At 56.5% G+C, this 57195-nt stretch carries 53 protein-coding genes and 3 tRNA genes (1 of these 56 only partly in view); 25 read left to right on the top strand and 31 right to left on the bottom strand.

Annotated features, from left to right (window positions below; genetic code table 11):
* The 5 genes from ACU6HM_RS11020 to ACU6HM_RS11000 form a co-directional block, all read right to left on the bottom strand.
* Positions 1-648, bottom strand: the 5' portion of a protein-coding gene (locus ACU6HM_RS11020) for an SDR family NAD(P)-dependent oxidoreductase (RefSeq protein WP_446763807.1). 105 nt of this gene lie to the left of the window's left edge; only the first 648 of its 753 coding nucleotides appear in the window; it begins with the start codon at positions 646-648; the stop codon falls past the left edge of the window.
* A complete protein-coding gene (locus ACU6HM_RS11015) occupies positions 648-1553 on the bottom strand; it encodes a hypothetical protein (protein ID WP_446763806.1) in 906 nt (301 codons plus the stop codon). The genes ACU6HM_RS11020 and ACU6HM_RS11015 overlap by 1 nt, the downstream gene beginning before the upstream one ends.
* The gene (locus tag ACU6HM_RS11010) at positions 1517-3139 is read right to left on the bottom strand and encodes an acyl-CoA synthetase (RefSeq protein WP_369326486.1); all 1623 of its coding nucleotides are present in this window, start codon (positions 3137-3139) and stop codon (positions 1517-1519) included. Before ACU6HM_RS11010 ends, ACU6HM_RS11015 begins: the two co-directional genes overlap by 37 nt.
* Positions 3136-4305 carry an acetyl-CoA acetyltransferase gene (locus tag ACU6HM_RS11005; protein WP_083054018.1) on the bottom strand — a complete coding sequence of 390 codons (1170 nt, stop codon included), beginning with the start codon at positions 4303-4305 and terminating at the stop codon, positions 3136-3138. Before ACU6HM_RS11005 ends, ACU6HM_RS11010 begins: the two co-directional genes overlap by 4 nt.
* A 65-nt stretch (positions 4306-4370) precedes the next feature.
* Positions 4371-5171, bottom strand: a complete 801-nt coding sequence (locus ACU6HM_RS11000) for an IclR family transcriptional regulator (protein ID WP_369326485.1) — start codon at positions 5169-5171, stop codon at positions 4371-4373.
* Between the two features lie 229 nt (positions 5172-5400).
* Between ACU6HM_RS11000 and ACU6HM_RS10995 the strand changes: the two genes are divergently transcribed.
* The 5 genes from ACU6HM_RS10995 (at position 5401) to ACU6HM_RS10975 (ending at position 11284) form a co-directional block, all read left to right on the top strand.
* The gene (locus ACU6HM_RS10995; protein ID WP_446763805.1) at positions 5401-6411 is read left to right on the top strand and encodes a TRAP transporter substrate-binding protein; all 1011 of its coding nucleotides are present in this window, start codon (positions 5401-5403) and stop codon (positions 6409-6411) included.
* Between the two features lie 17 nt (positions 6412-6428).
* Positions 6429-8291, top strand: coding sequence for a TRAP transporter large permease (locus tag ACU6HM_RS10990; protein ID WP_369326484.1), 1863 nt, complete (start codon positions 6429-6431; stop codon positions 8289-8291).
* An 11-nt stretch (positions 8292-8302) separates the two neighbouring features.
* The gene (locus ACU6HM_RS10985) at positions 8303-9133 is read left to right on the top strand and encodes an SDR family NAD(P)-dependent oxidoreductase (RefSeq protein ID WP_446763804.1); all 831 of its coding nucleotides are present in this window, start codon (positions 8303-8305) and stop codon (positions 9131-9133) included.
* A 215-nt stretch (positions 9134-9348) separates the two neighbouring features.
* On the top strand, positions 9349-10539 hold the full coding sequence (locus ACU6HM_RS10980; RefSeq protein ID WP_446763803.1) for an AAA family ATPase: 1191 nt from the start codon (positions 9349-9351) through the stop codon (positions 10537-10539).
* Positions 10526-11284 (top strand): HNH endonuclease, encoded by a 759-nt coding sequence (locus tag ACU6HM_RS10975; RefSeq protein ID WP_446763802.1) that lies wholly within the window; start codon positions 10526-10528, stop codon positions 11282-11284. The genes ACU6HM_RS10980 and ACU6HM_RS10975 overlap by 14 nt, the downstream gene beginning before the upstream one ends.
* A gap of 356 nt (positions 11285-11640) precedes the next feature.
* Here ACU6HM_RS10975 and ACU6HM_RS10970 read toward each other — a convergent pair whose 3' ends face one another.
* On the bottom strand, positions 11641-12789 hold the full coding sequence (locus tag ACU6HM_RS10970) for an iron-containing alcohol dehydrogenase (RefSeq protein ID WP_446763801.1): 1149 nt from the start codon (positions 12787-12789) through the stop codon (positions 11641-11643).
* A 134-nt stretch (positions 12790-12923) separates the two neighbouring features.
* Positions 12924-14450, bottom strand: coding sequence for an acetaldehyde dehydrogenase ExaC (exaC, locus tag ACU6HM_RS10965; protein WP_035270842.1), 1527 nt, complete (start codon positions 14448-14450; stop codon positions 12924-12926).
* Positions 14451-14692: 242 nt separating this feature from the next.
* Between exaC and ACU6HM_RS10960 the strand changes: the two genes are divergently transcribed.
* Positions 14693-16573, top strand: coding sequence for a sigma-54-dependent Fis family transcriptional regulator (locus ACU6HM_RS10960; protein WP_446763800.1), 1881 nt, complete (start codon positions 14693-14695; stop codon positions 16571-16573).
* Here the strand turns inward: ACU6HM_RS10960 and ACU6HM_RS10955 are convergent.
* From ACU6HM_RS10955 to ACU6HM_RS10920, 8 genes are all read right to left on the bottom strand, one after another.
* Positions 16524-17000: a DUF1178 family protein gene (locus tag ACU6HM_RS10955; RefSeq protein WP_446763799.1), complete on the bottom strand. Its 477-nt coding sequence runs from the start codon at positions 16998-17000 to the stop codon at positions 16524-16526. The two genes, ACU6HM_RS10960 and ACU6HM_RS10955, sit on opposite strands and share 50 nt — an antisense overlap.
* An 87-nt stretch (positions 17001-17087) precedes the next feature.
* Positions 17088-18773 (bottom strand): ABC transporter ATP-binding protein, encoded by a 1686-nt coding sequence (locus tag ACU6HM_RS10950; RefSeq protein ID WP_446763798.1) that lies wholly within the window; start codon positions 18771-18773, stop codon positions 17088-17090.
* Positions 18770-20224 (bottom strand): ABC transporter permease, encoded by a 1455-nt coding sequence (locus ACU6HM_RS10945; protein WP_336972865.1) that lies wholly within the window; start codon positions 20222-20224, stop codon positions 18770-18772. Before ACU6HM_RS10945 ends, ACU6HM_RS10950 begins: the two co-directional genes overlap by 4 nt.
* A 7-nt stretch (positions 20225-20231) precedes the next feature.
* Positions 20232-21209 (bottom strand): ABC transporter permease, encoded by a 978-nt coding sequence (locus ACU6HM_RS10940; RefSeq protein ID WP_009457740.1) that lies wholly within the window; start codon positions 21207-21209, stop codon positions 20232-20234.
* Positions 21209-23395 carry an ABC transporter substrate-binding protein gene (locus ACU6HM_RS10935; protein ID WP_060185705.1) on the bottom strand — a complete coding sequence of 729 codons (2187 nt, stop codon included), beginning with the start codon at positions 23393-23395 and terminating at the stop codon, positions 21209-21211. The genes ACU6HM_RS10940 and ACU6HM_RS10935 overlap by 1 nt, the downstream gene beginning before the upstream one ends.
* The gene (locus ACU6HM_RS10930) at positions 23389-23961 is read right to left on the bottom strand and encodes a thermonuclease family protein (protein ID WP_446763797.1); all 573 of its coding nucleotides are present in this window, start codon (positions 23959-23961) and stop codon (positions 23389-23391) included. Before ACU6HM_RS10930 ends, ACU6HM_RS10935 begins: the two co-directional genes overlap by 7 nt.
* 102 nt (positions 23962-24063) lie before the next feature.
* Complete coding sequence (locus tag ACU6HM_RS10925) at positions 24064-25665, bottom strand: acyl-CoA dehydrogenase family protein (protein ID WP_250756843.1); 1602 nt, start codon at positions 25663-25665, stop codon at positions 24064-24066.
* A gap of 41 nt (positions 25666-25706) precedes the next feature.
* Complete coding sequence (locus tag ACU6HM_RS10920; protein WP_009457748.1) at positions 25707-26711, bottom strand: magnesium and cobalt transport protein CorA; 1005 nt, start codon at positions 26709-26711, stop codon at positions 25707-25709.
* A gap of 92 nt (positions 26712-26803) precedes the next feature.
* On the opposite strand from ACU6HM_RS10920, the gene ACU6HM_RS10915 reads away from it, so the two are divergent.
* From ACU6HM_RS10915 to ACU6HM_RS10885, 7 genes are all read left to right on the top strand, one after another.
* Positions 26804-27184, top strand: a complete 381-nt coding sequence (locus tag ACU6HM_RS10915; protein ID WP_009457750.1) for a DUF423 domain-containing protein — start codon at positions 26804-26806, stop codon at positions 27182-27184.
* A gap of 57 nt (positions 27185-27241) precedes the next feature.
* Positions 27242-28279, top strand: coding sequence for an adenosine deaminase (locus tag ACU6HM_RS10910; RefSeq protein WP_060185702.1), 1038 nt, complete (start codon positions 27242-27244; stop codon positions 28277-28279).
* The gene (locus ACU6HM_RS10905; RefSeq protein WP_336972858.1) at positions 28272-28889 is read left to right on the top strand and encodes a DNA-3-methyladenine glycosylase; all 618 of its coding nucleotides are present in this window, start codon (positions 28272-28274) and stop codon (positions 28887-28889) included. The genes ACU6HM_RS10910 and ACU6HM_RS10905 overlap by 8 nt, the downstream gene beginning before the upstream one ends.
* Before the next feature lie 58 nt (positions 28890-28947).
* Positions 28948-29262, top strand: a complete 315-nt coding sequence (locus ACU6HM_RS10900; RefSeq protein WP_022983535.1) for an I78 family peptidase inhibitor — start codon at positions 28948-28950, stop codon at positions 29260-29262.
* A 6-nt stretch (positions 29263-29268) separates the two neighbouring features.
* Positions 29269-29676: a PaaI family thioesterase gene (locus ACU6HM_RS10895; protein ID WP_035270861.1), complete on the top strand. Its 408-nt coding sequence runs from the start codon at positions 29269-29271 to the stop codon at positions 29674-29676.
* A 179-nt stretch (positions 29677-29855) separates the two neighbouring features.
* Positions 29856-30455, top strand: a complete 600-nt coding sequence (gene wrbA, locus ACU6HM_RS10890; protein WP_009457766.1) for an NAD(P)H:quinone oxidoreductase — start codon at positions 29856-29858, stop codon at positions 30453-30455.
* Positions 30456-30469: 14 nt separating this feature from the next.
* Positions 30470-31483, top strand: a complete 1014-nt coding sequence (locus ACU6HM_RS10885) for a glutathione S-transferase family protein (RefSeq protein ID WP_446763796.1) — start codon at positions 30470-30472, stop codon at positions 31481-31483.
* Here the strand turns inward: ACU6HM_RS10885 and ACU6HM_RS10880 are convergent.
* Positions 31477-32646, bottom strand: coding sequence for an alpha-hydroxy acid oxidase (locus tag ACU6HM_RS10880; RefSeq protein ID WP_009457768.1), 1170 nt, complete (start codon positions 32644-32646; stop codon positions 31477-31479). The genes ACU6HM_RS10885 and ACU6HM_RS10880 overlap by 7 nt on opposite strands.
* A gap of 291 nt (positions 32647-32937) precedes the next feature.
* On the opposite strand from ACU6HM_RS10880, the gene ACU6HM_RS10875 reads away from it, so the two are divergent.
* Positions 32938-33014: transfer RNA gene (locus ACU6HM_RS10875), tRNA-Arg, on the top strand.
* 202 nt (positions 33015-33216) lie between these two features.
* On the opposite strand, the gene ACU6HM_RS10870 is transcribed toward ACU6HM_RS10875, so the two are convergent.
* Complete coding sequence (locus tag ACU6HM_RS10870) at positions 33217-33690, bottom strand: hypothetical protein (RefSeq protein WP_446763795.1); 474 nt, start codon at positions 33688-33690, stop codon at positions 33217-33219.
* Between the two features lie 320 nt (positions 33691-34010).
* On the opposite strand from ACU6HM_RS10870, the gene ACU6HM_RS10865 reads away from it, so the two are divergent.
* Positions 34011-34087, top strand: a tRNA-Arg gene (locus ACU6HM_RS10865).
* 342 nt (positions 34088-34429) lie between these two features.
* Positions 34430-34765 (top strand): hypothetical protein, encoded by a 336-nt coding sequence (locus tag ACU6HM_RS10860; protein ID WP_035270874.1) that lies wholly within the window; start codon positions 34430-34432, stop codon positions 34763-34765.
* Positions 34766-34847: 82 nt separating this feature from the next.
* On the opposite strand, the gene ACU6HM_RS10855 is transcribed toward ACU6HM_RS10860, so the two are convergent.
* Genes ACU6HM_RS10855 through ACU6HM_RS10845 form a run of 3 tightly spaced genes read right to left on the bottom strand, consistent with a single transcriptional unit; the run spans position 34848 to position 37724 of the window.
* A complete protein-coding gene (locus tag ACU6HM_RS10855; RefSeq protein WP_009457774.1) occupies positions 34848-36284 on the bottom strand; it encodes an NAD(P)(+) transhydrogenase (Re/Si-specific) subunit beta in 1437 nt (478 codons plus the stop codon).
* A complete protein-coding gene (locus tag ACU6HM_RS10850; RefSeq protein WP_009457776.1) occupies positions 36281-36601 on the bottom strand; it encodes an NAD(P) transhydrogenase subunit alpha in 321 nt (106 codons plus the stop codon). Before ACU6HM_RS10850 ends, ACU6HM_RS10855 begins: the two co-directional genes overlap by 4 nt.
* Before the next feature lie 4 nt (positions 36602-36605).
* Positions 36606-37724 carry an NAD(P) transhydrogenase subunit alpha gene (locus ACU6HM_RS10845; RefSeq protein WP_026484257.1) on the bottom strand — a complete coding sequence of 373 codons (1119 nt, stop codon included), beginning with the start codon at positions 37722-37724 and terminating at the stop codon, positions 36606-36608.
* A gap of 656 nt (positions 37725-38380) precedes the next feature.
* Here ACU6HM_RS10845 and ACU6HM_RS10840 point away from each other — a divergent pair.
* From ACU6HM_RS10840 to ACU6HM_RS10830, 3 genes are read left to right on the top strand one after another with little or no spacing between them, the layout of a single operon-like run.
* Entirely contained in the window at positions 38381-39430 is a 1050-nt protein-coding gene (locus ACU6HM_RS10840; protein ID WP_022983533.1) for an ABC transporter ATP-binding protein, read from the top strand.
* Between the two features lie 5 nt (positions 39431-39435).
* On the top strand, positions 39436-41103 hold the full coding sequence (locus ACU6HM_RS10835; protein ID WP_250756837.1) for an ABC transporter permease: 1668 nt from the start codon (positions 39436-39438) through the stop codon (positions 41101-41103).
* Between the two features lie 16 nt (positions 41104-41119).
* Positions 41120-42124 carry an extracellular solute-binding protein gene (locus ACU6HM_RS10830; RefSeq protein WP_250756836.1) on the top strand — a complete coding sequence of 335 codons (1005 nt, stop codon included), beginning with the start codon at positions 41120-41122 and terminating at the stop codon, positions 42122-42124.
* A gap of 242 nt (positions 42125-42366) precedes the next feature.
* Here ACU6HM_RS10830 and ACU6HM_RS10825 read toward each other — a convergent pair whose 3' ends face one another.
* Entirely contained in the window at positions 42367-42960 is a 594-nt protein-coding gene (locus tag ACU6HM_RS10825) for a phenylacetic acid degradation protein PaaY (RefSeq protein ID WP_035271432.1), read from the bottom strand.
* A 113-nt stretch (positions 42961-43073) separates the two neighbouring features.
* Between ACU6HM_RS10825 and ACU6HM_RS10820 the strand changes: the two genes are divergently transcribed.
* From ACU6HM_RS10820 to ACU6HM_RS10810, 3 genes are all read left to right on the top strand, one after another.
* Entirely contained in the window at positions 43074-43331 is a 258-nt protein-coding gene (locus ACU6HM_RS10820; RefSeq protein WP_022983531.1) for a hypothetical protein, read from the top strand.
* A gap of 220 nt (positions 43332-43551) precedes the next feature.
* On the top strand, positions 43552-44622 hold the full coding sequence (locus ACU6HM_RS10815) for a nitrilase (protein ID WP_446763794.1): 1071 nt from the start codon (positions 43552-43554) through the stop codon (positions 44620-44622).
* 211 nt (positions 44623-44833) lie between these two features.
* Positions 44834-45817, top strand: coding sequence for an AraC-like ligand-binding domain-containing protein (locus ACU6HM_RS10810; RefSeq protein ID WP_446763793.1), 984 nt, complete (start codon positions 44834-44836; stop codon positions 45815-45817).
* Between the two features lie 24 nt (positions 45818-45841).
* Here the strand turns inward: ACU6HM_RS10810 and ACU6HM_RS10805 are convergent, their stop codons facing one another.
* From ACU6HM_RS10805 to cysS, 10 genes are all read right to left on the bottom strand, one after another.
* A complete protein-coding gene (locus ACU6HM_RS10805; protein WP_009457799.1) occupies positions 45842-46201 on the bottom strand; it encodes a DUF4870 family protein in 360 nt (119 codons plus the stop codon).
* Between the two features lie 89 nt (positions 46202-46290).
* Positions 46291-47214: a prohibitin family protein gene (locus ACU6HM_RS10800; protein WP_009457801.1), complete on the bottom strand. Its 924-nt coding sequence runs from the start codon at positions 47212-47214 to the stop codon at positions 46291-46293.
* Positions 47204-47344 carry a hypothetical protein gene (locus ACU6HM_RS10795; protein WP_022983530.1) on the bottom strand — a complete coding sequence of 47 codons (141 nt, stop codon included), beginning with the start codon at positions 47342-47344 and terminating at the stop codon, positions 47204-47206. Before ACU6HM_RS10795 ends, ACU6HM_RS10800 begins: the two co-directional genes overlap by 11 nt.
* Positions 47345-47516: 172 nt before the next feature.
* Positions 47517-48077 (bottom strand): hypothetical protein, encoded by a 561-nt coding sequence (locus tag ACU6HM_RS10790; protein ID WP_446763792.1) that lies wholly within the window; start codon positions 48075-48077, stop codon positions 47517-47519.
* Between the two features lie 415 nt (positions 48078-48492).
* Positions 48493-48585: transfer RNA gene (locus ACU6HM_RS10785), tRNA-Ser, on the bottom strand.
* A 60-nt stretch (positions 48586-48645) separates the two neighbouring features.
* The gene (locus ACU6HM_RS10780) at positions 48646-49899 is read right to left on the bottom strand and encodes an aspartate kinase (RefSeq protein WP_022983529.1); all 1254 of its coding nucleotides are present in this window, start codon (positions 49897-49899) and stop codon (positions 48646-48648) included.
* A gap of 167 nt (positions 49900-50066) precedes the next feature.
* Complete coding sequence (tilS, locus tag ACU6HM_RS10775) at positions 50067-51014, bottom strand: tRNA lysidine(34) synthetase TilS (protein ID WP_446763838.1); 948 nt, start codon at positions 51012-51014, stop codon at positions 50067-50069.
* A gap of 130 nt (positions 51015-51144) precedes the next feature.
* Positions 51145-52110 (bottom strand): acetyl-CoA carboxylase carboxyltransferase subunit alpha, encoded by a 966-nt coding sequence (locus ACU6HM_RS10770; RefSeq protein ID WP_022983527.1) that lies wholly within the window; start codon positions 52108-52110, stop codon positions 51145-51147.
* A 26-nt stretch (positions 52111-52136) separates the two neighbouring features.
* A complete protein-coding gene (locus ACU6HM_RS10765) occupies positions 52137-52808 on the bottom strand; it encodes a DNA-3-methyladenine glycosylase family protein (protein WP_446763791.1) in 672 nt (223 codons plus the stop codon).
* Entirely contained in the window at positions 52793-54244 is a 1452-nt protein-coding gene (gene cysS, locus ACU6HM_RS10760) for a cysteine--tRNA ligase (RefSeq protein WP_009457813.1), read from the bottom strand. The genes ACU6HM_RS10765 and cysS overlap by 16 nt, the downstream gene beginning before the upstream one ends.
* Before the next feature lie 264 nt (positions 54245-54508).
* Here cysS and ACU6HM_RS10755 point away from each other — a divergent pair, with 264 nt between their 5' ends.
* The 3 genes from ACU6HM_RS10755 to ACU6HM_RS10745 all read left to right on the top strand — a co-directional run bounded on the left by ACU6HM_RS10755 (position 54509) and on the right by ACU6HM_RS10745 (position 56589).
* Complete coding sequence (locus tag ACU6HM_RS10755) at positions 54509-55120, top strand: tetratricopeptide repeat protein (RefSeq protein ID WP_226348582.1); 612 nt, start codon at positions 54509-54511, stop codon at positions 55118-55120.
* Positions 55121-55289: 169 nt separating this feature from the next.
* Positions 55290-55799 carry a peptidylprolyl isomerase gene (locus tag ACU6HM_RS10750; RefSeq protein WP_045931048.1) on the top strand — a complete coding sequence of 170 codons (510 nt, stop codon included), beginning with the start codon at positions 55290-55292 and terminating at the stop codon, positions 55797-55799.
* The gene (locus ACU6HM_RS10745; protein WP_009457818.1) at positions 55789-56589 is read left to right on the top strand and encodes a UDP-2,3-diacylglucosamine diphosphatase; all 801 of its coding nucleotides are present in this window, start codon (positions 55789-55791) and stop codon (positions 56587-56589) included. The genes ACU6HM_RS10750 and ACU6HM_RS10745 overlap by 11 nt, the downstream gene beginning before the upstream one ends.
* Positions 56590-57195 lie beyond the last annotated feature (606 nt).

Below are 57195 nucleotides of genomic sequence, written 5' to 3'. Positions count from 1 at the left end.
TACCTCACGCGGCGTGCCATAGCGATGCATAGGCACGGCAGATTTCCAGGTTTCCTGCACCTGCTCCGTGTGCACTTGCATGGCCAATGGCGTCATGATCGGGCCAGGACACACACAATTCACCCGTATGCCTTCCTGGGCCAGCTCATTGGCCATGACCTGCGTCAGGTTGATCAAACCCGCCTTGGTAATGCCATAGGCGGCGCGCCCACGATTACCCACCAGACCCGACACCGAGGAAATATGCACAATCGCGCCCTGCTTGTACTCGCGCATCAACAAGGCCGCTTCCCGGCTGATGCTGAAAGCCGCCAGCACATTGACCTCGAAGGTTGCCCGTAGCAAGGCAGAGTCCGTTTCCAGAAACGTCACATCACGTCCAAACCCGGCAGAATTCACCAAGCCGCCTACAGGACGTTGGGAGTGATAGCGCTTCAGCAAAGGAGCAATACGCGCTTCGTCGGTAATATCCAGCAGCTCGGCGGCCAGATGATCGCCATAACGATTGAACTGCTCCGTCAAAGCGGCTAATTTCTCGGCGTTATTGTCCACAGCCAGCACATACGCGCCCTGCTCCAGCAACAGCTCGACGGTTGCCAACCCAATACCGGAAGCCGCCCCCGTCACTACTATCCAGGAATCTTGCATCAGGCTGCCTCCAGAACCATTTCAAAAGTCACCAGCACCGAGTTCACCTCCGGTTTCAAACGGCCACGATGCACGCCATGCTGATAATCAATAATGATCACGTCCAGTTGCACTTGTTGCTCGGCGGGCAGGCTCAGGTCAATCCGCCCTTCCTCAATCAGCACCTCAGTGACGAAAGGTTCGACAACGATCTCAGGCTCCAGGATCGCCCCGACCAAACTCCCGACACCACCGCGGATGACGGCACGCGTCAGGCCCAGCTCCTGACAGATAGCCCGCAAGACAGCCGAGATATTCTGGTTCGGGGCCAAGGTCACAATCCAGCTTTTCGGGCTTTCAGGCTGAGCCTGGACTGACAAGTGCTCGGGTCTGGCGACAGGCGTGAACAAGCTGAAATTCGTTTCCGGGCAAGGCAGAGTCTCAAAGGCTGCGCCACGCACATAGGTGATATCCAGCTCCGGCGAACCACCCAAAATCGTTTGGTCCGGGAGAATATGCCCGGCCTGCAACTGTCCTTCAGAGTCACGCCAAGCGGCATGACAGTGCAGCCATAACTGGCCATCTGGTTTGCGCCCCAGAGTCACACTGGCCTGCTCAATCTGAACCGGACCGGGGTGTGTATAAAGCTGGCTGTAGTACACCGAATGATCGGGCGAGGAAGACAGCGCCGGCATCACATAATGCAGGTCCGCAAACTGCCCGCCTTTGAAACGCCCGACCGCGCTGTACAGATCATGCGCCTCCCCCGCAAGGCGAAAGGCATCCAGCAAGGAATGCCCGGCCCGCAAGGTATGGGTATGACTTTCCGTCTGGCAAGGGGCCAGCATATAAGGCTGAGCCCGCTGCGTCCCTGGATGCTTGACCTCTCTTAACATGGTGCCTCCTGCGCCAACTGAGGCAGACATTTCATCAGCTCATCTTTCACCATGCGCTTGGGTACCTTGCCGTAACCGGACTTGGGCAGGGAGTCCCAGAACTGGATGTACTTGGGCATTTTGTAGCGAGCGATGCGCTCGCTCAGCCAACTGCGCAGCTCAGCCTCCGTCAAGGCGGCCCCTTCTTTCAAGACACATACTGCCACTCCGACTTCACCCCACTGACGATCCGGCACACCCACCACCGCCACTTCAGTAATTGCACCGTGCAGCAGGATGTATTCCTCGATCTCGCGCGGGTAAATGTTGGAGCCACCCGAGATGTACATATCGGAAGCACGCCCGGTCAGGTACACATAGCCACGCTCGTCCATATGACCGATATCGCCCGTGCGAAACCAGCCATTGCGGAAGGACTCGGCATTGGCCTTGGGATTGTTGTAGTAGCCCGCAAACACGGCTGGGCCAATTACGCAGACCTCGCCAGTTTCGCCATACGCCACTTCCCGACCTTGTTCGTCCTGAATGGACACCTGCATGCCCGCACGCTCGTAGCCACAGCTGGCGGGATGGCTGATACGACCATCGGCATCTTGATGATCAAAAGACGGCAGCACGGTGATATTGCCCGTCACCTCGCCCAGGCCGTAGTACTGCACCAGCACCGGACCGAACTTCTCCAGCGCCAGACGCAAGTCCGCCTCGTACATGGGCGCACCGGCATAAATCACATGACGCAGGCTGGAGTGATCGTACTGATCGATATGCGGGCACTCGGCCAGCAACTTCAAAATCGTCGGTACTGTGAACAAGGTGCTGAGCTTGTACTTTTCGATCAAGGCAAAGGCTTGTTCGGTACTGAAGCTGTCGCCCGGCAAGAGCACGGTTTTTGCGCCACGCAACACCAGATTCAACTGATGCACACCTGCACCATGCGACAAGGGAGCCAGCACCAGGCCACCATCTTCGCTGCGTGTACCGGGCAAGAGATCAGCCAGATGATTGGTCAGGACAAAGGCCATTTGCCCGTGCGTCAACACAGCGGCCTTGGGCTTGCCCGTCGTACCGGAGGTAAACAGCAGCCAGCAAGGTGTGTTGGAAAACACATCGGCATTCGGCGTAACAGCACCCGCATGCTCCCTTAACAGATCCGCCACCAAGGGGCGCGAATCTGCAGGTGTGGGTGTACCGCGTAACCACAGCAAATCCATATCCGGAAAATGCTTGCTGACGGTTTCCGCATGTTCAGGGAAATCCGTCTGGCACAGGAATACCGTGCTGCCAGACACCTCCACCATGTGCAGCAACTCTTCCGGCTTGACGCGGAAGTTGGTCGGCACCCAGATCGCCCCCAGACGGAAAGCGGCGAACATGGAGAGGAACATCTCATTGCTGTTTTTGGAGTGCACCAGAATCGCACTGCCAGCCTGCACGCCACGGGCTTTCAGGCCCGCCGCTAAAGCTGACACCTGGGCATCCAGCTCCTTCCAGCTCCAGCTTTCCTGACCCCAGATCAACGCGGGCTGATCCGGCAGACGACGCGCATTCTGGGTCAACAGGTGCGACAAGTTCATGGCCCGATTCGACATGGGCTGTACCACGGCATTTGTCATCATTTCAAGCGTTCCAGAATCGACACATAGTTAGCCACAGCCGCACCACCCATATTGAAGATGCCGGCCAGTTCCGCCTGCGGCAACTGCATGTCACCGGCTTCCTGAGCCAGCTGCATGGCGGCCATCACGTGCATGGAAACACCGGTTGCGCCCAGAGGGTGACCGCGAGCTTTCAGGCCACCGGAGACGTTCACCGGCAACTGACCATCCTTACGGGTGCGACCTTCCAGAATCACTTTCCAGCCCTCGCCACGCGGAGCCAGACCCATGGCTTCGTACTCCAGCATCTCGGCGGTAGTAAAACAGTCGTGGGTTTCCACCAGATCCAGATCCAGAATGCCTACACCGGCTTTGGACAGAGCCTGCTGCCAGGCACGATGCGCCCCTTCAAACGCAATCGGGTCGCGGCGCGACAGAGGCATGAAATCATTGACCTGCACTCGGGAGCGGAAGCGAATCGCGCGGCGCAAGGCACGGGCGGTTTCTTCATCTGCCAGAATCAGCGCGGCAGCCCCGTCGGACACCATGGAGCAGTCGGTGCGGCGCAGCGGGCCGGCCACCAGAGGGTTCTTTTCCGAAACCTGATCGCAGAACTCCAGGCCCAGATCACGGCGCACATGGGCGTAAGGATTGGCCAGGGCATTCACGTGATTCTTGGCGGCAATCTGCGCCAAAGAGTGGCTCTGGTCGCCATAACGATCAAAGTAAGCCTGGGTGATCTGACCAAAAATCCCCGCAAAGCCCAGCGGATTGTCCTCTTCCTTGCGATAGCAGCCGGAGCTGAGAATTTCAGGAATACGGCTAGGAGGCACGCCCGTCATTTTTTCCGCACCGACAGCAATACCAATGCGGGCACGGCCGCTTTCAATCGCATCCATCACGCTATGAATAGCGGCACTACCCGTGGCGCACGCATTTTCTACGTGCACGGCAGGTGTGAAACGCAGATCAGGCTGATGCAGGGACAGCAATCCGGCCTCAAACCCTTGGGGATTCAAGCCATTGTTATAGACACCCACGGCCGCAAAATCGATGTCGCTGGCCTGTATGCCGGCATGCGCAATCGAATCCCTGACCACGGCTTGAATCAATTCTTCAATGTCGATGTTATCCAGCTTTCCAAACGGGGTATGTGCCCATCCCACAATACATGCGTGTCCAGACATAGTTTTCCTTGAACGTAGAAATTTGATCAATGAATCGCTCGCCCCTGAAAAGCTGAAATAGCTGCTCAAGGGCCCGTAACTTGTTCCCCAATCTTCAGGGATTCGATGTACGCCTTCTCTTCCAACAAAAGCGCCACCAGCTCCTCATGTCGCTTGTTGCGCAAGCGGCTCTCTACACTGGCGATGGCCAGGGAAGCCGGCATGCCACTAGTGGGATGAGAAACGCAAACCGCCACCCCCCAGGAACCTTCAAAAATAAAACCACGGTTAAAGGCATAGCCTTGCTCACGCGTCTCGGCCACCAGATCCCACAGAATGTCGGTGCTCAACTGGGGGTACTGGCGCAGGCGCTCGGCATTGACCTCCAGGGCTTCGCCAATCTGCTCATCCGTCATGGCCGCCAGAAATGCAATCCCACTGGCGCCACAACCCAAGGGGTGACGATCCCCCGGCTGCAACACATGCGAGCGCAAGGGATGATGCCCTTCCTCGCGAGCCAGACAGACGGTTTCATAGCCGCGCTGCACGCTGATCAGCGCGCTGTCACCCGACACCTTGGCAATACGCGCCAAGCTGCGTTCGGCAATGCGCTGAATGCCAAAACGATGCGCTGCCATCAACCCCAAGGAATACAGCTCGGGGCCGGGAAAATATTTGCGCGATACCGGGTCCTGCTCAATCAAGCCATTGCCCATCAAAGCCAATAACAGGCGACGGGTGGTGGGCTTGGTCAACTCGACCTTTTTCACGACATCACTCAAGCCTATGCCCTGGTTACGCAGGCCTACGACCACCTGCATGACTTGCACGGCCCTATCCAGGGTTTGGCTGGAAGAAATCGACTCTGGGCTCTCTTTGGAATCCATTTTCACACTCTTGATAATATAGGTCCGCATATTGGACCATTTAGTGATTCAGATTGGAATACGTGAACCGCCCTTTAGCGAAGTATTTTGGGCAGTATATTAAATATTTACGTAAATCCTGTAGGTAAAAATACTAGGTTGTCCTAATTTCAGGCCTGTCTTGTAATGCAGCAGATCAGCTTACATAAATCTATAGGTCCATTAAATGGACCCCACAGGAGATTAAAAAATGAAGCGTCGCACATTTCTGAAAACAGTTGCTGCCAGCAGCACCCTGCCCTGGGCATTGAGCTTTTCCAACTCTGCTCAAGCTGCCGAATTCGAGTATCGCATTGCGCACAGCGTGCCCACCCATCACCCCTTACATGTCCGCATGGTTGAAGCCGCAGACCGCATTCGGGAACAAACGAATGGGCGCTTTGACCTGCGCATCTTCCCCTCGGACCAATTGGGTTCGCAGACCGATGTGATGAGCCAGATCCGCTCGGGCGCTATTGATTTCCTGTGCTTGTCCGGTGTGGTGCTCTCTACCCTGGTTCCCTCCAGCGCCATCAGCGGCCTGGGCTTTGCGTTCAAAGATTACGATCAGGTCTGGAAAGCCATGGATGGCGGTCTGGGCGAGTTCATTCGTGCCGAGATCGCCAAAACCCGCTCCCTGTTTGCCTTTGAACAAATCTGGGACAACGGCTATCGCCAGATCACCAGTTCGGGCCGCGCCGCCGCTACTCCGGCTGACATCAGCGGCATGAAAATTCGCGTTCCGCCCTCCTCCATGTGGACCTCGCTGTTCAGCTCCTTGGGTGCTGCTCCGGCCACCATCAACGCCAACGAGCTGTACTCCTCCTTGCAGACCAAGATTGTCGATGCCCAGGAAAACCCGCTGGCCGTGATTTCCACCCTGAAGCTGTACGAAGTGCAGCAGTACTGCGCCATGACCAACCATATGTGGGATGGTTTCTGGCTGCTGGCCAACCGCCGCAACTTCGACGGCCTGCCCGAGGACATTCAGGAAATTGTGCGCAAGAACCTGAACCAGAGCGCCGTACAGGAACGTGCCGACTTGCTGGCCCTATCCGAGCAATTGCAAAGCGATCTGGAAAGCAAAGGCATGCAATTCGTCCAGGCCGATACCGCCGCCTTCAAGCAGCGTCTGATTGATGCCGGTTTCTATGCTGAATGGAAGAAGAAATTCCCGGCAGCAGGCTGGGAGCAATTGGAATCCGTCGTCGGTAGCTTATAAGCCAGGGGCACAGCGCAATGACAAATGACAGTCAGAACCTGCAGATACAGGAACAGCCACCGCTGTGGCAGAAATTTGAAACTTGCTTGTTTAAAGCGACGGCCTTTATCAGTGCGATTCTGCTGGCCTTAGTCATTGTTCTCTTGCTCTCGGGCGTGGTGTCGCGCTATGTATTGCACGCACCACTGACCTGGTCCGACGAGCTGGGCGGCATTCTCTTCCTGTGGCTGACCACCTTTGGGGCCGCCCTGGCCACCTATCGCTTTTCCCATATGCGCATGACCGCCGTGGTTTCGCGCCTGGGCAGTGAATGGGAGCCCTTCTTTACCGCTTTTGCCATCACCGCCACCACACTGTTCTTCGCCCTGATCCTGTACCCGGCGATTGATTTTGCGATGGAAGAGGCCTTCATCACCACCTCTGCCCTGGAAATCTCCAACGCCTGGCGTGCCTCGGCCTTGCCCGTGGGCTTTGGGCTGGCGCTGATCTTTGGTCTGGGTAAGATGGCGGAAGTAATACGCCAGCCTAAAGCCATTTTGGCTGTCTTGAGCGTATTTGCTCTGGCTTTAGTGGTCTGGCTGATCAAGCCCTACCTGCAAGGGCTGGGCTACCTGAACCTGGTGATCTTCTTTGTGCTGATTGTGGGCGTCAGCGTACTGACCAGCGTACCTATTGCCTTTACCTTTGCGCTGGCCACACTGGGCTATCTGGCCCTGACCACCCGCGTTCCCGTGATGACCCTGGTTGGCCGCATGGACGAGGGCATGTCGCACCTGATGTTGCTGGCCATCCCCACCTTTATTTTCCTGGGCCTGCTGCTGGAGATGACAGGCATGGCACGCGCCATGGTGCAGTTTCTGGCCAGCCTGTTGGGTCATGTAAAAGGTGGCCTGTCTTATGTGCTGATTGGTGCCATGTATCTGGTGTCCGGCATCTCCGGCTCCAAAGCGGCTGATATGGCTGCCATCGCACCCGCGCTGTTCCCGGAAATGACCAAGCGCGGCGCCAAGGAAGGCGAACTGGTCGCCCTGCTGTCCGCAACTGGAGCACAAACAGAAACCATCCCACCTTCTATTGTGCTGATCACGATTGGCTCGGTTGCCAGTGTCTCTATCGCCGCCCTGTTTACCGGCGGTATGTTGCCTGCGCTGGTGCTGGGTATCGGTCTATGTGTAGTCGTAGGCTGGCGCAACCGGCACGAGGACCTCTCCAACATTCAGCGCACACCCGCCAAAGAAGCCCTGAAGCTTTTTCTGATCGCCCTGCCTGCACTGGCCCTGCCCTTCGTCATCCGCGCTGCTGTTGTTAAAGGCGTGGCCACGGCAACCGAAGTCTCCACCATCGGCATCGTCTACGCCATGATCGCGGGCCTGGTCATCTACCGCCAATTCGACTGGCGCAAACTCTACCCCATGCTGGTGGATACCGCCGTTCTGTCAGGAGCCATCCTGATCATCATCGGTGCAGCCTCCGGCATGGCCTGGGCCTTGACCCAATCCGGCTTCTCCCGCGAGCTGGCCCAGTTCATGCAAACCCTGCCCGGAGGCCGCATGGGCTTCCTAATTGTGTCGGTGATCGCCTTCATTATTTTGGGCAGTCTGCTCGAAGGCATCCCTGCCATTGTGCTCTTTGGCCCGCTGCTGTTCCCCATCGCCCGAGTCATGGAAGTGCATGACGTGCACTACGCCATGATCGTGATTCTTTCCATGGGCCTGGGCCTGTTCGCACCACCCTTCGGCGTCGGTTACTACACCGCCTGCGCCATCGCCCGCGTCAACCCGGATGAAGGCATCCGACCGATCTGGGGCTATATGCTGGCCCTGCTGATTGGCCTGGTCTTTGTAGTCGCTTTCCCCTGGATTTCGATTGGTTTTCTGTAAGAGATATGGCTATGACACAGCAGCACAACCCCGCCGTTTTTACGCAAAGCTTGCAAGGCAAAACCGTATTGGTTTTTGGGGCGGGCGCGCCCCTGGAGGATTGGAATAACGGGAAAGCGGCGGCAGTGGCCTATGCCAGGGCCGGTGCGCAGGTGGTTTGCGTGGATAAGGATTTGGCGGCGGCTAAACGCAGCGCGGATCATATTCTTGGGGAAGGCGGGGAAGCGCTGGCTTTGGAGGCGGATGTTTGTGATACCGAGACGGTAGAAAAAACAGTGGCCTTAGCTATAGAGCATTTCGGAAAAATCGACGTTCTGCATAACAACGTAGGAATTGCACCCGCTGGTGGCCCACTAGATATAGACGATGCTCTTTTTCAGCGGACGATGGATATTAATGTCGGCTCTATTCTTCGCACCACCCGCGCCGTATTGCCGCACTTTCTTAAACAAGGCTCGGGAGTGATTACTAATATATCTTCCCTGGCTTCAATCCGTTGGAGTGGCTACTCTTACTTCGCTTATTACGCGTCTAAGGCGGCGCTGAATCAGGCTACTGTTGCTACGGCATTGGAATTTGCTGATAAAGGAATACGGGCAAATGCCATTTTGCCAGGGGTGATTGATACACCGCTGGTTTATCAGCAAATTGCGGCTCAGTATGATTCGATTGAACATATCAAGGAGCAACGGGCTAATGCGGTGCCAATGAAGAGAACGGGAACACCGTGGGATATTGCGAATGCAGCGGTGTTTCTGGCTTCGGATGCGGCGGGGTTTATTACGGGGGTTTGCCTGCCGGTGGATGGGGGGCATTCTTGTGCTATGCCGGGGATGAGGTGAGCAATCAATTTCAATTAGTATGCGCAACCCACGAGAACCTACAATCTGCCAAGAGTAACTATAAGCAGACACGGCTTTCTGACAGGCTGAGGATAGTGCCGTGCACCGACTGCAAGCGTCAACGGTTCTAAACGGCCCATTGCCACTATCGTGGTGAAGCGATGCTGTAGAATCTAAATCCTTCCGCTTCGGGTGAGATTCATGCTTACTATTATATGAAAATACAAACAATCGAAATAAATGACGTCGCTGGTATCACGCAGCTAAATCTTACCTTTGACGAGCGGATGAACATCCTGTGTGGCCCGAACGGTATCGGAAAGACTACCATCCTTGAATGTTGCGCACATTCATTCTCTTTAGGGGCCACCTCCGTCCTGAAAAGTAGAGTGAGCAAAAATGGATTAAACCCGATCGGCACGGTAAAGGCAGGCCTAACAAATGAGAACATGCCCCTCAGTGTTCAGTTCAAGGTTAGTCAGCATGATCCAGGTAAGTATTCAGAACCTCAGGGCGAGTATCAGAATGCTAGGTTTATTCTTTCGCTGAAAACTGGCCGTATCCTGAGCTATCAAGCTCTTGATGCAGTTCGGAAAGATTCACCGAAATCAGATCACCACCTCTATGAAGATATTAAGAAGGGTGTTTCTTCTGATGACATTAAAAGTTGGTTTGTGAATCGAGACCTCTACTCGACGAAAGAGAAAGCTCTTTCTATTGAGCAGATGGCGAACTATAAGCTCGCAATTGAATGCTTCTCCAAGCTCAACACTGCATTTTCGTTCTCACACGTTAGCGCAAGCAGCCTGGATATCTACATTACGACTCCCGGCGGCATGATTGTCCACGAGTATCTGTCTTCCGGCTTTAAATCCTGCTTAGTCATGCTCCTCGGTATCATCAAGGAGCTCGAGTTCCGCTTCCCAAACGAAAAGGTGGAAGACATAGAAGCGATCGTCCTAATCGATGAGATTGAGCTTCATCTACACCCCGAGTGGCAGGGAAAAATCACTGAGGTTCTGATCAACGTCTTTCCAAAGATGCAGTTCATCGTCACTACGCATAGCCCCCATGTAATCCAGTCTGCCGAGCGCAATCAAATCATCGCGCTGCAAGCAAACGGCGACGTAGCCGAACAGCGCCCCTTACCTTTGTCTCCATACGGCTTTAAAGGCTGGACAATTGATGAGGTGCTGACTGACGTTATGGGTATGACCGACACTAGATCAGACTTCTTCAGCAAGCTGCAGCAAAATTTCAACGATGCGCTTGACTCTCGGGATAAAACCAAAGCGTCCGCGGCGTACGCAGAGATAGAAAAATCCCTACATCCGAACAGTGTCGAGGCCAAGCTAATGCGCCTCCAGATGATCGGCACGGACTGGGATTCTCATGATCAAGCTTGAGCGCCCTACCGAAGCGCCCGCTTGCATTGATGGCGACACCGGCGCGGCTCTCCTTGCAGAGTACAAAACCCACAAGAAGGCTGTTTGGCGGATTGACGCCCTGAAAGATGCGTTGTTGGCGACTTCGCATAACAAGTGCGCGTACTGCGAGACGCCTCTTGGAGAGGGAACCGCGTATATCGAGGTCGAACATTTCTGTCACAAGGACGCCTATGAGGACCTAGTTATTAGTTGGAGCAACTTACTTCCATCTTGTCGCCGATGTAACGGCAAAAAGGGTACTCATGATGTTGTGAGGGAGCCGATTATCAATCCGTATGAGGTAGATCCTAAAGCACACTTCAAATTCGAATGCTGCAGACTAGCTCCAACCACAGAACTAGGCAGAGAAACGGTTGGCGTACTCAATCTGAACGATACGCAGCGGCTCGGCATCCCTCGGTGGAGACTCAGCGACCGTCTAAAGAAGGCGATCAGCACTTGCGAGATTCTGCTAGAGCGATACAAGGGATCCCCAAAGACTCGTACGAAGAACAATTTACTAGAGAAGATTGAAGACGTGCTGACGGAATGTCAGCCTACTTCTTCGTACTCTGCAGTCGCCGCTACTGTCCTCCACAGCGACCCTACGTACTACTCATTGATGGAGCAAGTCAAAGACCTTGGTTTTTGGACTAGTGACCTGGAAACCATGCACGCCGAATCTCGCGGTATTGCATTGGAAGTACAAGGGCTTGTCGAGTGATAAAGAGGCCCTTCTAGCTAGGGCACTTGATCAGACCGCCGCCACAGTGATCTCCAATAGCGTTCGAACGACGGGGTTTTATCCTGGACTCAGAAAAGTGTCGCCAGGGCCGGAGGCAGCCTGCCCCGATCTCGCTCACATCGCTCTCGGAGCAATGTTCTAACACTGTGTTGCACAAGGAAGCGATCTAGACCTTTCAGTGGCAAAGTCAATTTCACAAAACCGCTGTATCCACCGGTCGAATCTACAGTCAAAGGCAGCCACCCCTCATACCACATCTGACCTCCTCGGCCATTCGTCATCCAACAAACAAAAAAGGAAGAGCTTTAAGCTCTCCCCCTCTACACTCACTTAACCTACCTCACCCCAAACGCCTCCTCAAAGATCCCCATAATCGTCTTCTTATCCGTCTGAATCGGATTAGTTGCACCGCACACATCCTTGAGCGCGTTATCTGCCAGCACCGAAAAATCCTCCCGCTTCACGCCCAGCTCTTCCAGCGACTTCGGAATCCCCACTATATCCGCCAGCTTTTTAATCGCTGCGATAACATCCAGGCCTTTCAGATCTGGATTGTTATCTGATAGCAGCTTGCCGATTTCATTCAGACGCTCCCCCGCCACCTGCATATTGAAAGCCTGGACATGCGGCAGCAGCAATGCATTACAGACACCGTGCGGCAGGTCGTAGAAACCGCCTAACTGGTGCGCCATTGCGTGCACGTAGCCCAGCGATGCGTTATTGAATGCCATGCCTGCCAGAAACTGCGCATAGGCCATTTGTTCACGGGCTTTCTTGTTATGCGGCTCGCGCACGGCAGTCGGCAGATATTTGGCGATCAGCTCTACCACTTTCACCGCACAGGCATCGGTGATGGGGGTAGCGATTGTGGAAACGTAGGCTTCAACTGCGTGGGTTAGGGCATCCATGCCTGTGGCCGCGGTTAGCGATGCTGGCATGCCTTCCATCAGGTCGGAGTCGTTCACTGACAGGAAAGGTGTGATGTGGCGGTCAATGATCGCCATTTTTACGTGGCGGGTTTCATCAGTAATGATGGTGAAGCGCGTCATTTCCGACGCTGTGCCTGCTGTGGTGTTGATAGCCAGCAGTGGCAGTTGCGGTTTGGCGGATTTATCTACGCCTTCATAGTCTGCAATCTTGCCGCCGTTACTGGCGACCAGCGCAACGCCTTTGGCACAGTCATGCGACGAACCACCACCAAGGGACACGATCAGGTCTGCGCCGTGCGCTTTCAAGGCATCCAGGCCTGCGTTGACGTTGCCGACCGTAGGATTGGGCTGCACCTGATCAAAAATCGCGGTATTGATGCCCTGTGCAGTCAGCTTGTCAGCCACCATTTTCGCCATACCCAGCTTGGCCAGATCGGCATCCGTAATGATCAGAGCTTTTTTGAAGCCCATTTTCCCGACAATCGGCATGGCCTGGTCCAGTGCGCCGGGGCCAAGAATATTGTGCGAGGGGATAAAGAATTCCGAGACTGTCATGGTGCGTATTCCTTATTAATGATCGAAGAGAATCCCTGCGACCTCGGGGGTATACGAACTGAGAGCGCGCAAGGAGGGAATCCCCCCATATTGCATGGGGGGAGGTCTTACAACACTACGAATAGATCAAAGGATCAGAAGAAGCCCAGGGCGTTCGGGCTGTAGCTGACCAGCAGGCACTTGGTTTGCTGGTAGTTATTAAGGGCCATCTTGTGAGTTTCACGGCCGATGCCGGATTGTTTGTAGCCACCGAAGGCGGCGTGAGCGGGGTACAGGTGATAGCAGTTGGTCCAGACGCGGCCAGCTTCGATGCCACGGCCTACGCGGTAGGCGCGCGAGCCGTCGCGGCTCCAGACACCAGCGCCCAGGCCAAACTCGGTGTCGTTGGCGATAGCGATGGCTTCTTCTTCGTCCTTGAAGGTAGTGACGGCAGCCACTGGTCCGAAGATTTCTTCCTGGAAGGTGCGCATGCTGTTCTTGCCCAGCAGCATGGTGGGACTGATGTAGTAGCCATTATCCAGACCCTGGCCCAGACGATTGCGTTCGCCGCCAGTCAAGGCTTGTGCGCCCTCTTCCCGACCGATATTGATGTAGCCCAGGATGCGCTCCATCTGTTTCTCGGACACCTGCGCGCCCACCATTGTCCCGGCATTGAGCGGGTTGCCGGTCTGGATACGTTTGACTCGCTCTACGGCACGCTCGATAAAGCGCTCGTAGATGGATTCCTGAATCAGGATACGCGATGGACATGTGCAAATCTCGCCCTGGTTCAGAGCAAACATGCTCAAACCTTCCAGGGCTTTGTCTAGGAAGGCATCATCAGCCTGCATCACGTCTTCAAAGAAGATGTTGGGGCTCTTGCCGCCCAGTTCCACTGTCGCGGGGATCAGGCGGTCGGCTGCAGCGTGCAGGATTTCACGGCCGACGGGGGTGGAGCCAGTGAAGGCGATTTTGGCGATGCGCTTGGAGTTGGCCAAGGCATGGCCTGCTTCTTTACCGTAGCCGGTGACGACGTTCAGTACGCCAGCGGGCAGCAGATCGCCGATGATTTCCATCAGCAGCAGGATGGAAGCGGGAGTTTGCTCGGCGGGTTTCAGGACGATGGGGCAACCGGCCGCCAGGGCGGGGGCCAGTTTCCAGGCGGCCATCAGCAGCGGGAAGTTCCAGGGGATGATCTGGCCGACCACGCCGATAGGCTCGTGGAAGTGGTAGGCAACCGTGGTGCTGTCCACATCCGAGATGCTGCCCTCTTGGGCGCGCAGGCAACCGGCAAAGTAGCGGAAATGGTCGACGGCCAAAGGCAAGTCAGCCGCGCGGGTTTCACGGATGGGTTTGCCGTTGTCGATGGTCTCTGCCACCGCCAGACGTTCCAGGTTTTGTTCGATACGGTCCGCAATGCGCAGCAAAACGGCGGAGCGCTCGGCAGGCGGGGTATTGGCCCACTGGTGGCGCACCTTGTGCGCGGCGTCCAGAGCCAGGTCAATGTCCGCTGCACCCGAGCGGGCTACCTGGCAAAAAACCTGCCCGGTGACGGGCGAGACGTTATCAAAATACTCGCCTTCGACCGGCGGCACCCAACGTCCACCAATGTAGTTGTCGTAACGGGATTTGAACGGGAATTCCAGATCCAGGCCCATGGATTTGAGATCGGACAGATTCATGATGTCTCCTTATTGATTTAGTTCGGTGTCACAAGGCGTGCACCGCAGGGAAAGGTTAGGGGTGCCTTTATCCTGTTTTAACTAAAGCAAATAACGTGCCAAACTACCTAGCGATTGTCCCGACTCGATCCTGAGCTCGCCCGCCTCCATAATGAAACGACCTCCAGTCGCAGGCTGCGACAGCTACTGTCGCAAAACGCGAGCACTGTCGCAGAATGCGACACCCCTCCCGGAGCACACTCATGACTTCTCTACACTCGTTTTGCCCGCAGACCAACGAAACCATGTGGCGTCAGTCCTGGGAACGCTGTCAGACGATGGAGTCGGAGTTAAGCGCGGAGCCCAGAGACATGAGCCAAGGTGCGCTGCGACAGTTGCTGGAACAACAGCATCACCTGTTGCATCACTCCTCGGCGGCGGTACAGGATCTGGCGGCGCTGGTGCACCCGCATCGCAGTCTGGTTTTATTGTGCGACGCACAAGGCACGGTGTTGCAACAGGCGGGGGACCCGCACTTTCTGCAGCGGGCCGAACAGGTTGCCTTGCGTGCGGGTGTGAGTTGGGCGGAGAACCATCGCGGCACCAATGCTATTGGCACAGCTCTGGTCTGCGCACAGCCCATCAAGATTCACGGCAGCCAGCACTATTTGCCTGACAACCGGATTCTTAGCTGCCACGCCGCCCCCATTTACGACCCTTACGGCCAGATTATTGGAGTGCTGGATATCTCCGGGCCTTCAGAACTGGAACATCACTACGCGCTGGATTTGGCACAACTGTACGCCCGCCAGATCAGCCGCCAGATGCTGGAGTCACTGTGCACGCCATCGCGCCGTCTGCTGCATCTGCATACAGACCCCAGCCTGCTCAACAGTGCTTTTAGTGGGCGACTGATTCTGGAGGATGACACCATTGTGGCGGCCGATGAGTTGGCCGCCCGCATGTTGCGCCAGGACTGGCAGGAGCTACCCGGCCAGGACTTAAGTTCGGTACTGGAACAGGCGAAAAGCACGAGTCGACCTGTAACGCTCCACCTGAGCACAGCGGCTAAAACTCCGGCTCCAGCCCGCGCGGTACAGGCTCGGACCGAGACAGCAGAAGCAACACAACTACTGTCCCCTCAACAGGAAAAGGCGCTGGAACCGGCGTTGCGAGCCATGCAAATGGGCCTGTCCATCTTGCTCAGCGGCCCCAGCGGCTCGGGCAAAGAGCGTATGGCGCGTGAGCTGCATCGCCGTCACAAGTCGCAGTCCGGTCCTTTTGTGGCGATTAACTGCGCCGCCCTGCCCGAAACCCTGATCGAAGCCGAGTTGTTCGGGTATGAGGCCGGTGCGTTTACGGGTGCGCGCCGTCAGGGCTATGCAGGCAAATTGCGTCAGGCCCATGGCGGAGTGCTGTTTCTGGATGAAATTGGCGATATGCCAGTGGGTTTGCAAAGCCGTCTGCTACGGGTTCTGCAAGAGCGCGAGGTGCAGGCACTAGGTTCGGAACGCACACACAGGCTGGACTTCCAGCTGATCAGCGCCAGCCATCAACCGCTGGAAAAGCTGGTGCGTGATGGCCGCTTCCGTGCCGACCTGTACTTCCGGCTTCAAGACTATATCTGCACAGTCCCTAGCCTTAGAGAGCGCAACGATCTGGGCGACTATATTTCCAAAGAACTGGCTATTCTGGCACAAGGCCAGGCTGCTCCACAGCTACATCCCGAAGCACTGCAAATACTGCAAGACTACGACTGGCCGGGCAATTACCGCCAGTTGCGATCAGTGCTGCTGCAAATCATTGTGCAAGATTCTCCGGGACGGCTCTGGTTGGCCCAGGACCTGCCTGCCTTGCCGTGCTTGAATGCAGAACACCCGGTGCTGGTCCAAGAGCCTGCCATCCCGGAGATTCGGAACACTCTGGAAACCTGCCCCCTTACCGCCCCCAAGCCACAGACCCTGAAGGAACAGGAATACGCTGCCGTGCAGCAGGCTATGAAACAGCATCAGGGAAATATTTCACAAGCGGCGCGCGCCTTGGGACTGCATCGCAGCACCTTGCACCGCAGGCTGAAAGAGATGTCCCAGTTATTTACTGCAGGCGGTCATCATCCAGAAAGTCCGGAATCGGCATGGCAATAATGCCGTCGTCGGCCAGTTCCTGATACTCCTGCACCGTGGCCTGACCACGGATTGCGCGCGGCTCAATGTCGCCCTCGTGCATGCGCCGTGCTTCCTGGGCAAACTGGGTGCCCACATCGTCTGACTTGCGTATCACCGAACGCAGCTCTTGTAAAAGCTGACCTTGAATCGCCCGCATTTGCGCTTCAGTAGGCATGGTTGAAGGCAAGGGAGGCGGAGCCGGAGCACTGGCAGGAGCGCCAAGGCTTTCCTGTGCACCTACGTTGATACGTGGAGCCGAAAGTTTGCGTTTGACCTCGTGGCTGTCGCAGACGGGGCAACACAAAAGCCCGCGACTGATCTGCTCATCGTAACTTTCGCGTGAGCTAAACCAACCCTCGAACACATGGCCGTGTTCGCATTCAAGATCAAAAACCTTCAGACTCATAATGTGTTTATCAATGGGCGGACAGACCGCCGTATTGTGACATAGAAGTGCCGGACCGATCAGGGCAAGTCCGGCATTTGGCGCGGCTTAACGGGGAACAGCGGCCAGCAGACGCTGCGTCAAATCTTCCTGCGGATGGAACAGAACGTGCTGTGCGCTGCCCTGCTCCACGATGCGTCCCTTGGCCATGATAGCAATTCGATCGGCCAGATACTCCACAACCCCGAAATTATGGGTAATGAACAAATAAGCCAGACCCAGTTCCATTTGTAACTCACGCATCAAATCCAGAATTTGCGCTTGTACGGACACGTCCAGGGCCGAGGTGGGTTCATCGCAAATCAGAACGGCGGGCTCTACCGCCAAGGCACGGGCAATAGCGATGCGCTGACGTTGCCCGCCGGAAAACTCATGTGCGTAACGATCCAGGGCGTTCTTGGGTAGACCGACTTGGTCCACTAAAGTTTCAATTCGTTTACGACGCGCCTTGGTGTCCAGCTCGGGACGCAGCGCGGTCAGGCCTTCCAGGAGAATATCCCCCACCATCATGCGCGGATCCAGCGACCCATAGGGATCCTGAAAAATGATCTGCAAACGTGAGCGCAGTTGCCGCAAGGCCTTGCCTTTCACTTGCAAGACGTTCTGCCCCTGCATCTGCACCTGCCCGCTGATCTGAGCCTGATGATCCAGCAAGCGCATCAAAGTACGTGCGACCGTGCTTTTACCGCAGCCCGACTCACCGACCAAAGCCAGGGTTTCGCCCTTGTACAGTTGCAGGCTCAAGTCTTTGACCACGGGAATGACAGGCAGGCGTCGCCACCAGGAGCCAGCCTGCTTATAGGAAACAGACAAGCCCTGAATATCCAGCACCAGCTCTTTGCCGCTATTGCGCGGGGGGACTGCTTCAATAGGCGCAGGGGCACGGGACAAGGGACGCCCACGTTTCTCAAAAGTGGGAATGGCATTGAGCAATTCACGAGCATAAGGATGGCTAGGGCGTAAAAAGAACTGGCTTGCCAGCCCGGCTTCCACTATTTGTCCGTGCCGCATCAAGGCCACATAATCGGCATACTGTTTGACCAGCAGCAAATCGTGCGTAATCAGCAAGATAGCCAGGCCCATCTCTTTCTGTATATCGGCCAACAACTGCAGAATCTGCGCCTGAACCGTTACATCCAGCGCGGTGGTTGGCTCGTCAGCCACCAGCAAATCAGGTTCCGCCGCCAAGGCAATGGCAATCATGATGCGTTGCTTCTGGCCGCCGGAGAACTGGAATGGAAAGTCGTCGTAACGCTGTGCGGCACCGGGGATGCCGACTCGCTCCAGCCATTTGATGGCCCTTGCCCTTTCATGCCCCGCAGGAGCCACACCATGACGACGAATCACCTCGCTGATCTGCCGGCCAATGGACATGACCGGATTCAGGCTGGTGGACGGCTCCTGAAAAATCACGCTGATGCGTTTACCGCGCACATCCTGCATTTGCTGTTCAGGCAAAGGTGGCAGTTCCAACCCGTCCAAGGCAATTTGACCGGACTGCATCCAGGCCGCTTCAGGCAAGAGGCGCAGGATCGCCATGGCCGTCATGCTTTTGCCGCAGCCGGACTCCCCCACCAGGGCAAAGGTTTCACCGCGCTGCACGGCCAAAGACAGATTACGCACCACACTTTGTACACCGGCATCGGACTGCACACGCAGTTCCAGACCCTCGATACTCAGCACGGCAGGCGTTGCAGCGGGCTTCACGGCGGAGACATTTTCAAGCTCGCTCATACCTTGGCTCCTCCTGGACGACGTACTCGCAAAGCCTTGAAGCGACGAGTACGAGGGTCAAACGCCGTTTGCACCGCATCGGCAAAAATGTTCGCAGACAGTACCAAACCCAGCATCATCACAAAAGCCCCGGCCAGGCCCCACCAGATGATCGGGTCGCGGGACAGCTCGCTACGGGCCGCATCAATCATGCGCCCAAAGGATGGCATGCTGGGGTCCACACCAATACCCAGATAAGACAGCACAGCTTCGTACAGCACCAGGCCGGAGAACTCCAGAATCAGGGTGATCAGCACAATGTGCATGACATTAGGCAGCAAGTGACGAAACATGATGCGCAGATGACCGACACCAAAGGCTTGGGCTGCCTGAACGTAGTCCAGCTCGCGCAGCTTCAACACCTCGGCCCGCAGCAGGCGGCACAGGCCCGCCCAGCCGGTTAACCCCAGAATCAGGCACAGCATGAACAAGCGCAGATCTGCGCGAGCGGCCACGGTGTCGAAGCTGTCGGGATGGGTGTCGATATAGACCTGCATCATCAACACGCAAGCGGCGATCAGCAGCACGCCAGGGATGGAAGTCAGCGTGGTGTAAATGTATTGAATGACATCATCCACCCAGCCCCGGAAGTATCCAGCGGCCAAGCCCAGAATGATGGCAGGTGGCAGCATGGCAAAGGTGGTCAAGGTGCCAATCACCAAAGCCGTGCGCACGCTTTTCAAGGCTTGCCAGATGATGTCGTTACCCGTGCGATCCGTGCCCAGCACGTAGTAATTCGCGCTCAGGCTCAGCACCAGGCATAGCAGTATCACCAGCACGCAGGCACTGAACCAGACCAATCGCCAATTCACCAAACCCTGCCCTTGCCACCAATAACGCCAGGCCGCGCCCCAACCCGGCTCCATGGATTGCTTGCGCCCCCAAAGCGTCAGCAGAACAGCCAGTAGCACGCTGCCCAGCACACCCCAGGCCAAACCTTTGGCGCCTAGCTGCAAAATATCGTATCTATGCGCGGCAGGCGTATCCATACCCACCCCGGCATTGACCAGACGCGGAAAGTCCCGCACGGGCTTGCCATCTATCAGCATGCTTTCTTTGGTCAGTTGAAAGCGGGCCAAGGGAGCAGAATAGGTTTTTTCCACCTCGGCCAGCCCGGCTTTCTTCAGAATATCGTCCAGCGCAGAGCGGGCGACGGGGGCATAGCTGGCTGTGCTGGCTTCCTGCCCAGGGGCTGCCGGCAATAAAGGCCGGTAGTGAATGGAGTCCAGTAAACCGATCAGCAGGAAAAAGACCAGAAAAACAGCAGCGCACATGGCCGAGGGCGTACGTGCCACACTGGCCCAGGCCGAGCGCAAGGCAGGCCGCTTGACGACGCGCCAGGTGTAGAGCGCCATGGCCAGAAACAGTGCCAGCACAAAGGTATCGGTCCAGAGAAAGACGAACTGTGGCATGGCGGGCTCAACTAAAACGAATGCGGGGGTCAACCAGGGTGTAGGAGATATCGGCCAGAATCAAACCGGCGATATAAAGCATCGATCCTAAAAACACCATGGCACGCACAATGGAGAAGTCCTGGGCATTGATGGCATCAATGGTGAAGCTGCCCAGACCCGGAATACCAAAAAAAGACTCCGAAATCAGGCTGCCCATGAACAGCAGGGGCAAAGCCGATACGGTACCCGTCAGAATGGGCAAGAGCGCATTGGGCAAGACATGGCGGAACAAAACGGTAGATTCCGCCAGCCCCTTGGAGCGCGCCGTACGCACATAATCACGGCTGGCCTCTTCCAGAAACAGGCTGCGATAAAAGCGCGATTCCGCCCCGATACGCGACAAAATCCCCACCAGCACCGGCAAGACCAGAAAGCGCCAGTTATCCATCCCTTCTACCCAGCCCGAAAACGGCACCCAGCGCAGCACCCGTGCAAACAGCCATTGCCCGGCAATGATGTAGAACAGGCCCGAAATGGACATCAACACGACGCACAGCACAACGGCGGAAAAATCCAGTCGGGTTCCCCGAAAGAACACCATCAGCAAGGCAAAACTGATACACACCCATAAGCCTAAAAAGAAGGTGGGCAAGGCCAGCGCCAAACTGGGCCCCATGCGTTGCTTGATCTGATAGGCAATATCCTGCCCCTGGTCGGACAAGCCAAAATCCAGGCGCAACAAAGGAACCGAGCGCTCGTAGAAAATCGTGTCGGTAAAGGTTTTGGAGCCTTCCGCTTGCGCGTTATAAAACAACGGCTTGTTATAACCGCGCTCTGCCTTCCAGTTTTCAATGGCCGTCTGACTGACGCGCTGTCCGCCAATGGACAAACGGGCCATATCGTCAGGCGTGTTCACGGCAAAGAACAACACAAAGGTCAGCAGATTGACCCCAATCAGAATCAGCACGCCATACAGAATGCGCCGCAGCATATAGGAAAACATCAGTCTTTCTCCTTGCGCAGAGCCACATGGCGACGACGCGCCTGAGCCTGCGAGCGCACCACCCACACCAGAATCAAGGCCAGCAAGCCCAGCGGAATGGCGGGCCACCAGACGGGGCGGTTCCAGCGATCAATGCGCTCCACACGCTGTTCGGGGTCGATACGGTAATACTGGATGCTGTCGCGCACCATCATGGACGGCTTGGCATTGCGCACCCAGCTTTGGTAGGCACCACCCGCATTGGGCACATAGCCAAACATCCAGGGGGCATCATGCTGGACCAGATGGATCATCTGCTGCACCACCGCCTGCTTGTCCGGGCCGTCGTTCAGAAAGCGCATTTGCTCGTACAGGCGATCAAACTCCGCGCTTTGGTAATTGGCGGCGTTCTCACCACCAAAATCCTTCTTGGCCTGGGGGCCATAAAGCAAGGTGAAGAAGTTTTCGGCATCCGGGTAGTCGGCTACCCAGCCCCACAGAAAGAGCTGTGCCGCGCCCCGCTTCATCTTGTCCTGAAAGCGGTTGTAATCGGTAGCGCGCACTTCCAGCTGCAAGCCTACCTGGGCCAGCTGACGGCGCATCCAGTCCACCGTGGCATCCGAGCCCATACCCATCATGGAGTCGTAATACAGAATCAAGGGCTTGCCGGTACGGCTGTCCCGTCCATCGGGATAGCCCGCCTGTCGCAGCAAATCACGCGCTTCGTCCAGACTGCGGCGTTTCACCACGCCGTTGTCCTTGGTGTAGACGTAGGGGTTGGCACCCTGGGGCAGCGGCTGATAGCCCGGCACGCCAGGCGGCAGAGGACTATGCGCGGCCTCCCCTTGGTCATTCATGAAAATGGAAACGTACTGCTCCCAGTCGAACACAATGCTGATGGCCAGGCGCAGCTTGCGGTTTTTCTCGAACTGCTCGGGCGTATCGCCCTGGCCGACCACCGGGTCGTGCCAGTTAAAGCCCATATAAAACAATTGCGCTTCAGGTGCCGTGCGCAATTGCAGGCCGCGCTCCTGATACAGATTGGCTTTGTCGACCGAGTCCTGCGCGGCTACTGTCATGGCGACACCGTACTCACCCCGCTCCACCTGCGGAATGTCGTAATAGCCCTGCAGGAACTTGCCCATCAAGGGGACGCCCTCTTTTTCCAGAGAGAACACCACTTTATCCAGGAAAGGCATGGGTTTGCCGCAATCTTCCAGTAAACCAGCAGCCTGGTCGCCGGGCTCGCCCACACAAGGGTATGGCTCCCCCCGATAATTGGGGTTACGGCTCAGAACGTGACGGCGATTGGTCAGGGATTCTGTCAGCATGAATGGGCCTGTGCCCACGGGCCAGCTATCCAGTGTCAGATTGTGCTGCGCCATGCGCGGCTGGCTATAAAAGCGCTCGGCCTCCCAGGCCATGGGCGCGGTAAAGGTCATGGCCAGCCAGTACTTGAACTGTGGGTACTTGCCATTCACCTCGATGCGCAAGGTGTGTTTATCCAGCGCTCGCACACCTGGCAAGGTGTAGGGCCGCAAATCCAGCCATTGTGGACGCGGCTCCTGCTTGTCGATACGGGCCAGCTCTTCACTGAACTCCTTGAAGCCCCGGATGTGCTCGGCCATCACACCCAGCACAGGAGAGGCCAAGCGCGGGCTGGCCAAACGCTTGAAGGCGTAAACGTAATCGTGAGCCGTCAGCTCGCGCGAGCCGGTATGGGCGAAGTCGGCAATGCTGAAAGCATCGTTCAGGTCCGGCGCCCGCATGGGGTAATAGCGGTACTCGCCCTGTTCATCCAAGGCAAAGGCCGGATGCGGCTGAAAGCGAATGCCTTGCTTGATGGGAATATCGTAACGGCTGACTGCCACCTGTTCGCCCGGCACATCAGCAGGCAAACGATTACCCTGCTCATCAAGGTATACAGGCTCTACCAGCTCGGCCGCCGCCTTGGGAATCAGGCGGTAGGGACGGTCCAGATAGTGATAGCCGTACAGCGGCTCATAAATCGAATACGTAAACGGTGTCTCGTCACCGGAGTAGGACAAGGCCGGGTCCAGGTGATTGGGGGAGCGGGTCGTGAACGCGCTGTAGAGCGTGTTTTCTGCTGCGCTGCCTTCCTGATAAGGGCTGTTAACGGGTTTGGAGCAAGCTGCCAATCCGACGCACAACAGAGCCAGCCCCATCCGCCGCAAAGGGCTTAGCATTGCCCTTGCTGCCAGCAGTCATAACGCCATTTCCATGGCGGGACAGGACTGGGCTCTGACCAGATGCCTACACCGGCTTCCTTGGCTTCGCGCTCCAGCTGATCAATACGAGGGTCGCGCAGGAAGCGGCCGCGTTTTTCACGATTGGCCATGGCCATTCCAGCCCGTACCAGTTTCTGGTTGGCGGTTTCGCCATCGGCCAAAGGCACATCGCATACAGCGCGACCGTGGCGGTCGCGCTCATAGCAAGACAGGGTCAAATGTTTACCGGAAACCAAATCCGACAGGAAGCGCCGCGAGGCCACCGCAAAGGGCTGGCCGGGACGACGGCTGTCTTTGGTGGTTTCGGGGGCATCAATACTGGCCAGACGCACGCGCACCTGCCTGTTATTGCTGGGCAAAATCGTCAGCGTATCGCCGTCGGCCACCCGCACCACCCGCCCTGTCAGCTCGAAGTCTTGAGCCTGAACAGGCAAGGCCCAGACAGCCATCACAGCCGTCAAGCCAGCACAAATGGCTGTGCGCCGCGTCAAAGAAGAAAAGCCGGACAGGGAAAACACAGTCATGATGCGGACAACACTCCAGGCGGGTAGCAGAAACTAGGCTAACAAATTATAGATACTGCGCACCGCCTGTCCAGAGCAATGTCCCTAGTAGGCAAGACTGCGTCAAGACGCCTGCAGGCGGGGCCAGATGCGATGCAAATACCAGGAAGCCTGCTCCACACCTTCCAGCCCGAATACGGTAGCCGGACCTTGTTGCAGACGATGGGTCGCGAACAGATCCGCGACGGCATCGGGAGCCACCTGGCGCATCAGGCAGGCTTGGTACAGCAGGGCCAGTTTCTGCGTCCAGACACGGCCTCCCGCCTGGGAAACCGTGCTCAACAAATCCTGTGCAACCTGACCCAGTTCCGCATCATCTCCCGTACGGGCACGCAAGTCTGCCTGCAAGGCCTCCAGGACACCTTCCTGACTCAAGGCGCGCTGCACATCCAGGCACATCACATTGCCTGAACCTTCCCAAATAGAATTGACAGGAGCTTCACGCAGCAAGCGTGGCATGGGGCCATCCTCGATATAACCGTTGCCGCCCCAGGTTTCCATGGCTTCGGCACACAGGGCGATGGCCCGACGACATACCCAGAACTTGGCAGCCGGGGCCAGCACGCGTAGCACCGCCTGCGCCACGGGATCATCAGCCCGCTCCTGCAAGTCCACCAGGAACAGGGCCAGATGGGTGGCCGCTTCACTTTCCAGGCTCATATCCAGCAATACCGCCTGCATCAAGGGCTGATCGATCAACTGTTTGCCAAAGCAGCGTCGATGCTGACAGTAATGCAGGGACTGCACCAGGGCCTGCCGCATCAGGGCGGCACTGCCCAGCACGCAATCAATACGGGTACGGGCCGCCATTCCGGCCAGCAGAGCAATACCGCGACCGGCTTGGCCCACGCGCCAGGCCAGTGCACCATCAAAATCAATTTCGGCACTGGCGTTGGAGCGGTTGCCCAATTTGTCTTTCAGCCTGCGTATATACCGGCGATTCAAGCCATATTCGGTATAGCGCGGCATCAGGAAACAAGAAAACTGCTCGTGCTCACGCGCCAGTACCAGATGCCCGTCCGCCTGCGGCACGGAGAAAAACCATTTGTGCCCGTAAAGACGAAACGCCTGAGCCTGGGGATGCGCTTCAGTGGTGCAGCCGCGCAGATCAGAGCCGCCCTGCATTTCCGTCATGCCCATACCCAGCAGCACGCTGCTTTTTTCTGTCATCAACTGATCAGAAGAATCGTACTGATTGATGTCCAGCTTGGCCGCCCATTCCTGAAACGGATCAGCCTGCAGTAAGGGCGCAGCGGCGCGCGTCATGGTCAAGGGACACAAGGTGCCCGCCTCAATCTGACCATGCATGTAAAAGCCCATGGCTCGTTGCAGGTGCTGGCCAGGTTCGGACTGATGGGGCCAGATATGCAGGCCCTGCTCCATGCCCAGGCTCATCAATTGATGCCAGGCGGGATGAAAATCCACCTGATCAACTCGTTGCCCTTGGGCAGACCAGCCTCGCCATTGCGGCGGCTGGCGATTAGCCAAGGCACCTTGCTCGCGCCAATGGGCAGAGCCCAGTTTCTGGCCGTAGTCCGCCAGCGCTTGCCGAGCCTCCTGGGAGGCCAGCTTGCTTTGCCAATGTTGTAAAGCCGGATCTTCGCCAAACAGATCGTCATTCATCAAATCCGGCACCTGATTCTGTAACTGCTGTTCCAGACCCATCTCGCCTCCTTGATTCCGGCCGTCTTGCCCCGTCTCTTAATCTAGAGCCATTTGGCCTTTTTGAATTTCCAGTACAAAAATCCGCACACGCTGCCCATCAGGCCCAAGGCCAGGGGGTAGCCCAGCGTCCATTCCAGCTCGGGCATGAATTTGAAGTTCATGCCGTAAATCCCCGCCACCGCGGTCGGCACGGCCAAAATGGCCGCCCAGGCCGCCAGCTTGCGGGTAGTGTCAGTCTGCTGCATCTGCCCTATCATCAAGCCACCTTCAAAGGCGAAGGCCAGGGCTTGCCGCAGGCTGTTAATAAATTCGGAAGTGCGGGCAATGCGGTCTGCCACTTCACCGAAATATGCCCGACTTTCCGCATCCACATACGCCAGCTCGATGCGCGACAAACGACGGCTTAGCTCCGCCAATGGCGTTACCGCGTTATACACGCGCAGCAAATCGCGCCGTAAACGATAAATACGCCGTACATCGTTTTCCTTGAAGCCCCGAATCAGAAATTGCTGTTCAATGGCCTCTACCGCCTTTTCGGTTTGTTCCAGGCAAGTCTGATACTGGTCCACAATCAGATCCAGCAACTCCGAGGCGACAAAATCACTGCCCCGCTCCAGCAAGGCCGGTGTGCTTTCCAGACGGGCACGCAGCTCTAAATAGCTGCTGTTGGAGCCACGCCGCACCGTCAGCAACAAGCCGTGGGCAATCAGAATCTGCGTAGTACCAAAAAGTGGGCGCAGATCTTTCAGGCCCAAGGTTACCGCCACCACAATCAGGCAATTGCTGAACTCCAGCAATTTGGGACGGCGATGAGGGGCTATCAATTCTTCAACGGCATTGTCTGGCAGACCCAGTTGCCCCCCTACTTCGCGCAAGATCGCCTCGCTGGGGTCTTTCAAACCAATCCAGATAAAGCCGTCCTTCAAGGGATCGTGTACAGGCAGGTGATGAATATCCAAAGCCTGTGCTGGCTGGCCAGACTGATAGCGATACGCGGCCACCACAACGTCTTGTGCATCAGGGGCGACCGGAGCTATTTCTTGCATGCTGTCTCCTTGCAGACAAAGCCAATTTTTTTGTTCGATAATAGCACTGGCCTCCCTCCGCGCTGCGACCGCAGCGACTTGCAAGGAACGACATGAAATCACGATCCATTCTGTGCCTGGGCACACTGATTATGGCCTTGGGCGTAGGCCTGGGCGCGTTTGGTGCCCACGCCCTGCGCGCCATGGTTGACGCTTCGGCATTGGCAACCTGGCACACGGCCGTGCTGTATCAATTGCTGCATGGTCTGGGCTTGCTGCTGATTGCCGCGTTGGGCTCGCAATTGAATGCGACCTGGCAGTCGCGCAGCGCAATTCTGATGCTGGCTGGCGTACTGATTTTCAGCGGCAGCCTGTACATTCTGGTGCTTAGCGGCGTGAAATGGCTGGGCGCGATTACCCCTATTGGCGGAGTAGCCATGATTCTGGCCTGGCTCTTTCTGGCCATTGCCGCCCTGCGTGGCAAGGACGCCTGACCCCAGGCCTTTGCCTTCGTATAATGGGGCGCATATTCTGCCTACCAGGAGCGCCCCGTGTCTGATTCCGCCTTTTCCCTACGCGAATTTACCCGCCAACTGCCCAAGGCTGAACTGCACCTTCATATCGAAGGCACGCTGGAACCGGACTTGATCTTCAAGCTGGCCCAGCGCAATCACATTACGCTGCCCTATCCCGATCAGGCCAGCCTGCACGCCGCCTATCAGTTCACCGACTTGCAGTCCTTTCTGGACCTGTACTACGCCGGGGCGGGGGTTCTGATCACCGAGCAGGATTTCTTTGACATGACCTGGGCCTACTTTCTGCGCGCCCAGGCCGATGGCATTGTCCACACGGAAATCATGTTTGACCCGCAGACGCACACGGCACGCGGGATCGCCATGGAAACCGTGTTTGCCGGGATTGCCCGCGCCGCCCGCCAGGCTAGATCCGAGTTGGGGATCAGCAGCTATCTGATCTTGAGCTTCCTGCGCCACCTGAGCGAAGCCGAGGCGTTTGACACCCTGGAAGCCGCCTTGCCCTTGCGCAATCAGTATTCCGACCTGTGGATTGCCATTGGCCTGGACTCCTCGGAAAAGGGCAACCCGCCCGCCAAATTCGAGAAGGTTTATGCCCGTTGCCGAGAGCTGGGTTTCCGACTGGTCGCCCACGCGGGTGAGGAAGGCCCGGCCAGCTATGTACGCGATGCCCTTCAGCTTCTGAAAGTAGAACGCATCGACCATGGCGTGCGCAGCCAGGACGACCCGGCCCTGATGCAGTATTTGGCCGACCACGCCATTTCCTTGACGGTCTGTCCTCTGTCCAACATCAAGCTGAAAGTTTTTGATAGCCTGCACCAGCACAATCTGAAGCATTTGCTGGATCGCGGCCTGAATGTCTGCGTGAACTCGGACGACCCAGCCTATTTTGGCGGCTATCTGCTGGACAACTACCTGCAAACCGCCCAGGCCCTGAATCTGCGGGAGGCCGATTTACGCACTCTGGCAGCCAATAGCTTGCGCTCCTCCTTTTTACCCAAGGAGCAAAAGCAGGCCTGGTTGAACAAGCTGGAGCAGATTCCCGGAAATGACTGAATCCGCGCTGTACCTTCCACGTGCGTTCTTTGCCCGTGATCCGCGTTACGTTGCCCTGGAATTGCTGGGCAAAACCCTGGTTTTGAATGACGAGCGCGGGCAGCGCTGCGCCACCATTGTAGAAACCGAAGCCTATCTGGGTCCCCAGGATCAGGCCGCCCACAGCCGACGCGGTATCACCGAGCGCACGCGACTGATGTTCGGCCCGGCAGGCTACGCCTATGTGTATTTGATCTACGGCCTGCACCACTGCATGAATATCGTCAGCGGTGTTGAAGGCGATGGTACGGCGGTCTTGCTGCGGGCGGCGCAATGGACGCCGCCTGAGGATGGCCCGTCCCTGTCAGGCCCCGGACGCTTGTGCAAAGGGCTGGGTATAGACAAAGCTTATAACGGTGCAGATGCCTGCACCCCTGCCATGCATTGGCTGGACGCCCCCGCCCTGCCGCCGGAGCAAATTCTGATCAGCCCACGCATCGGCGTAGAGTACGCGGGCGCCTGGGCCAAGGCCCCCTTGCGCTACTCGATTGCCCAGCATCCCGAGGTGTCCGTCAAGCCGGGCAAAACCACCACAAAACGCAGTGTCAAAGGCCTTAAACGCCCCGCCTAGAACAGGTATTATTAATCCTTCAAGCTGAATGCTTCCCAGCTGCTTTTAAGGATTTCCCATGCGACTCTCCGTACTACTTAGCGTCCTTCCCGCCGTTTTGCTGGCTGCTTGCACGGCCACGGGCAATAGCGCGCAAACAAGCTCGACTTCTTCGTTCAGCGACTCTTCTGGTGGTCTGTGCAATGCGGACGCCTTGAATCCAGCCGGTCAAACCGCCAGCCAAAGCCAAGTTGAACGTCTGGTCAAACAGGCCGGTGCGGCAAAAGCCCGCGTCCTGGCTCCGGACCGCATGTACACCACGGACTACGATCCCACCCGTTTGAACATCCGCGTGGACGAACAAAACAAAATTACCTCTGTTTACTGCGGCTGATCCCTGATGACTCTTGAGCAAAGCCAACACTTGCTGGACACGCTATTTGCCCCTTGGGTGCAAGCCCTGAAATTGCGTGTAGAAAACATGAATGAAGACGGCGTGGTTCTACGCCTGCCTTTTTCAGATCAATTGACGCACGTGGCCGGTGTGGTCTGCGGTCAGGTGTATATGGCGGCAGCCGATACCGCCATGGTGCTGGCCGTCAGTCAAAGCCTGGGGGAGTTTCGCCCCATGACTACAGTTTCACTGAACACCAGCTTTGTACGCCCGGTTAGCCAGGGGGATGTGCTGGTACACGCCCAAGTGCTGAAGCGTGGCAAAAGCATGGTCTTTGGCGACATCAAGCTGCTGGACGAGCAAGGTCGACTGGCCGCCCACGCCACCACCACCTACGCCCTGCTGCCAGGCTGACGCTCCCCGGGACGGCCACCCGCTTTGCAAGACAGACTCTGACACAAAACAATCCGTCCAGGGGTTTGGCAGAGCGGGCGTGGCACGACTATCATCGTTATAGCAGCTGCGCCCCGGTTTAGCCCTGTGGCCGCTGACCCGTCCGATTCCTTGTTGATCGCTTTTCTGGAGAAGTTCAAATGGCAAAAGTCCTGGTTCTCTATTACTCCGCCTATGGCCACGTAGAAAAAATGGCCCAAGCGGTTGCCGAAGGTGCACAAAGCGCTGGCGCAACGGTGGACATCAAGCGTGTCCCCGAACTGGTCCCGGAAGCCGTGGCCCAGAAAGCGAATTTCAAGCTGGATCAAGCCGCCCCGGTAGCTACTATTGGCGACCTGGAAAACTACGACGCCATCATTGTCGGCACCGGCACCCGTTTCGGGCGCATCAGCTCGCAAATGGCCAGTTTTCTGGATCAGGCCGGTGGCCTGTGGGCGCGCGGCGCACTCAATGGCAAGGTAGGCGGTGCCTTTACCTCTACCGCCACCCAACACGGTGGGCAGGAGCTGACGCTACTGTCCATTATTCATAACCTGATGCACTTTGGCATGATTGTGGTGGGCCTGCCTTACAGCTTTGCAGGCCAGACACTGCTGAACGAAGTCACTGGCGGCAGCCCCTACGGCGCATCCACCATTGCCGGTGGCGACGGTTCACGTCAGCCCAGCCAGAACGAGCTGGACGGCGCCCGCTACCAGGGCCGTCATATCGCTGAAATTGCAATCAAGCTGAAAGGCTAAAACGGAGTACACAGATGGGCATGATGATAGATGGACAATGGCATAGCAAAGAGCCTGTCAGCAGCACCCAGTCCGATACATTTCAACGTGCCCAGTCTGCCTTCCGGGACTGGATTACCGCCGACGGCGGCCCCGGCCCGGACGGCCAGGCAGCGCAGCCTGCCCAGGCCAATCGCTATCATCTGTATGTCTCGCTGGCCTGCCCCTGGGCGCATCGCACCTTGATCATGCGCGAATTAAAGGGGCTGCAAAAGCTGATTTCAGTGTCGGTGGTAAACCCCATCATGGGCGATCAGGGCTGGACCTTTGAACCGGCTGAGGGCGTGGTGCCGGACCCAGTCATGGATGCGCAGTTCCTGCATCAGCTCTATGCCAAGGCGGACCCGAAATTCACAGGGCGCATTACCGTGCCCGTACTGTGGGACAAGCAGCGCGGCACAATCATCAATAACGAGTCGGCCGAGATCATGCGTATTTTCAACAGCGCCTTTGACACTTTGGGCGCGCGCAACCTGGATATGGCGCCTGCCGAGCTATTGGGGGAAATCAACCAGATCAATGCCCATGTGTATGACACCGTCAATAACGGGGTCTACAAAGCAGGTTTTGCCCGCTCACAAGCCGCCTACGACACAGCAGTTCATGCCCTGTTTGACAGCCTGGACGGGCTGGAGGCTCGCCTGAGCCAGCAGCGCTACCTGACTGGCACGCAACTGACCGAGGCCGACTGGCGCTTGTTCACTACCCTGATTCGCTTTGATCCGGTCTATGTTGGCCATTTCAAATGCAATCTGCGCCGTCTGATTGATTATCCGAATCTGTGGAACTACATGCTGGAGCTGTACCAAATGCCTGGCGTGGCCAGCACGGTCAGCCTGGATCACATCAAGACCCATTACTACAGCAGTCACCGCCATCTGAACCCGACGGGCATTGTGCCGGCTGGCCCTGTACTGGATCTGAACGGGCCCCACGGACGAGGTCATTTACCCGTCCAGCCAGGGCCCTTGCATATCGGGCTTCAGTAACCGGGGCGATCGAAAATATCGGGATTGAGCAAGATGGAGCGGTCTACCTGATTGATATCGGTACGACCGCAAAACGCCATGGACACGTCCAGCTCATTCGCCATCAGTTTCAGCAAACGGGCCACACCGGCCTGCCCCGCCGCACCCAAGGCATACAGGAAAGCACGGCCAATCATGGCACCTTGAGCGCCCAAGGCGCGGGCACGCAACACATCCTGACCGCTGCGAATACCACCATCGACCAGCACTTCGATCTTGTCACCTACCGCCTTGCTGATCGCAGGCAGGCAGGAAATTGAGGATGGCGCGCCATCCAGCTGACGGCCACCGTGATTGGACACGATCAAGGCATCAGCCCCGCTATCCACGGCATAACGTGCATCGTCCGCATCCATAATGCCTTTAACAATCAGCTTGCCGCCCCAGGCATTCTTGATCCACTCGATATCTTTCCAGTTCAGGCTCGGGTCGAACTGCTCGGCCGTCCAGGTCGACAAGGAGCGCAGATCCGATACTCCCTTGGCGTGGCCGACGATGTTGCCAAAGCTGCGACGATGCGTGCGCAGCATATTGCGGCACCAGTACGGCTTGGTCGCCAGATTCAGCAAATTAGGAATAGTCAGGCGTGGAGGCGTGGTCAAGCCATTCTTGATGTCCTTGTGACGCTGGCCCAAGACCTGCAAGTCAAGAGTCAACACCAGGGCCGAGCAGTTGGCCGCTTTGGCACGCGCAATCAGGTTTTCAATAAAGCTGCGATCACGCATCACATAAAGCTGAAACCAGAACGGGGCACGGGTAGCCTGGGCCACGTCCTCCAGCGAGCACACACTCATGGTGGACAGAGTGAAAGGAATACCAAAATCCCGTGCGGCCAAAGCCGCCAGCATTTCACCATCGGCGTGCTGCATGCCGGTCAGGCCGGTAGGGGCAATAGCCACGGGCATGGCAACATCCTGGCCCAGAAGCTTGGTCTTCAGACTGCGATGGTCAATGTCCACGGCCACACGCTGTTTGAATTTCAGTTTGTGAAAATCCTGCTCGTTCGCATGATACGTGCCCTGCGTCCAGGAGCCGGAGTCGGCGTAGTCATAAAACATCTTGGGCACGCGGCGTTTGGCCGCCAGGCGGAAATCTTCAGTGCAGGTAATTTTCGACAGATCCATTACATTGGGCTCCAAAACAATGGCGTAATAATGCGACTTTGTGCCCTGCGGGGCAAGTCATCCGGGGCAGACTGTTCGAAGTTTCTGTCTGGCGCGCCTAAAGGACCACCAAGACGAGCCCCCAAGACCAAAAATAAAGAGATTCACTGTTGTCCCGCTGCACGCCTTGCCATCTCTGGCTTTACAGCCTGCCAGCCGACCCCGAAAAACATAAAAAAAGACGATTTCAGTAAAATTTGTTGATATTTTGGTGACAAGTAAAAATAGCCGTGCTATATTTCTACTTCTTTAGCGGCTGTAGCTCAGTTGGATAGAGTACTTGGCTACGAACCAAGGGGTCGTGGGTTCGAATCCTGCCAGCCGCGCCATATTCAGTAAAAAAGCCATTTCTTCGGAAATGGCTTTTTTGCTTTCTGCTCGGATATCAGACGGCACCACTACACTGCCGAGCGTCGCTCAAACCTGCACCCACAATAGCAATAAGCAATACGAGCAGGCTTGAACGAAGAAATAGAACGAGCAATAGCGGTTATGGCTTTATATAGTTAGGAACTCTATTGCTATGAGGCCTTATCGCCTTTCAGACAACTCAATACCCGCACCGTCACCAAAGCCATCGTGCACCCATGCTGTCACGGGGACGGCATAGCTCCACCCACCCGCTTTCCACCAGCACTCTGCAAACCACGCTTGGATAGTATTGGCGGCAATACTCAAGCCATCAAACTCGTCATCCAGGAAATAGTCTTCGTGGAAGGCGTCCATCTTGCTCAAACCCAGAGAAAGCTCCATGGCCCTACCGGGGAAAATGGAAGGGTCGTTGCTGTCTACTTTATTATTGTCACCACGGTAGTAAATCCATGCCGACGGAGTTTCCAGGCCGTCTTCACCAAAGAAGATTTGGACCTCGGCATCCGCGACACTATCTGGCACAGACAAGGCAAACAAGGTACGCAGTTCAGCAATAAAATGCTTTGAGGCGCGCTCCAAACACCGTTTATAACGCTGCTGAAACTGTGCCGGACTCAAGCCGAATGGAACCATGCCTGTAACTCCTGATGCAGCTAAACTGCTGCTAATTAACTGGTGACAGCCGCATCATCACGTTCGATTCTGACGCAACCGCACAAAGAGTAATGGCCCCACTACCCAAGCAGCAAGTCACTCTTGCATCGGCAAGGTCATCCATACCCTGGCTTAAAAACACTACAAAGTGCCGGGTTAAATCCGCAGCCCCCTGCCCCGCACACCACTCCAAAGCCTTATTTTCCCGTGTTTTCAGAAAAATTTCGCACTTATTTCAAGAAAAATGCTTTTTAGGCTTGTCACGCTGATAAATAGTCTGCTATAGTTTCACTTCTTTAGCGGCTGTAGCTCAGTTGGATAGAGTACTTGGCTACGAACCAAGGGGTCGTGAGTTCGAATCTTGCCAGCCGCGCCATATTCAAGTTGGTTTCCTCACGGAAATCAGCGACCAGAGTTAGAACTCGTGGGGTCAAACCCAATGGATGAGACTCTGAAAAGATCAGCCCTGATGACATCGTCATCAGGGCTTTTTCTTTGCCTGCTGCTTTTACCCTGCATACCGCCGCTTACCTGCAAACAGATCAAAACTCCACGACTGCAGACCGGGCACAATGTCTGTTGCACTTTCCCGCCCCTACGGCCTCAACCGTAAAGGGACAAGCGGTGTAAAGTAGCGACTTCCGCCCAGACAGAGCCTGCCTGCTCTTGTTAGACCACAGAGTCTGCGCGGACCTCCTCTTAATCGACAGGATTGACCATGTTTGAGCGCACAAAACTTCTTTTGCCTTTAGCGGCCCTCCTTCTGGCCAGCGCCAATAGCTACGCCCAGGATAGCGGCCCTGCCATTCAGCTGGCGCAAATGGGCGGAGCCATGCACGCTGCCGCCGAAGTTTGCGGTGACTACAGCCAGACCCAGCTTGATGAGATGAAAAAACAGCAGAAGTCTTCCATTCAAAGCATGGGCCTGAACGACGAGGACTTTGATAAAGCCTTTGAGCAAGGCCTGGACCGTGGCCGTCAGGATCTGCAAAAAGCCACTGCCGAGCAGCGCAAGCAGATGTGCGAGCAATTGCGCTCCGGCCCCAAGTTCTAAATTCGCTCTACTCAACAAGAAAGCGCTCTGGCCCGCAAGGAACCAGAGCGCTTTTTACTGCCAGCGCGAAGACGGACTTGTCTTACAGCGCTTTGACCATATCTTCGATGGTCTTTTTGGCATCGCCAAACACCATCATGGTCTTGTCCATATAGAACAGCTCGTTATCCAGACCAGCATAACCAGCAGCCATGGAGCGCTTGTTCACGATCACGGTGCGAGCTTTGTAGGCTTCCAGAATCGGCATGCCCGCAATCGGCGAAGCCGGATCGTTCTTGGCGGCCGGGTTGACCACGTCGTTGGCACCCAGTACCAGCACCACGTCCGTTTGAGCAAACTCGCTATTGATGTCGTCCATTTCAAAGACCTGCTCGTAAGGCATTTCGGCCTCGGCCAGCAAGACGTTCATATGGCCAGGCATACGACCGGCGACCGGGTGGATGGCGTAGCGCACATTCACACCCTGGCTGGTCAGCTTGTCCGACAGCTCTTTCAAGGCGTGTTGAGCACGGGCCACGGCCAAACCATAACCAGGCACAATCACCACGGACTCGGCATTGCTCATCATGAACGCGGCATCTTCAGCACTGCCGGATTTCACCGAACGATTACCCTGATCTGCACCACCCGCAGCCGCTTCCGGATTGGCACCAAAACCGCCCAGAATCACGTTGAAGAAAGCGCGGTTCATGGCCTTGCACATGATGTAAGACAGAATCGCACCGGAGGAACCCACCAGCGAACCGGCAATGATCAGCATGGAGTTGTTCAGGGAAAAACCAATCCCTGCTGCTGCCCAGCCCGAATAGCTGTTCAGCATCGACACCACCACGGGCATGTCTGCGCCGCCAATCGGGATGATCAGCATCACGCCCAGCAGGAAGGACAAGGCCAGCAGCACACCAAAGGCCCACCATGCCTGGGTCATCACAAAGATCACGCCGCAAGCCAGGGCCAGCAGACCCAGCAGCAGGTTCAGCATGTGCTGACCTTTGAAGGTAACGGGTGCGCCCTGGAACAGTCGGAACTTGTACTTGCCCGACAGCTTGCCAAACGCGATCACCGAACCGGAGAAGGTAATGGCACCGACCAGCGCGCCCAAAGCCAGCTCCACACGGTTACCCATGGGCAGAGCCACCTCGGCCGAGCCAATGCCGAAGGCCACCGGCTCCAACACCACGGCAATCGCAATGGCTACCGCCGCCAGACCAATCATGCTGTGCATGAAGGCCACCAGTTCCGGCATCTTGGTCATCTCGACACGGCGTGCCATGACGGTACCCAGCACGCCACCAATCACCAGACCAATCAGAACCCGCAGCAGACCAGAGAGCTCTTTGCCTTCAGGGGCCAGGCTATAAATCAGCACGGCTGTGGTCGCAATGGCCAAGGCCATCCCCACCATGCCAAACAAGTTGCCACGACGCGAACTGGCTGGATGCGACAAGCCTTTCAGGGCCTGAATGAAACACACCGAGGCCAACAAATAGCACAAGGTAACGGTATTCATGGAAATCATGACTGCCCTTCCTTGGGCGTATTTTTAGCGCCCTTCTTTTTGAACATTTCCAACATGCGGCGGGTTACCAGGAAACCACCAAACACGTTTACCGAGGCCAGCGCGGTGGCAATAATGCCCATCGCCTGCGCCCAAGGGCTTTCGGTCAGGGCCGCTGCCAGCATCCCGCCCACAATAATAATGGCCGAAATCGCGTTGGTCACCGCCATCAAGGGCGTGTGCAAAGCGGGCGTCACTGTCCAGACCACGTGGTAACCCACGTAAATGGCCAGCACAAAGATGATCAGGTTAATGACCAGGGGAGAAATAATATCCATGGCGTCAGGCTCCCTGCTGTGGAAAGAGTCGTTTGCCACCCTGTACAACACGGCTGGCATTCACAATGTCGTCGTCCGCAGGGATATGCAGCTCGTCAGACTGATCCTTGAGCATCAAGCCCAGGAACTGTTGAATATTGCGTGCATACAAGGCAGACGCATCCGCAGCCACACGGGCCGGGAAGTTGGTCTCGCCCACCAGGGTCACGCCATATTTCTCCACAATCTGGTCGGCTTCGGTCAAGGCGCAGTTGCCGCCACGGGCCGCAGCCAGGTCAACAATGACCGAACCTGCCCGCATGGACTGCACCACTTCCTCGGCAATCAGACGCGGGGCGGGCCGCCCCGGAATCAAGGCCGTAGTAATGATGACGTCGGCCTGGGCACAACGTGCCGCCACCACCGCCGCCTGCCGTTGCAACCAGGAGGCAGGCATGGGACGGGCATAACCGCCTACCCCTTGTGCCGCTTCGCGCTCTTCATCGGTCTCGTAGGGCACATCAATAAACTTGCCGCCCAAGGACTCGATCTGCTCACGCGCGGCAGGACGCACATCAGAGGCTTCTACCACCGCCCCCAGACGACGTGCCGTGGCAATCGCCTGCAAACCGGCCACACCCGCGCCCAGCACCACGACACGGGCCGCTTTGACGGTACCCGCCGCGGTCATCATCATGGGAAAGAACCGGGGATATAAGGTGGCTGCTTTCAGCACAGCGGCATAACCCGCGATATTGGCCTGCGAGGACAGAACGTCCATGCTTTGCGCCCGCGTGGTACGCGGGATCAGCTCCAGGGCGAACGCCTGGCAGCCCGAAGAAGCCAGCCTGTCCAGACCCTGACTTTCGTAAGGGTCCAGCATACCGACGACCACATGCTCGGCACGCAAACGCGCCGAATCAACATCAGCCGGGCCCACTACCAGCAGCACGGTGGCTTGATAGGGATCTCCTATCGTTGCCCCTGCTGCCTCGTAATCGGCATCCGAGCTGGCAATCCCCTGTCCGGCACCCGCCTCGATAATCACATCATGGCCCGCCTTGCGGTAAGCCTTGATGGTATCGGGCGTGGCCGCTACCCTCTTTTCCCCGGTCCCCCGGGGGCTTAGTACACCCAGTCGCATCTTCAATCTCCAGTTAATTAACTAACTTCTACGATCTCTGACGACGTGCAGTACCCGGATGGGTGAGTCTGTCACCACGTGGACACGACCCAACAACCTCTCCGGCCCGGTGTGTGTTTGCCCTCAACACCGGAACACCATCTATAAATTCGGATGTGCAAAAAACAGGCCTGGTGAAGACCGGCCTGAACAGGATAGAAACCTACCCTTTAGTGTCCCTCTCCCACTCCTGCCCCTTGCAGGAAACTGTCATTCTTTTTGAACTCACTATAAGGGCCTTTATTTGACACAAGAAACCCCGACCCGCACTAGACCGCTTTAGACGAAAAAGCAAGACACATTACTACCACCTGATTATCGCAATATGATGCCTGTTCGACGGAATTTTTTTTTCTTGCCCACTGGGTAACACTGAGTAGATCAGCCTTTGCTACGGACTTAGACGCCTGATAATTAAAACTACAAGCATTGGCCTGCTGCTAAGATAGCAACTTCCTATAAAACTTGTCACTAACTTGTAATTAATGTTCGTGTTCACGCCCCGGTGATGTTTGCGTCGCTACTGGCCGCTGAACCACTTCTTTTCAAAGCCTAGGCAACCGCCCCCTTGATGCGCGGTTTACCTGCACTACTCAGTCCCAGGCTGATCTATCCCCATGGCAGACATCCACATCGATCACGTAGTGAAACGCTACGGCAGCAATACCATCATCAATGAACTGAGCCTGCAAATCCGGCATGGCGAGTTCTTCACTTTATTAGGGCCCAGCGGCTGCGGCAAAACAACCTTGCTGCGCATGATTGCCGGTTTCATCATTCCTGATGAAGGCCGCCTGTTTCTGGACAAGGAAGACATTACCTACCTGCCCGCGCACAAGCGTGAGACCGGCATGGTGTTCCAGGACTACGCGCTGTTCCCCGATAAAACCGTGTTTGACAATGTGGCTTACGGCTTGCGGGTACGCAAAGTCAGCAGCAGCGAGATCAAGAAAAAAGTCGCCTACATTCTGGAGCGTGTGGAACTGGGTGGCATGGGCGAGCGTTACCCGGCTGAGCTGTCCGGAGGCCAACGCCAGCGTGTAGCCCTGGCCCGCGCCCTGGTAATCGAACCCCGTGTTCTGCTGATGGACGAGCCTTTGTCCAACCTGGATGCCAAGCTGCGTATTCAAATGCGCCAGGTCATCCGCGAATTGCAGCAGGAATCCAATATCACCGCTATTTTCGTGACGCATGATCAGGAAGAAGCCCTGTCCATGTCGGACCGTATTGCCTTGCTGCGCCAGGGCCGTATCGACCAGCTCGATACCCCCGAAGCCATGTACTCCACACCACGCACTGCCTATGCCGCCGACTTTATTGGCGCAGCCAATCTGATCGACACCTTGGGCGTGCATGTGGAGGACGGTCACACCACCGTCAGCATTGCGGGTGGGCACATTCTGGTGAACAACCCGCCCCCTGTCGGCCAAGTGCTGCTGGCAGTGCGCCCCGAAAACATCACCCTGCATACCGAGGCTCAGGCCAGCAGCATTCCGGCTCAAGTCGTGGCTCGCCAGTATCTGGGAACCAAAACGGCCTACAGCCTGAAGCTGAACGACGGCAAGCAAATTATTGCCGACGTTGCCGCTGCCCAGGACCCGCATCTGTCTGCAGGTGCTTCGGTGAACCTGAGCTTTAGCCCTGAATGTCGTCTGGTCGAGGCGTAAGACCCATGGCTATTGCTGCAAGACCCCTGGCCCTTCGTTCTCCCTGGTTCCTGCCCGCCCTGGTCTGTCTGGTGGTGCTGGTGTTCTGGGTTGTATGGCCACTCGCCTCCCTGTTCTATCAAAGCGTGATCGACCCGGCAACAGGCATGCCCAGCCTGCACGGCTTTGAGACCTTCTTTAGCGACGCACGCTATGTTGAGGCCTTCTTCAACACCATCAAGCTGGGGTTGATCTCCACGATAGGAACGCTGCTGCTGGGTGCGCCGCTGGCCTATGTAGTGGCCCGCTACGACTTCCCCGGCAAGGCCATCGTGGCGATTCTGCCTTTGACCACCATTGTGCTGCCGGACATCATCGTCTCGCAGGCCTGGCTGATGCTGCTGGGCAATAACGGTGTGGTGCGTCTGGCCCTGGAAAGCATTGGTATTGACCTGCCCAGTTTCTACGGCTGGTTTGGCATGTCCTATGTGCTGATCCTGAACGATTACACCTATGTGTATATCGGCATGCTGGCTGCGCTCAAGGCCATTGACGGCACGCTGGAAGAAGCCGCCGTGAACCTGGGCGCCAGCAATTTCAAGCGCGCGCTCAGCGTCACCTTCCCGGTGCTGATGCCTGCCCTGCTGGTCAATGCCATGATTGTGTTCACGCTGGCCGTGGACAACTTCTCCATTCCCATGATTCTGGGTGGTCAGGTCGATGTGCTGTCCTCGCTGACCTACACCACCTTTCTGTCCGAGATGAGCGGCAACCCCACCATGCAAGGTGTGCTGGCCGTGGTGTCCGTGATTCTGGTCGGTGCGGTGTTGTTCATCCAGAAGCGGGTCCTGGAGCGCAAGACCTTCCAGATGCAGCAAGGCCGCGCCCCGCGTCCGGTTCGTGCTCAAGGGCTGGCCGGCATCTTGCTGACCATCGGTGCCGTACTGTTTGTGACCTTCTCGCTGATTCCGGCCTTTATCGTGCTGATTGGTGCCTTCACCAAAGCCAGCGGCCCGGTCATGCAATACGGAACCTTCACGCTGGACAATATGGAGCGTGCCCTGCGCTACGCTCCCGAGCCCATTTTGAACTCGCTGATGCTGGCCAGTGTCGCCACTATTGCAGGCACCTGCTTTGCCACGATCTGCAGTTACCTGATCGTGAAAAAGCGCCTGTTCGTGGTAACCGCGCTGGACTATATGGTGATGCTGCCTTTGGCCATTTCCGGCACCGTGCTGGGTATTGCCCTGATCCAGACCTACAACAGCGGCATGCTGGTGCTGACTGGCACCTGGGTGATCATGGCCGGTGCGTACTTTGTGCGTAAAGTGCCCTTCTCCATTCGCTCGGCCTCGGCCTCGCTCTACAACATTCCCGACTCTATCGAAGAGGCCTCCATCAATCTGGGTGTCAGCCCCTTCCAGAGTTTCTTCAAAGTGGTTCTGCCCTTGATGAAGCCCGCCATTCTGGGTGCGGCCATCCTGATGTGGGTCACTTCGCTGGCTGAAATTTCCGCCACTATCGTGCTGTATTACGGTGGTATGGAGACCATGCCCATCCAGATGTTCCGTCAGATCGACGCTGGCTTCCTGGCCCGCGCTTCGGCCTATGGGGTGATCTTGATGGTCGTGATTCTGGTGCCGATTTATCTGGCTATCCGTTTTCTCAAGCTGGATCTGTTTTCCAGCCGCTAATCTAAAAAGGCTCACTATGCTGACTACACGTTTTCTGAAAACTGGTCTGGCACTCTCCCTCAGTGTCGGCGCCCTGTCCCTGTCCGGTGCCGCCCTGGCCGCCAATGCCGTGATGTACACGCCCAATAATGTGCAAACCATTGATACGGCGCTGGAAATTGCTCGCAAGACCGCGTCTGACCTGTCCATTCAACAAGTGACCTCGGGCGCTGGTGCCTTGATGAAGCGTATCGAAGCCGAAGCACAGAACCCGCTGGGTGACGTGGTCTGGGGCACTGGCTACGGCACCATGGCGGCTTTCCAGCAGAACTTTGAAGCCTACGAATCGCCCGAGAACAAGGCCATTCCTGAAGCCTTCCACGGCAAGGACAGCCTGTGGACCAGCTCCAACGCCCACGTCATGGTCATCATGGCCAACGAGCGCCAACTGAAAGGCCAGGCCGCTCCAAAAACCTGGTCCGATCTGTTCGATCCTCAGTGGAAAGGCAAGGTCATTATTGGTGACCCCGCATCATCGGGCAGTGCCTACGACCAGGTTTATGGCATCTACCAACTGTACGGTGCAGAAGGCCTGCAAAAGCTGGCAGCCAACGTGATCGTGTCCAAGAGCTCGGGCCAGGTCTACAAAAGCGTGGCTAACGGCGAGTACCCCTTGGGCGTGACCATGGAATACGCGGCCTACGCCTACGTGGCCGGTGGTCAGAAAGGCATTGAGCTGATCTACCCTGAAGACGGTACCTTCATTGCTCCTGAAGGCGTGGCCGTGATCAAGAACCCCAAGAACGGCCAGGAAGCGGCTCGCAAACTGGTCGACGTTCTGCTCTCCAAAGAAGTACAGGAAGCTGAACTGGTGGAGAACTTCCGCCGTCCTACTCGCAGCGACATCAATGTGGCCGAGCTGACCAAGTTGCCTAACCTGGATCAGATCAAAGTGGCCAACATCGATCCTTTGAAGGCTGCTGCCGAGTACGAAACGGTCATCGAAGCCTGGAAACAGGCTTTGGCTGCAGCTGGCAAATAAGCCGGAGAAATTCAGAGCGCAACAGCAATGCGTGGTGGGCCTGCCCCACCCGCCTGCTGGTCCGCACTGAATGGACAAACCCCTTGATGCTGGATTCTCATCCGGCCCTCAAGGGGTTTTTTATTGCCTGAAATACGTGAGCAAAAACGGCTGCTGGGTGACGTATCCCAAGCACTCTCAGACCGGCTCCGAAACTGCGTTGCGCTCGGCAAGCAACAAGCCTGGAGAAAGACAGAGCTGCCTCATTTATCCACTGGATAAATCTGATCTTCACGCAGGCGTGGGCGATCGGCTTCCACTTCGGTCAAAGGCTCCACACGCTGCATGGTTGCCAGTGAACGCTGGGCCAGACGCTGGTACATACGTGTACCGAAAAACTTGCCATCAATGGCTTTCTGATCCAGTTCTTTGACCACCGTCGCGGGAGACCCGGCCACCAGACTGCGTGGCGGCACTTGCATCCCTTTCTTCACAAAGGCCATGGCGCCGATAATGCTGTCTGCACCGATGTCGGCAGCATCCATCACCACGGCATTCATGCCCACCAGCACGTTACGACCGATCACGCAGCCGTGCAGCACTGCTCCATGTCCGACATGACCGTCCTCATGCACCACTGTGTCTTGGTAAGGCGTGCCGTGAATCACACAGGTATCCTGAATATTGGAACCGGCCTTCATGATGATGCGCCCGAAGTCCCCGCGCAAACTGGCCAAAGGACCGATATACACGCCCTCGCCAATAATGACGTCACCAATCAGTACAGCGGTAGGATGAACATAGGCCGTGGGGTGAACCACTGGCACCAGCCCATCAATAGAATAAATATTTTGCATACCTGCCTCGTACAAAAAGCCTGCACCCACAGCCGGCACAAGGTCCGGCCAAAAATACGATCATAGCTGCTGCAGACCGATATAATGCGCCGTACTCTTTCTTTTTGCATCCTATGAGCATGTTGTATTACTGGCTGGCCTTTTCCCTGGGCATGGTGTTTTACGCCGCCTACTTGTCGCAGTCCTTTTTGCTGTCGCAAGGCATCATCTATATGAAGGAAAAAGATCAATCGCCGCCCCTGCTCTGGTTGTTCACCCGCCTGATCGGCTTTATCCTGCGTGCCATTCCCGGCCTGCTGATGCGCCCTATCCCCCTGATTTTGTGGGTCGTGGGCCTGGGGCTGACAGTGCAATACAGTTTCGCACTTTAAGCCAGACGGGCCGCACTTTTCTCGTTCACTGCACGGACATCCGGGTCAGGATTGGGGGCTTCCTGCCCGCACGTCTGCGACTCCCAGTCAAGCCTTCTGCGCCTGTCAGTCAATTCAGCACTGTCCTCCCCTCCTAAACTGACACAAAACAGGATGGCCGGGCTCTGTAAGCAGCACGGCCTGGCGATCAAGATCGCGGATACCGCGACAAGGAGGATGTATGCAGACAAGGAAAATCGTCCGGGCAGCCGCCGTACAGGCCGCCTCTCCCAACTACGACCTGGCAGCAGGTGTTGATAAAACCATTGAACTGGCTCGACAAGCGCGTGATGAAGGCTGCGACCTGATCGTATTTGGTGAAACCTGGTTGCCAGGCTATCCCTTCCACGTCTGGCTAGGTGCACCGGCCTGGTCACTGAAATACAGCGCTCGTTACTATGCCAATTCGCTCTCGCTGGACAGCGCAGAGTTTCAGCGCATTGCCCAGGCTGCGCGAACCTTGGGCATTTTCATCGCATTGGGCTATAGCGAACGCAGCGGTGGCAGCCTGTATCTGGGCCAATGCCTGATCGATGACAAAGGCGAGATACTATGGTCACGCCGCAAACTCAAACCCACGCATGTAGAGCGCACCGTATTTGGTGAAGGTTATGCCCGTGATCTGATTGTGTCCGACACAGAACTGGGACGCGTCGGCGCTTTATGCTGCTGGGAGCATTTGTCGCCATTGAGCAAGTACGCGCTGTACTCCCAGCATGAAGCCATTCACATTGCTGCCTGGCCGTCGTTTTCGCTATACAGCGAACAGGCCCACGCCCTCAGTGCCAAGGTGAACATGGCCGCCTCGCAAATCTATTCGGTGGAAGGCCAGTGCTTTACCATCGCCGCCAGCAGTGTGGTTACTCAAGAGACGCTGGACATGCTGGAAGTGGGTGAGCACAACGCCTCTTTGCTGAAAGTGGGCGGTGGCAGCTCCATGATTTTTGCACCGGACGGGCGTACTCTGGCTCCCTACCTGCCTCATGATGCCGAAGGCTTGATCATTGCCGATCTGAATATGGAGGAGATTGCCTTCGCCAAGGCGATCAATGACCCCGTGGGCCACTATTCCAAACCTGAAGCCACCCGTCTGGTGCTGGACTTGGGGCACCGCGACCCTATGACTCGAGTGCACTCCAAAAGCGTGACCAAGGCGGAGGCTCCCGAGCCAGGTGTGCAAAGTACGATTACCTCATTCGCTATCAGCCATCCCCAGGACTCGGACGCACTGCTAGTGCAAGAGCCGTCCTGATCCCAAGAGATGACACGGCCCGGACAGCTTGCCCGGGCCGTGACTCCTTCTGCTCCCCAGTCCTGCATCCGCGTCGTCCTGGTCTGAAATTATCGACCCCTGCCACTCTTTCTGGTCTGGCTCAAACCAGAGATCTTGCCTGATACTTAGTCAGTCCAGTTGACCGCGGTCCCTGCTGTCAGCCTTCGGACCCAAGACGGAGAGATCATCAATGGAGCAATGGTCCACCACGGCAGTTCCCGCTACCCGGCGCGCCCCCTATTGGATGGAGGCCGTCAACAAAGCTTATGTGCAGCTGGAGTGCGCCGTCCCCTCCCGTTCCGCTACCCCTTTCTTCGGGGCCATTACGCGACGGGAACTGGCAGAGGTCAGCCTATCTCGCATCTCCTCGACCACCCAGACCGTGCTGCGCACGCCGCTGCAAATTTCCAGAGCGTCCGAGGATATTTTTCTGCTCAGTATTCAAGTGGCAGGAGCGGGACAACTAATTCAGGATGAAAAGACCGCTACACTGAAACCCGGCGATCTGGCCCTGTACGACTCCACACGCCCCTATCAACTCCTGTTTGACCAGGACTTTGAGCAGTATGTCCTGTCTATGCCCGGCTCCATCCTGCGCAAGCGTTTGCGCAATGCCGAAGATATGACAGCCTGCAAAATAACCAGCGCCCAATCCGGCACGGCACGACTGCTCTCCTATATGGTGAGCGAGCTGATGGCCTGCCCGCCAACCGGCGGACCTATTGTGGATCTATCACTTGCCGACAGCCTGGTCGGTATTCTGGTGGCAGCGCTGGCCGAGAATCTGGGCAGCCCGTCCTTAAAGGACGATACGGGAACCGTGCGGCGCGACCGGATCAAAGCCTATGTATTGGAGAATCTGCGCGACCCCGAGCTGAATATCGGCAAGATTGCCAAACGCCTGGGCCTGACAGCCAGCACTGTGCATCGCGCCTGGGAAGGCGAGACCGATTCACTGACAAACTGGATTTGGTCCATGCGCCTGCAAGGCGCTGAACAGGATTTGCGCCGTCTAGCCCATCACCACAAGACCATCACTGAAATTGCGTATCACTGGGGCTTCAGCAGCTCTGCCCATTTCAGCCGGGCATTTCGGCAGCGCTTTGGTGTGCCGCCTAAAGAGGCCCGCGAAAGTATGCGGGCCCAGGTCCAAACAAACACGATGCCTATCTGATCCGGCGGTCCGGCGGTCCGGCGATCAGGCAATCGCCTTGCCGTCATTCAGAGCCAGCAGGCCCTTGATCAGACGGTACAGAATCCACACGCTGACAATCACGATGGTCACGAAACCGACCAGAATCGCCATCAACAAGAAAGACAGCGCCACACCAAGCAATCCCCACCAGAACGTACGGATTTGCCAATCAAAGTGCGACTCCAGATAGGTGCCGCGCACTTCATCGCGCTTGATGTAGTTGATGATGATGGCGACCAGGGCGGTGATGCCGCCAAACATGGACAAGATGTACAGCGCGTAATTGATCAGAGTCAGATTACGCAGACTGACCAACTGGTTTGTACCGTCGCCTTGTGGGACCGGGTTCCTTTCCTCATTCATCCGTAACTCCTTGGAAAAATAAACGGTAGCGTTACCTATCCCGTAACGCTACCGAAGAAAACCTGTTCAGGTCAGTGACTGCCTGGAGATTAACGCAGTCCAATAAATGGCATGGCGGAACCGGGAACCAGACTTTCTGGCAACTTACCGTCCCATTTTTCCACAGCATTCAAATTGACCAGATTGGTATTCTGGGCCAATGCCTGGGCCCTGGCAGAAATGGCCTTGGCTTCGGCGTCACCACGCAGGCGAATACCGTCAGCTTCGGCCATGTAGCGTTCGCGCTGAGCGCGGGCTTCTGCTTCAGCCTGAACCACTTTGATTTCAGCCTGAATGGAAGCAGTTTCTTTTTGCTGGCGGGTGGTTTCAATTTGAACCTGGGCCAACATGCGGTTTTCAATCGATTGCTCATAGGCTTTGGAGAACGACACTTCCTCAACCTGCACGCCCATCATTTGCAAAGGAGCGGACTCCAGGGTCACGCGCATGGCTTCGTTGATGTCAGCACCCAGCTTCTCGCGATTCTGAATCGACTGAGCAGCAGTGTACTTACCAAACACGTTCTTGATCACATCCAGAGCCTTGCGTTCCAGCAAGCGAGCTTCCAGGGCATCGAGTGAACCGTACTCGGAATACAGCTGAGCCACATCAGTTTCAGGAACGCGGTATGTTACCGAAGCCACCATGGAAGCGGACTGCTGGTCAAAACTGTACGCCTCAAGCTGCATGCGAACCGTGTGATCACGTACCGAAATGGTACGTACCGTGTCAAAGAACGGAACCTTGAAGTCCAGACCAGGTTCGGCCACGCGAACCAGCTTACCGTTACGCAGCACCACGCCACGTTCACCCTGGTCCACCTGCAAGAACGAGCCCATGGAGGCCACGATCAGGATCAGGAAAATAACAACCGCCGCCCCCAGGAAACTCAGTCCCTTGGAGTAATTGGCAGGGCCACCTTCTGGCTTTGTTTTAGCGGCCAGTTTAGTAAATGGATTTTTATCAGTGCTCATCACGGCTTCCTTTATGTGGCTGACGCGTCTGGTCTTTTAATTGACGACGTTCCACCATCAGTTGCCGTATGCCTTTGGCAATCAGGTAGGCCAGCACAGCGGCCCCCAACAAAATCAAGATGATACGCATGACGCTTCAGTCTTCCCACTAGATTTCAATCAGAGCGCAATTATCCCCGATTCCCTCTGTCACGCTCAGAAAAGAAGCGTCAAAATATGACAAATGGACAGTATTGCTGGTAACAAATCTTGAACAGACGCCATTGCGACGCCCGAGAAAATGGAAAAAGCGGATTAGTTGCTTATTCTAGGGAAGCCAGGGCAGCGTCCAGTTCAGCCAGATGAGCCTGTACCGGCGGCACATCGCTACGGGTTGCAACCAGACGCAGGATATGGTTTTTACTGATCTGGAAGGTGCGCATCAACTGCTCCAGTTCAGCCGTAGAGTATTGGCGTGCGTTATCGCGCAAGGCCGCTTCCAGCGCATCCAGTTGCTCGTAAACCGAGTCCAGATCTTCGCGCTCCTGGATATAGAGACGAGTCAGCCAGATATGGCGTCCCACGCTATCCCATTGCTCCAGTCCGGCAAAGCCATACTTTTGCGTCAGGCTGCTCAATTGACGGTAGATGTCCGAACCGCGCTCGACCTGATCCACCTCCAGCATGGGTGGGAAACCGTCTGGCAGCCCGCCATCCCAAACCGGCTCGCTACGCTCCACGGTTTGCAGCACCGGCAAGATTTCACCCAGGCTTTGCACATAACGAGTCACAACCTGGTCATCCAATGCCAGCTCAGTTGACGATGCCAAAAAAGGCAGGCCCATCAAGGCCATGCTACAGATACAGAGGACTCGTTTAATCATCGCTCGCCCTAAAAAACAAGACCACCCGTCTTGAACGACGTAAAACACATTGGTCGATTGTAAGCACGGGAATGACTGCTTTTCTTTGCCTGTGCCAAAAACGACACAGCTTTTCAATCCTCAACCGCCCAGGATTGAAAAGCCTTGCACTTTAAAAATTCATGCTGTTTGAAACGCTGCCGCCAAGGACTCTCTACGATTTCACTTTGCCTGAATTGGCAAAAATAAAAAAGTAACAATTATTTTTTTTCTTGTGTTTGGAAAGGCGTGATGCCGTCTTGTTGTCGCTCTTGCTGCCTGAACCAGAGCCAGGTTTGCACAAAGCCAAACTTGAGCGCGGGTCCGAACACGGGCGGCGCTATGCGACAGACAATAAAAAAAGCCCTTGAAAACAAGGGCTTGATTTAATTCCAGCTGGCGGAGACGGAGGGATTCGAACCCTCGATACGGGTATAAGCCGTATGCTCCCTTAGCAGGGGAGTACCTTCAACCTCTCGGCCACGTCTCCAGCTCTAGGAAAGAAGTAACTATAGCATTTTTAAAAAACCAATGCAAATAGCTAAAGGGATTATTTTTCCTGATCCAGCTCGAACGTCTTGTGCAGAGCACGCACCGCCAATTCCATGTACTTGTCGGCAATAATCACCGAGGTCTTGATCTCGCTGGTGCTGATCATCTGGATGTTGATGCCCTCTTCGGACAAGGCGCGGAACATGGAGCTGGCAATACCAGCGTGGTTACGCATGCCAATACCGACGATGGACACTTTGCACACGGCTTCGTCAAATACGATTTCGCCAGCACCCACAGCCGGGCCGACCTGGTTCATCAGCAGTTCCTTGGTACGCAGCGCGTCATTGCGGCTGACGGTAAAGGAAAAGTCTGTGGTGCCCTGAACCGACAGGTTCTGCAAAATCATGTCGACTTCGATGTTGGCCGCTGCGATCGGGCCCAGAATGGAATAGGCCACGCCGGGGGTGTCAGGAACGGCACGCAGGGTGAACTTGGCTTCATCACGGCTGAAGGCAATGCCAGAGACAACGGCAGCTTCCATTTTTTGGTCTTCCTCGAAAGTAATCAGCGTACCCGAAGACATTTCTTCTTCGAGCGAAATCATGGGGTCGGTCATGGAGGACAAGACGCGCACAGGCACCTTGTACTTGCCAGCAAATTCCACAGACCGGATTTGAAGAACTTTGGAGCCCAAAGAGGCCATTTCCAGCATTTCTTCAAAGGACAGCACTTTCATGCGACGTGCTTCGGGCACGACGCGTGGGTCGGTGGTGTAGACACCATCCACATCGGTAAAGATCAGGCATTCGCTGGCCTTCATGGCAGCGGCAACAGCCACCGCGGAAGTATCCGAGCCACCACGACCCAGGGTCGTGATATTGCCTTCATCATCCACACCCTGGAAGCCGGTCACAACGACCACACGGCCTGCGTCCAGATCCTGGCGAATGCGGGTGTCATCAATAGAACTAATGCGGGCACGGGTGTAGGCATTGTCGGTCTTGACGGGAACTTGCCAACCGGCATAGCTGCGGGCGGGAACGCCCTGGGCAGCCAAGGCCATGGCCAACAAAGCGCTACTGGCTTGTTCGCCCGTAGCGGCCAGCATATCCAGCTCGCGCGGATCAGGCTGAATGCTCAGTTCTTTGGCCAGGCCTAGCAAACGGTTGGTTTCACCGGACATGGCCGAAGGAACCACCACAACTTGGTGCCCGGCGGCATGCCATTTGGCAACCCGACGCGCCACATTCTGGATGCGCTCGATCGAGCCCATCGACGTGCCGCCATATTTATGTACGATCAGGGACATCTTTTACTCTGCATCAAAGGGCTAAGGTCTGGGATAGACACAAAACCCAACTATTCTAACGACTTTCTGTGCCCCAAGCGCAGGCTCTACCACATACACACGCAAAAAAACACATACTTTGTCGACTCAACACCATAGCCCACGCTCCTGCCACAGGCCACCCCAAACTACTTAATTGCTTGATCGGCCACCAGGCCTGCTTGCTGGTCGCCTGGACCGGCAGATTCGATCTGCACCCGGCCTCGCACACAGCGCACCAGGTTCTGTCCATGCTTCCACATCAAATTTCTGTCGTGCCCCCGGGCATGCAGCCCGCGCAGTTGCTTGAGCAGTTCTGCCAGACGCGCTTGCGTAGGCAAGCCAGCGCCCTGCTCCTGCAACCAATAACGGAGCACCAGGCTTTGCCGCGCTGGCTCCAGGCTACGCCAGGCCACCAAACTGAAACTGCGTCCTGTTTCATCAGGTTCCAGTGTCAGCCAGTCCTGGCTGGCCACACTATCCAATACTTCCTGCGTTTCGCGGCTTAGCTGGGCTTGGCGCTGCAAACGGCTTTGCCAGCCCGGCCAGCGCGCGTCGAGTACAGGCGTGAGCAAATCGCGCACTGCACCACGGGTGTAATCAGGATTGATATTGGTGGGATCTTGTACCGCATGCCAGCCCGTGGCTGCGGCAAACGCATCACTGGCTTGAAGAATAAGTGCCCTGGGCTGCTCCAGCCAGGGTCGCCAGTACTGCAATTGATCGCGCTGCATACGGGGTGCCATCGCCCCCAGACCGGTTGTACCCGTGCCTCGCAGCAAACGCATCAGAACCGTTTCGGCCTGATCATCTTGATGATGAGCCAGCAGCACATGCTGCAAGCCAACAAAGTGCGCCAGTTCAGCCAGGCCTTGATAGCGGGCATCTCGCGCGGCGGATTCCATGCCATCTGCGCTTAGACGGCGGGACTGTACCTGGACCCGCAAGCTGTGACAGGGTCGCTGCAAACGCGCAGCCAAGTCATGCACATGCGCTTGCCACTGATCGGCAATGGCTTGCAGGCCGTGATGAATATGGAAAAAATGAAGTGTGACTTTGCGGCGGCTGGCCCAAAGATGGGTATGTACCGCCAGCATTGCCGAGTCCGCACCACCACTTAAGGCGACAGCGACGCTATCGCCGCTTTTAAAACTTAGGTGATGGTTAAGCGCCTCCAGCAGCGGGGGTGAGGGGCTAAAGCCCCCCAGCTGACTGGAAGGCAATGGATCAGGCACGAACTTCCTGATAACGGCCGTAGGCCAGGAGACGTTCCATACGCTGCGCCAGCAGTTGTTCGGTGCTCAGGCCCGAGACCTGACGCAAGGCATCAGCCAGGGCACGGCCCAATTGGCGCGCCATCATGGTGGGATCGCGATGTGCACCACCAATGGGCTCGTTGATCACGCGATCGACCAGGCCCAGTTCTTTCAGACGGGGAGCGGTAATGGCCAGGGCCTCAGCCGCCACGGGCGCCTTGTCCGCACTACGCCACAGAATCGAGGCACAACCTTCGGGCGAGATCACGGCGTAGGTGGAATATTGCAGCATGGAGACCACGTCACCCACGGCAATCGCCAACGCACCACCCGAACCGCCTTCACCAATAATGGTGGAGATGATAGGTACACGCAGTTTGGCCATGGCAAACAGGTTATGACCGATTGCCTCGGACTGACCACGCTCTTCAGCGCCAATACCAGGGTAAGCGCCGGGAGTATCAATGAAGGTAAAGACGGGGATACCAAATTTTTCCGCCAACCTCATCAAGCGCAGGGCTTTACGGTAGCCTTCGGGGCGCGGCATGCCGAAGTTGCGACGGGCGCGCTCTTTGGTATCACGACCTTTCTGGTGACCAATCACCATGCAAGGCGTACCGTTGAAACGGGCCAGACCACCCACAATGGCCAGGTCGTCCGCATACATGCGATCGCCATGCAGTTCGTGAAAGTCCGAGAAGATCTGGTTTACATAGTCCAGGGTGTATGGACGTTGTGGATGGCGAGCAACCAGGGCCGTTTGCCAAGGCGTGAGCTTGGCGTAAATGTTCTTGGCCAGCGTCTGGCTTTTTTGCTGCAGACGGCTGAGTTCCTCTGAAATATCCACAGCGGAATCAGATTGCACATAGCGGAGCTCTTCGATTTTGCCTTCGAGCTCGGCCAAAGGCTGCTCAAATTCCAGGAATGTATTTCGCATGTCGGTTCTTAAGGTTTAGGCCTAATTTAATATCGTACCGCAACTGTGTTCAGACTGCGCCACAGATGCCAGGTAGCCACCGTGCACCACGGTGCCCACGCTTGAGCAACTTCACGCGCCTCGAACCGGGAGACCGGCTCGCCGCTGAAATAGTGCAGAGAGATTGCCTTGAGCAGGCCCGCATCATCCAAAGGGAGAACATCGGGTCTGTGCAAGTTGAAAATCAGAAACATATCAGCCGTCCAGCGACCTACACCACGAATGGCGCACAGGTCCGCAATAACGGCTTCATCAGACAGGGACTGCCATGCCTGGGGGTCGATTTTACGAGCATCAAAGTGAGTCGCCAAATCAACAATATATTCGGCCTTGCGTTTGGGCAAACCCAAACCATGCAGGGCCTCGTAACCCAGTTCCAAAATAAGTTCAGGCGAGAGTGCCTGGCCGCAACCTTCCAGCAGCTTGCGCCACAGCTGGTCCGCCGTACGCGAGGCCAGTTGCTGGCCCACAATGGAACGCACCAAGGTGGTGAAAGCCGGTGCCTGATGTTGCAGCCAGTAGTCGCCATGCTGGGGGATGAGCTTGCGCAAGATACGATCGCGCTTCATCAACTGGGCGCACGCGTCGTCCCAGTAATCAGGTTTGCCCACCAAACGAACTTGAGGGCCGGATTGAACGCCGCTTAGGCCCTGCGCCATTGTGTTGCTCCACCTGGCCGATCCTCCAGCTCTACGCCCTGCTCTTTAAGCTGCTCACGGATGGCGTCGGCGCGCGCAAAGTCGCGGTTCTGTTTAGCCTGGCCGCGTTCAGCCAGAAGCTCGTCAATCTGAGCGTCGCTCAAGGAGTCGGCACCGGCCACGCTGGCCGCCTGACCAAAGCGAGTGCTGGCACGCCAGTAGACGGCCGGGTCCACTTGCAACAGACCAATCACGCCACCCAGAGCGCGCATCAAACCGGCGGCCTGCGCATCCTTGTCGCGGTTGGCCTGGCCAGCCAGTTCAAACAGAACGGCAACAGCGCCAGCCGTATTGAAATCGTCGTTCATGGCTTCGGCAAACGCCAGAGCGGGGCCTTGAGTCCAGTCAATCTGGACATCGGCGGCAGGAACGTGTTGAAGGGTCTGGTACAGACGGTCCAAAGCCTGCTGAGCATCGCGCAGATTATCTGGCGCGTAGTTTTGCAAGCTGCGGTAATGATTGCGCACAATAAAGAAGCGCAGCATTTCAGCTTCACGCGGATTGGCGATGTAGCTGCTTTCTTCGTCGGCTAGACCTTCGGGGGCCACGGTATCGCGAATGCGACGGAAGTTGCCCAGGGACTTGGACATTTTCTCCGAGTCCACCATCAGGGGACCGCAGTGCATCCAGACATTGGCCAACTGGCCGCCAAAAGCGCCTTCCGTTTGGGCAATTTCGTTTTCGTGGTGAGGGAACTTCAAGTCTGGGCCACCGCCGTGAATATCCAGGGGCAGGCCCAGCAGCGCCTTGCTCATGGCCGAACATTCGATGTGCCAGCCCGGACGGCCCAGGCCGTACGAGGATTCCCATTTGGATTCGGCGGGTTCGTCTTCTTTAGCCGACTTCCACAGCACAAAATCCAGAGGGTCACGCTTGGCCGAGTTCAGGGCAACACGCTCACCGGCACGCAGATCATCCAAAGAGCGACCCGACAATTTGCCGTAGCCGGGGAACTGACGCACGGCGTAGTTCACATCACCGTCTTCGGACTGATAGGCCAGGCCGTTTTCTTCCAGCTTGGCAATAATGCCCAGCATATCGGGCACGTGCTGCGTGGCGCGTGGTTCCGAGTCAGGGCTTTGCACACCCAGGGCCTTTTCGTCGGCATGCATGGCGGCAATATAGAAGTCCGTTACCTGAGACATCAGTTGCTTGCGCTCGACGGCACGGCGGATGATCTTGTCATCAATATCGGTAATATTGCGCACATAGGAGACGCGATAGCCGCTTGCTCGCAACCAGCGCTGCACGATGTCAAAGCTGACCAGCATACGAGCGTGCCCCAGGTGACAGAAGTCGTACACCGTCATGCCACAGACGTACATACGCACGTGGCCCGGTTCAACCGGAGAAAACACCTCTTTAGAGCGTGACAACGAGTTATAAATGCGCAACATGGCCTGTAATCGTCATAAAATCGGAACCTTGTGCCAGAACAATTGCCCTTGGATCAGGTTCCGTATTTCCCGCCCGGCAAGAGGCAAGGTTAGAATGATGGTCAATAAGTATAGCAAGCAGACCTCGTTAAAGGCAGCAATCTACCAACCTTCCTGGTCTTCAAGCCAGATTTTATAGGCGCCCCCTCTGTGTTCAGTACACCTAGACGGACTCGGTTTCTCGCTCCTTGCACCCTGGCCCTTTTTCTGGCCCTGGGTCAAAACGTGAGCGCCCAATCCCTGCCCGATTTGCCCCCGCCCAGTGCGCGGGTGAACGATCCCTTGCTGGATATCGCTCCCGAACCTGAACGTGGCTGGAAGGGTCTGGCCCGTGCTCTGGACGTGCTGGCCCCCAGCGTCGATACCTCTTTGCCGCTTAGCGCCGCTGAAGTCAGCCAGCGCATCAGCACCTTGATTGCCCAGGGCCGTCATGCCGACGCCTTGCAGGCGATCGAAAAACAGCTGGAGCAACGCAAGGACCGGGGCGAGCCCGGTGCCAATGTGCAGTTGCTGTTTTTGAAGGCACGCGCCCTGTCGGCCAGTGGTGACCACAATGGCGCCATCAGCCTTTACCAGAACATGACCACCTATTACCCGGAGTTGCCCGAGCCCTGGAATAATCTGGCGGCCGAGTATATCGCGCAGGACAAGCTGGACCTGGCCCTGGAAGCCCTGAAAATGGCTTTGACCGCCGATCCGTCCTACGCACTGGCCCGCGCCAATATGGGTGAAGTCCAACTGATGCTGGCCAATGACACCTACCGTCAGGCCGCCGCCAGTGGTGTGCCCAAAGCAGCCCAGCGTGCGCAACAAACTGGCCAAATTCTGCAACAATAAGATTTTTCCTTGACTGGGTTGTCCCTATCTTATGTTTGCAAGCACATTTCAATGGTGTGATCAGGCTCGCAGCTTGCGCACCCTGCTTATTGCTGCCTGTATGGCTATGCCTATGATGAGCAGTCCGGCTATGGCAGCAGATTCTTCCACTTCTTCTGAAGGCACTTCTATGAGCACCTCTCCACGCGTCCAACTGCAGACGAACCAGGGCACCATCCTGATCGAACTGAACGCAGAAAAAGCCCCCAACACCGTAGCCAACTTTGTGGACTACGTGTCCAGCGGTTTTTACGACGGCACCGTGTTTCACCGTGTGATCAACAACTTCATGATCCAGGGCGGCGGCTTTGAGGCCGACATGAAGCAAAAAGCCACCAACGCTCCTGTCAAGAACGAAGCCGACAACGGTTTGAAGAACGACAAGTACACCCTGGCCATGGCTCGCACCTCCGACCCACACTCGGCTACGGCTCAGTTCTTCATCAACGTGGCTGACAACGACTTCCTGAACTTCACCGCTCCTACCGCCAATGGCTGGGGCTACGCCGTATTTGGCCGCGTGATCGAAGGCATGGACGTGGTCGACAAGATCAAGACCGTGCGCACCGGCAACAAGGGCTTCCACCAAGACGTGCCCGTTGAGGACGTCGTTCTGGAAAAAGCCACGCTTGTCGAATAAGCTCACGCTTGCGGGCAACATCTGGATTGCTGCGGACCTGCATCTGGGTCCGGACAATCCAGACACCGTCCAGGATTTCCTGCAGTTTCTGCACTCCGCCCAGCATCAAGCTCATGCCTTGATCCTGGGCGGTGATATTTTCAATGCCTGGATTGGTGACGATCAAATCGCCCACCCTGCTCCTTGGCTTGCTCAAGTCAGTGAGGCGCTGCGCACATTCGCGCAGCAGCATCCGCTGTATCTGATGCGCGGCAATCGCGATTTCCTGCTGGGCCAAACCTACGCCCGCCATGTTCACGCCACGCTATTGCCCGATCAAGTCGTTCTGGACACTTCTGCCGGCCTGATTCTGATGTCGCACGGCGACGAGTACTGCCTGGACGATCTGGCCTATCAACGCTTTCGCCATTGGGTACGCAAACCCTGGCTCCAGAAACTCTATCTGGCCTGCCCTTTAAGCTTGCGTCAGCGTATTGCCGATTCAGCCCGCGCCGGTAGCCAGCGCGGCAAGCAATACAAGTCCAAAGACATCATGGATGTGCAGCCTGCAGCTATTGTGGCAGCCTGCGAGGCGCATCCTGTGCAGGCCATGGTTCATGGCCATACACATCGCCCTGCAGTACATGACATTCCCGGCTTTGAGCCGGTACGCCGCTGGGTACTCCCGGATTGGGAATCTGACTCCTCGGAAGGAGGACGACGGGGCGGCTATATCAGCATTGAAGGTGTACAGCTCTGCCTGCACCAGTGGGGGCAAGAGGATCAGTGTCAGACACTGGGACCTCAGTAAGAGTGACTTCACCTACAGCCAGCTAGGTTTAAGCTCCACGTCTTTTTATACCTTCTTGCGATAAAACCTGTTTTTCTTCACACGGTGCTGGTGGCAGGAATCAAGGTGGCTGCATAAGCATTTTTGAGGGGGCAGTTGGGCTCGACTTGGCGGGTCTCCGGCCCGTGCTGCGCACGGGCTCCCTGGTCTCTTGCAGTATCCAGGCGCCCTGTGAACTCGCGGGGTGGCTCGTCCCCCGGACGAACCACAAGCGCCCCGATCAAACAGCACAGGGCTTGCATCCTGGATACTGCAAGAGCCTGCGGCCAGAGCCCTGACTCGCCCGTCGAGCCCAACTGCCCCCTCAAAAACGCAAAAAAGACCGTGATTTTTGCCAACAAGATACTTTCGCTCGCGGCAACCAAAGCGGACCACCGAAGGCTGGTCTCGTGCCCGACCACCGACTCTTGGCGCCATGAGCAGCAAGGCTGCTTGTCCCTTCCTCACTGTGAGCCTCTCGGTTCGTCTACCCCGGTATCCGGGCGGTTCAGACTGCTTGCCGCAGGCGGTGTTCGGATACGGGGTGCAAGCGCCCTTCTGTTTGAGCGGGGCGCTTGTGTCTTGTCC

Source organism: Alcaligenes sp. RM2 (assembly GCF_052931795.1).
This window is presented reverse-complemented; position numbering and strand designations above follow the sequence as displayed.

Bases quoted from the DNA above. Each gene is read 5' to 3' on its own strand.
- ACU6HM_RS11015 (WP_446763806.1), bottom strand. From the start codon at position 1,553: ATGTCTGCCTCAGTTGGCGCAGGAGGCACCATGTTAAGAGAGGTCAAG.
- ACU6HM_RS11010 (WP_369326486.1), bottom strand. From the start codon at position 3,139: ATGATGACAAATGCCGTGGTACAGCCCATGTCGAATCGGGCCATGAAC.
- ACU6HM_RS11005 (WP_083054018.1), bottom strand. From the start codon at position 4,305: ATGTCTGGACACGCATGTATTGTGGGATGGGCACATACCCCGTTTGGA.
- ACU6HM_RS11000 (WP_369326485.1), bottom strand. From the start codon at position 5,171: ATGGATTCCAAAGAGAGCCCAGAGTCGATTTCTTCCAGCCAAACCCTG.
- ACU6HM_RS10995 (WP_446763805.1), top strand. From the start codon at position 5,401: ATGAAGCGTCGCACATTTCTGAAAACAGTTGCTGCCAGCAGCACCCTG.
- ACU6HM_RS10990 (WP_369326484.1), top strand. From the start codon at position 6,429: ATGACAAATGACAGTCAGAACCTGCAGATACAGGAACAGCCACCGCTG.
- ACU6HM_RS10985 (WP_446763804.1), top strand. From the start codon at position 8,303: ATGACACAGCAGCACAACCCCGCCGTTTTTACGCAAAGCTTGCAAGGC.
- ACU6HM_RS10980 (WP_446763803.1), top strand. From the start codon at position 9,349: ATGAAAATACAAACAATCGAAATAAATGACGTCGCTGGTATCACGCAG.
- ACU6HM_RS10975 (WP_446763802.1), top strand. From the start codon at position 10,526: ATGATCAAGCTTGAGCGCCCTACCGAAGCGCCCGCTTGCATTGATGGC.
- ACU6HM_RS10970 (WP_446763801.1), bottom strand. From the start codon at position 12,789: ATGACAGTCTCGGAATTCTTTATCCCCTCGCACAATATTCTTGGCCCC.
- exaC (WP_035270842.1), bottom strand. From the start codon at position 14,450: ATGAATCTGTCCGATCTCAAATCCATGGGCCTGGATCTGGAATTCCCG.
- ACU6HM_RS10960 (WP_446763800.1), top strand. From the start codon at position 14,693: ATGACTTCTCTACACTCGTTTTGCCCGCAGACCAACGAAACCATGTGG.
- ACU6HM_RS10955 (WP_446763799.1), bottom strand. From the start codon at position 17,000: ATGAGTCTGAAGGTTTTTGATCTTGAATGCGAACACGGCCATGTGTTC.
- ACU6HM_RS10950 (WP_446763798.1), bottom strand. From the start codon at position 18,773: ATGAGCGAGCTTGAAAATGTCTCCGCCGTGAAGCCCGCTGCAACGCCT.
- ACU6HM_RS10945 (WP_336972865.1), bottom strand. From the start codon at position 20,224: ATGCCACAGTTCGTCTTTCTCTGGACCGATACCTTTGTGCTGGCACTG.
- ACU6HM_RS10940 (WP_009457740.1), bottom strand. From the start codon at position 21,209: ATGTTTTCCTATATGCTGCGGCGCATTCTGTATGGCGTGCTGATTCTG.
- ACU6HM_RS10935 (WP_060185705.1), bottom strand. From the start codon at position 23,395: ATGCTAAGCCCTTTGCGGCGGATGGGGCTGGCTCTGTTGTGCGTCGGA.
- ACU6HM_RS10930 (WP_446763797.1), bottom strand. From the start codon at position 23,961: ATGACTGTGTTTTCCCTGTCCGGCTTTTCTTCTTTGACGCGGCGCACA.
- ACU6HM_RS10925 (WP_250756843.1), bottom strand. From the start codon at position 25,665: ATGGGTCTGGAACAGCAGTTACAGAATCAGGTGCCGGATTTGATGAAT.
- ACU6HM_RS10920 (WP_009457748.1), bottom strand. From the start codon at position 26,711: ATGCAAGAAATAGCTCCGGTCGCCCCTGATGCACAAGACGTTGTGGTG.
- ACU6HM_RS10915 (WP_009457750.1), top strand. From the start codon at position 26,804: ATGAAATCACGATCCATTCTGTGCCTGGGCACACTGATTATGGCCTTG.
- ACU6HM_RS10905 (WP_336972858.1), top strand. From the start codon at position 28,272: ATGACTGAATCCGCGCTGTACCTTCCACGTGCGTTCTTTGCCCGTGAT.
- ACU6HM_RS10900 (WP_022983535.1), top strand. From the start codon at position 28,948: ATGCGACTCTCCGTACTACTTAGCGTCCTTCCCGCCGTTTTGCTGGCT.
- ACU6HM_RS10895 (WP_035270861.1), top strand. From the start codon at position 29,269: ATGACTCTTGAGCAAAGCCAACACTTGCTGGACACGCTATTTGCCCCT.
- wrbA (WP_009457766.1), top strand. From the start codon at position 29,856: ATGGCAAAAGTCCTGGTTCTCTATTACTCCGCCTATGGCCACGTAGAA.
- ACU6HM_RS10885 (WP_446763796.1), top strand. From the start codon at position 30,470: ATGGGCATGATGATAGATGGACAATGGCATAGCAAAGAGCCTGTCAGC.
- ACU6HM_RS10880 (WP_009457768.1), bottom strand. From the start codon at position 32,646: ATGGATCTGTCGAAAATTACCTGCACTGAAGATTTCCGCCTGGCGGCC.
- ACU6HM_RS10870 (WP_446763795.1), bottom strand. From the start codon at position 33,690: ATGGTTCCATTCGGCTTGAGTCCGGCACAGTTTCAGCAGCGTTATAAA.
- ACU6HM_RS10860 (WP_035270874.1), top strand. From the start codon at position 34,430: ATGTTTGAGCGCACAAAACTTCTTTTGCCTTTAGCGGCCCTCCTTCTG.
- ACU6HM_RS10855 (WP_009457774.1), bottom strand. From the start codon at position 36,284: ATGATTTCCATGAATACCGTTACCTTGTGCTATTTGTTGGCCTCGGTG.
- ACU6HM_RS10850 (WP_009457776.1), bottom strand. From the start codon at position 36,601: ATGGATATTATTTCTCCCCTGGTCATTAACCTGATCATCTTTGTGCTG.
- ACU6HM_RS10845 (WP_026484257.1), bottom strand. From the start codon at position 37,724: ATGCGACTGGGTGTACTAAGCCCCCGGGGGACCGGGGAAAAGAGGGTA.
- ACU6HM_RS10840 (WP_022983533.1), top strand. From the start codon at position 38,381: ATGGCAGACATCCACATCGATCACGTAGTGAAACGCTACGGCAGCAAT.
- ACU6HM_RS10835 (WP_250756837.1), top strand. From the start codon at position 39,436: ATGGCTATTGCTGCAAGACCCCTGGCCCTTCGTTCTCCCTGGTTCCTG.
- ACU6HM_RS10830 (WP_250756836.1), top strand. From the start codon at position 41,120: ATGCTGACTACACGTTTTCTGAAAACTGGTCTGGCACTCTCCCTCAGT.
- ACU6HM_RS10825 (WP_035271432.1), bottom strand. From the start codon at position 42,960: ATGCAAAATATTTATTCTATTGATGGGCTGGTGCCAGTGGTTCACCCC.
- ACU6HM_RS10820 (WP_022983531.1), top strand. From the start codon at position 43,074: ATGAGCATGTTGTATTACTGGCTGGCCTTTTCCCTGGGCATGGTGTTT.
- ACU6HM_RS10815 (WP_446763794.1), top strand. From the start codon at position 43,552: ATGCAGACAAGGAAAATCGTCCGGGCAGCCGCCGTACAGGCCGCCTCT.
- ACU6HM_RS10810 (WP_446763793.1), top strand. From the start codon at position 44,834: ATGGAGCAATGGTCCACCACGGCAGTTCCCGCTACCCGGCGCGCCCCC.
- ACU6HM_RS10805 (WP_009457799.1), bottom strand. From the start codon at position 46,201: ATGAATGAGGAAAGGAACCCGGTCCCACAAGGCGACGGTACAAACCAG.
- ACU6HM_RS10800 (WP_009457801.1), bottom strand. From the start codon at position 47,214: ATGAGCACTGATAAAAATCCATTTACTAAACTGGCCGCTAAAACAAAG.
- ACU6HM_RS10795 (WP_022983530.1), bottom strand. From the start codon at position 47,344: ATGCGTATCATCTTGATTTTGTTGGGGGCCGCTGTGCTGGCCTACCTG.
- ACU6HM_RS10790 (WP_446763792.1), bottom strand. From the start codon at position 48,077: ATGATTAAACGAGTCCTCTGTATCTGTAGCATGGCCTTGATGGGCCTG.
- ACU6HM_RS10780 (WP_022983529.1), bottom strand. From the start codon at position 49,899: ATGTCCCTGATCGTACATAAATATGGCGGCACGTCGATGGGCTCGATC.
- tilS (WP_446763838.1), bottom strand. From the start codon at position 51,014: ATGCTGGCGGTACATACCCATCTTTGGGCCAGCCGCCGCAAAGTCACA.
- ACU6HM_RS10770 (WP_022983527.1), bottom strand. From the start codon at position 52,110: ATGCGAAATACATTCCTGGAATTTGAGCAGCCTTTGGCCGAGCTCGAA.
- ACU6HM_RS10765 (WP_446763791.1), bottom strand. From the start codon at position 52,808: ATGGCGCAGGGCCTAAGCGGCGTTCAATCCGGCCCTCAAGTTCGTTTG.
- cysS (WP_009457813.1), bottom strand. From the start codon at position 54,244: ATGTTGCGCATTTATAACTCGTTGTCACGCTCTAAAGAGGTGTTTTCT.
- ACU6HM_RS10750 (WP_045931048.1), top strand. From the start codon at position 55,290: ATGAGCACCTCTCCACGCGTCCAACTGCAGACGAACCAGGGCACCATC.